Annotated in this window: 45 protein-coding genes and 3 pseudogenes (1 of these 48 running past the window's edge); 23 read left to right on the forward strand and 25 right to left on the reverse strand. The window is 60.8% G+C overall.

The features are described from left to right. The first annotated feature begins 83 nt into the window (after positions 1-83). The 9 genes and pseudogenes from ACI77I_RS02920 to ACI77I_RS02960 all read left to right on the forward strand — a co-directional run bounded on the left by ACI77I_RS02920 (position 84) and on the right by ACI77I_RS02960 (position 10,897). Entirely contained in the window at positions 84-1,013 is a 930-nt protein-coding gene (locus ACI77I_RS02920; RefSeq protein ID WP_406996936.1) for an alpha/beta hydrolase, read from the forward strand. A 104-nt stretch (positions 1,014-1,117) separates the two neighbouring features. Continuing rightward, positions 1,118-2,089: a prolyl aminopeptidase gene (gene pip / locus ACI77I_RS02925; protein WP_056860643.1), complete on the forward strand. Its 972-nt coding sequence runs from the start codon at positions 1,118-1,120 to the stop codon at positions 2,087-2,089. Then, a complete protein-coding gene (gene dtd / locus ACI77I_RS02930) occupies positions 2,086-2,523 on the forward strand; it encodes a D-aminoacyl-tRNA deacylase (RefSeq protein WP_242153969.1) in 438 nt (145 codons plus the stop codon). Before pip ends, dtd begins: the two co-directional genes overlap by 4 nt. Before the next feature lie 265 nt (positions 2,524-2,788). Then, positions 2,789-4,564 (forward strand): glucan biosynthesis protein, encoded by a 1,776-nt coding sequence (locus ACI77I_RS02935; RefSeq protein WP_406996937.1) that lies wholly within the window; start codon positions 2,789-2,791, stop codon positions 4,562-4,564. Further along, positions 4,557-7,129: pseudogene (mdoH, locus tag ACI77I_RS02940) on the forward strand (glucans biosynthesis glucosyltransferase MdoH); the annotation flags it as partial. The gene ACI77I_RS02935 and the pseudogene mdoH, both read left to right, overlap by 8 nt. A gap of 184 nt (positions 7,130-7,313) precedes the next feature. Then, positions 7,314-8,114 (forward strand): transporter substrate-binding domain-containing protein, encoded by an 801-nt coding sequence (locus tag ACI77I_RS02945; protein WP_094949320.1) that lies wholly within the window; start codon positions 7,314-7,316, stop codon positions 8,112-8,114. A 219-nt stretch (positions 8,115-8,333) separates the two neighbouring features. Further along, positions 8,334-9,131 (forward strand): transporter substrate-binding domain-containing protein, encoded by a 798-nt coding sequence (locus tag ACI77I_RS02950; RefSeq protein ID WP_094949319.1) that lies wholly within the window; start codon positions 8,334-8,336, stop codon positions 9,129-9,131. A 79-nt stretch (positions 9,132-9,210) separates the two neighbouring features. Continuing rightward, complete coding sequence (locus ACI77I_RS02955) at positions 9,211-10,170, forward strand: amino acid ABC transporter permease (RefSeq protein WP_242153978.1); 960 nt, start codon at positions 9,211-9,213, stop codon at positions 10,168-10,170. Further along, positions 10,163-10,897, forward strand: a complete 735-nt coding sequence (locus ACI77I_RS02960) for an amino acid ABC transporter ATP-binding protein (protein ID WP_094949317.1) — start codon at positions 10,163-10,165, stop codon at positions 10,895-10,897. Before ACI77I_RS02955 ends, ACI77I_RS02960 begins: the two co-directional genes overlap by 8 nt. Positions 10,898-10,975: 78 nt before the next feature. On the opposite strand, the gene ACI77I_RS02965 is transcribed toward ACI77I_RS02960, so the two are convergent. The 12 genes and pseudogenes from ACI77I_RS02965 to ubiE all read right to left on the reverse strand — a co-directional run bounded on the left by ACI77I_RS02965 (position 10,976) and on the right by ubiE (position 21,128). Then, a complete protein-coding gene (locus ACI77I_RS02965) occupies positions 10,976-12,883 on the reverse strand; it encodes a methyl-accepting chemotaxis protein (protein WP_242153980.1) in 1,908 nt (635 codons plus the stop codon). A 170-nt stretch (positions 12,884-13,053) separates the two neighbouring features. Continuing rightward, a complete protein-coding gene (locus ACI77I_RS02970; protein WP_406979632.1) occupies positions 13,054-13,926 on the reverse strand; it encodes a methyl-accepting chemotaxis protein in 873 nt (290 codons plus the stop codon). Then, positions 13,912-14,970: pseudogene (locus ACI77I_RS02975) on the reverse strand (methyl-accepting chemotaxis protein); the annotation flags it as partial. The gene ACI77I_RS02970 and the pseudogene ACI77I_RS02975, both read right to left, overlap by 15 nt. Before the next feature lie 186 nt (positions 14,971-15,156). Continuing rightward, positions 15,157-15,864: a 16S rRNA (uracil(1498)-N(3))-methyltransferase gene (locus ACI77I_RS02980; protein WP_094949315.1), complete on the reverse strand. Its 708-nt coding sequence runs from the start codon at positions 15,862-15,864 to the stop codon at positions 15,157-15,159. Beyond that, on the reverse strand, positions 15,861-16,652 hold the full coding sequence (gene tatC / locus ACI77I_RS02985) for a twin-arginine translocase subunit TatC (protein WP_094949314.1): 792 nt from the start codon (positions 16,650-16,652) through the stop codon (positions 15,861-15,863). Before tatC ends, ACI77I_RS02980 begins: the two co-directional genes overlap by 4 nt. Beyond that, positions 16,649-17,050, reverse strand: a complete 402-nt coding sequence (tatB, locus tag ACI77I_RS02990) for a Sec-independent protein translocase protein TatB (RefSeq protein WP_263274379.1) — start codon at positions 17,048-17,050, stop codon at positions 16,649-16,651. Before tatB ends, tatC begins: the two co-directional genes overlap by 4 nt. A 10-nt stretch (positions 17,051-17,060) precedes the next feature. Beyond that, on the reverse strand, positions 17,061-17,339 hold the full coding sequence (locus tag ACI77I_RS02995) for a twin-arginine translocase TatA/TatE family subunit (RefSeq protein ID WP_012721795.1): 279 nt from the start codon (positions 17,337-17,339) through the stop codon (positions 17,061-17,063). A 25-nt stretch (positions 17,340-17,364) separates the two neighbouring features. Continuing rightward, a complete protein-coding gene (locus ACI77I_RS03000) occupies positions 17,365-17,697 on the reverse strand; it encodes a phosphoribosyl-ATP diphosphatase (protein ID WP_083355678.1) in 333 nt (110 codons plus the stop codon). Positions 17,698-17,699: 2 nt separating this feature from the next. Further along, positions 17,700-18,092, reverse strand: a complete 393-nt coding sequence (hisI, locus tag ACI77I_RS03005; RefSeq protein WP_058423690.1) for a phosphoribosyl-AMP cyclohydrolase — start codon at positions 18,090-18,092, stop codon at positions 17,700-17,702. 41 nt (positions 18,093-18,133) lie between these two features. Next, entirely contained in the window at positions 18,134-19,738 is a 1,605-nt protein-coding gene (gene ubiB, locus ACI77I_RS03010) for a ubiquinone biosynthesis regulatory protein kinase UbiB (protein WP_094949312.1), read from the reverse strand. Next, positions 19,735-20,358: an SCP2 domain-containing protein gene (locus ACI77I_RS03015; protein WP_094949311.1), complete on the reverse strand. Its 624-nt coding sequence runs from the start codon at positions 20,356-20,358 to the stop codon at positions 19,735-19,737. The genes ubiB and ACI77I_RS03015 overlap by 4 nt, the downstream gene beginning before the upstream one ends. Next, a complete protein-coding gene (ubiE, locus tag ACI77I_RS03020) occupies positions 20,358-21,128 on the reverse strand; it encodes a bifunctional demethylmenaquinone methyltransferase/2-methoxy-6-polyprenyl-1,4-benzoquinol methylase UbiE (RefSeq protein WP_094949310.1) in 771 nt (256 codons plus the stop codon). Before ubiE ends, ACI77I_RS03015 begins: the two co-directional genes overlap by 1 nt. Positions 21,129-21,273: 145 nt before the next feature. On the opposite strand from ubiE, the gene ACI77I_RS03025 reads away from it, so the two are divergent. From ACI77I_RS03025 to ACI77I_RS03035, 3 genes are all read left to right on the forward strand, one after another. Then, positions 21,274-21,549 (forward strand): polyhydroxyalkanoic acid system family protein, encoded by a 276-nt coding sequence (locus ACI77I_RS03025; RefSeq protein ID WP_094949309.1) that lies wholly within the window; start codon positions 21,274-21,276, stop codon positions 21,547-21,549. A gap of 105 nt (positions 21,550-21,654) precedes the next feature. Beyond that, positions 21,655-22,077, forward strand: a complete 423-nt coding sequence (locus ACI77I_RS03030; RefSeq protein WP_094949308.1) for a phasin family protein — start codon at positions 21,655-21,657, stop codon at positions 22,075-22,077. A gap of 12 nt (positions 22,078-22,089) precedes the next feature. Next, on the forward strand, positions 22,090-23,076 hold the full coding sequence (locus tag ACI77I_RS03035) for a phasin family protein (protein ID WP_406996938.1): 987 nt from the start codon (positions 22,090-22,092) through the stop codon (positions 23,074-23,076). Positions 23,077-23,162: 86 nt separating this feature from the next. On the opposite strand, the gene ACI77I_RS03040 is transcribed toward ACI77I_RS03035, so the two are convergent. The 10 genes from ACI77I_RS03040 to ACI77I_RS03085 form a co-directional block, all read right to left on the reverse strand. Next, on the reverse strand, positions 23,163-23,783 hold the full coding sequence (locus ACI77I_RS03040) for a TetR/AcrR family transcriptional regulator (RefSeq protein WP_094949306.1): 621 nt from the start codon (positions 23,781-23,783) through the stop codon (positions 23,163-23,165). Between the two features lie 27 nt (positions 23,784-23,810). Next, the gene (phaC, locus tag ACI77I_RS03045; protein ID WP_242153990.1) at positions 23,811-25,493 is read right to left on the reverse strand and encodes a class II poly(R)-hydroxyalkanoic acid synthase; all 1,683 of its coding nucleotides are present in this window, start codon (positions 25,491-25,493) and stop codon (positions 23,811-23,813) included. 88 nt (positions 25,494-25,581) lie between these two features. Next, positions 25,582-26,427 (reverse strand): poly(3-hydroxyalkanoate) depolymerase, encoded by an 846-nt coding sequence (gene phaZ, locus ACI77I_RS03050; RefSeq protein ID WP_094949304.1) that lies wholly within the window; start codon positions 26,425-26,427, stop codon positions 25,582-25,584. 153 nt (positions 26,428-26,580) lie between these two features. Then, the gene (gene phaC / locus ACI77I_RS03055; RefSeq protein WP_094949303.1) at positions 26,581-28,260 is read right to left on the reverse strand and encodes a class II poly(R)-hydroxyalkanoic acid synthase; all 1,680 of its coding nucleotides are present in this window, start codon (positions 28,258-28,260) and stop codon (positions 26,581-26,583) included. Positions 28,261-28,509: 249 nt separating this feature from the next. Further along, positions 28,510-28,887: a gamma-butyrobetaine hydroxylase-like domain-containing protein gene (locus tag ACI77I_RS03060; protein WP_406996939.1), complete on the reverse strand. Its 378-nt coding sequence runs from the start codon at positions 28,885-28,887 to the stop codon at positions 28,510-28,512. A gap of 186 nt (positions 28,888-29,073) precedes the next feature. Further along, positions 29,074-30,411: an ATP-dependent protease ATPase subunit HslU gene (gene hslU, locus ACI77I_RS03065; protein WP_083355661.1), complete on the reverse strand. Its 1,338-nt coding sequence runs from the start codon at positions 30,409-30,411 to the stop codon at positions 29,074-29,076. Between the two features lie 36 nt (positions 30,412-30,447). Further along, positions 30,448-30,978, reverse strand: a complete 531-nt coding sequence (hslV, locus tag ACI77I_RS03070) for an ATP-dependent protease subunit HslV (RefSeq protein WP_064450299.1) — start codon at positions 30,976-30,978, stop codon at positions 30,448-30,450. Between the two features lie 257 nt (positions 30,979-31,235). Further along, positions 31,236-31,937 carry an SPOR domain-containing protein gene (locus ACI77I_RS03075; protein WP_406996940.1) on the reverse strand — a complete coding sequence of 234 codons (702 nt, stop codon included), beginning with the start codon at positions 31,935-31,937 and terminating at the stop codon, positions 31,236-31,238. Position 31,938: 1 nt separating this feature from the next. Beyond that, the gene (gene argS, locus ACI77I_RS03080) at positions 31,939-33,675 is read right to left on the reverse strand and encodes an arginine--tRNA ligase (RefSeq protein ID WP_406996941.1); all 1,737 of its coding nucleotides are present in this window, start codon (positions 33,673-33,675) and stop codon (positions 31,939-31,941) included. A 190-nt stretch (positions 33,676-33,865) separates the two neighbouring features. Continuing rightward, the gene (locus ACI77I_RS03085; protein WP_094949298.1) at positions 33,866-36,085 is read right to left on the reverse strand and encodes a primosomal protein N'; all 2,220 of its coding nucleotides are present in this window, start codon (positions 36,083-36,085) and stop codon (positions 33,866-33,868) included. A gap of 359 nt (positions 36,086-36,444) precedes the next feature. Between ACI77I_RS03085 and rpmE the strand changes: the two genes are divergently transcribed. After that, a complete protein-coding gene (gene rpmE, locus ACI77I_RS03090) occupies positions 36,445-36,678 on the forward strand; it encodes a 50S ribosomal protein L31 (protein ID WP_094949297.1) in 234 nt (77 codons plus the stop codon). A gap of 288 nt (positions 36,679-36,966) precedes the next feature. Continuing rightward, positions 36,967-38,235 carry a malic enzyme-like NAD(P)-binding protein gene (locus tag ACI77I_RS03095; protein WP_406996942.1) on the forward strand — a complete coding sequence of 423 codons (1,269 nt, stop codon included), beginning with the start codon at positions 36,967-36,969 and terminating at the stop codon, positions 38,233-38,235. Positions 38,236-38,429: 194 nt separating this feature from the next. Here the strand turns inward: ACI77I_RS03095 and ACI77I_RS03100 are convergent, their stop codons facing one another. After that, on the reverse strand, positions 38,430-40,892 hold the full coding sequence (locus tag ACI77I_RS03100) for a penicillin-binding protein 1A (RefSeq protein WP_406996986.1): 2,463 nt from the start codon (positions 40,890-40,892) through the stop codon (positions 38,430-38,432). Positions 40,893-41,112: 220 nt separating this feature from the next. Between ACI77I_RS03100 and pilM the strand changes: the two genes are divergently transcribed. The 9 genes and pseudogenes from pilM (at position 41,113) to ACI77I_RS03145 (ending at position 54,250) form a co-directional block, all read left to right on the forward strand. Beyond that, on the forward strand, positions 41,113-41,769 hold the full coding sequence (gene pilM, locus ACI77I_RS03105; protein WP_406996943.1) for a type IV pilus assembly protein PilM: 657 nt from the start codon (positions 41,113-41,115) through the stop codon (positions 41,767-41,769). After that, the gene (locus ACI77I_RS03110; protein ID WP_094949293.1) at positions 41,766-42,317 is read left to right on the forward strand and encodes a PilN domain-containing protein; all 552 of its coding nucleotides are present in this window, start codon (positions 41,766-41,768) and stop codon (positions 42,315-42,317) included. The genes pilM and ACI77I_RS03110 overlap by 4 nt, the downstream gene beginning before the upstream one ends. Beyond that, positions 42,314-43,285: a pilus assembly protein PilP gene (locus tag ACI77I_RS03115; protein ID WP_406996944.1), complete on the forward strand. Its 972-nt coding sequence runs from the start codon at positions 42,314-42,316 to the stop codon at positions 43,283-43,285. The genes ACI77I_RS03110 and ACI77I_RS03115 overlap by 4 nt, the downstream gene beginning before the upstream one ends. A gap of 144 nt (positions 43,286-43,429) precedes the next feature. Next, positions 43,430-44,683, forward strand: a pseudogene (locus ACI77I_RS03120) (type IV pilus secretin PilQ); the annotation flags it as partial. Positions 44,684-44,687: 4 nt separating this feature from the next. Continuing rightward, positions 44,688-45,206 (forward strand): shikimate kinase AroK, encoded by a 519-nt coding sequence (gene aroK, locus ACI77I_RS03125; protein WP_071482666.1) that lies wholly within the window; start codon positions 44,688-44,690, stop codon positions 45,204-45,206. Between the two features lie 124 nt (positions 45,207-45,330). Next, positions 45,331-46,431, forward strand: coding sequence for a 3-dehydroquinate synthase (gene aroB, locus ACI77I_RS03130; RefSeq protein WP_406996945.1), 1,101 nt, complete (start codon positions 45,331-45,333; stop codon positions 46,429-46,431). Positions 46,432-46,441: 10 nt separating this feature from the next. After that, entirely contained in the window at positions 46,442-48,004 is a 1,563-nt protein-coding gene (locus ACI77I_RS03135) for an SPOR domain-containing protein (protein WP_406996946.1), read from the forward strand. A 349-nt stretch (positions 48,005-48,353) separates the two neighbouring features. Beyond that, complete coding sequence (gene gltB / locus ACI77I_RS03140; RefSeq protein ID WP_406996947.1) at positions 48,354-52,799, forward strand: glutamate synthase large subunit; 4,446 nt, start codon at positions 48,354-48,356, stop codon at positions 52,797-52,799. A gap of 32 nt (positions 52,800-52,831) precedes the next feature. Beyond that, on the forward strand, positions 52,832-54,250 hold the full coding sequence (locus ACI77I_RS03145; RefSeq protein WP_094949287.1) for an FAD-dependent oxidoreductase: 1,419 nt from the start codon (positions 52,832-52,834) through the stop codon (positions 54,248-54,250). 62 nt (positions 54,251-54,312) lie between these two features. Here ACI77I_RS03145 and ACI77I_RS03150 read toward each other — a convergent pair whose 3' ends face one another. After that, the gene (locus ACI77I_RS03150) at positions 54,313-57,402 is read right to left on the reverse strand and encodes a multidrug efflux RND transporter permease subunit (protein WP_406996948.1); all 3,090 of its coding nucleotides are present in this window, start codon (positions 57,400-57,402) and stop codon (positions 54,313-54,315) included. Between the two features lie 3 nt (positions 57,403-57,405). Further along, a protein-coding gene (locus tag ACI77I_RS03155) for an efflux RND transporter periplasmic adaptor subunit (protein ID WP_406996949.1) crosses the window boundary here: on the reverse strand, positions 57,406-57,671 show its 3' portion. It continues 907 nt past the right edge of the window; only the last 266 of its 1,173 coding nucleotides appear in the window; its start codon lies beyond the right edge, outside the window; the stop codon is at positions 57,406-57,408.

The following is a 57,671-nucleotide window of genomic DNA, read 5'->3' on the forward strand; positions in this document are numbered from 1 at the left end:
CCGCTCATCAGGCGACTGATACACCGCCTTCGCGAGCAAGCCCGCTCCCACAGGTTGATTTCCATTGATAGGGATATTTGCGCATGTACCCGATTTCTCCGCAGATGGCGGCCTTTGTTGCCAAGACTGAGTCCTTCACCAGTGACGATTCATCGCTGACCGGCTTGCGCCAGAACTACGATCGCATGTGCCAGGCGTTCACCCCGGCGCAGCCTGATGAGCAGCAAGTCTCGGACGCTACGCTTGGCGGGGTGAAGGTTCGCTGCTATCACCCCGCAACGACCCCTCCAGCGCAAGGCTGGCCATGCCTCCTTTATATACACGGCGGCGGCTGGGTGGTCGGCGGGCTGGATTCCCATGATTTCATCTGCTTCGAACTGGCCAGCGCGCTGCAGGTGCTGGTGATTGCCATCGACTACCGTCTGGCGCCGGAGCATCCGTTCCCGGCGGCGTACCAAGATTGCCGCGCGGTTTGGCAGGCGATCCAAGCGGGGCAGGGGCCGCACGCCATCAACCGGCAGCGCCTGGTGGTGATGGGTGACAGCGCGGGCGGCAATCTGGCGGCGGCGTTGTGCCTGGGCCTGCGCGACGACGGCCTGCCGCTGCCCTGCGCCCAGGTGCTGATTTATCCCGGGTTGGGCGGGCCGGCCGATTTGCCGTCGCGCCGTGACTGCATGGACGCGCCGCTGCTCAGTACCGCCGACACTGGCGACTACCTGGCGCTGTACCTGCAGGGGGCGGGCAAGCCGTCTGCCTATGCCATGCCACTGCTGGCCGAGGATTTCAGCGGCTTGCCCAAGGCGCTGATCGCCGTGGCCCAGTTCGACCCGCTGCGCGACGACGGCATGCTGTATGCCGAACGCCTGCAAGCGGCGGGCGTCGAGGCCGTGCTGTATCCCGGCAAAGGCTTGGTCCACGGCTGTTTGCGCGCGCGCGGCCAGGCGCCGGAGGTGGATCAGCTGTACGACTACCTGTTGTCTTACGTGAGGAGCGAGCGGCTGACACAGGTCTAAGTACTCAAGGACATGCTCATTGCACAATTCGGGTTTATGATGCCAGACGGCAAAAATAATAGACGTCCCCTCAGGGATGAACCCGACACCCTACGGAGCGCGCAATGCAGACTTGGTACCCGCAGATCAAACCCTACGCCAGGCACGATCTGGCCGTCGATGACACCCACACGCTGTACGTCGATGAAAGTGGCTCCCCCGAAGGTTTGCCCGTGGTCTTTATCCACGGTGGCCCCGGCTCCGGTTGCGACGCCCAGAGCCGCTGCTACTTTGATCCGAACCTGTACCGCATTGTCACCTTCGACCAGCGTGGCTGCGGGCGCTCTACGCCTCGCGCCAGCCTGGAAAACAACACCACCTGGGATCTGGTCGCTGACCTTGAGCGCATCCGCGAACACCTGGGCATCGACAAATGGGTGCTGTTTGGCGGTTCCTGGGGCTCGACCCTGTCCCTGTCTTACGCGCAAACCCACCCCGAGCGCGTGCATGGCCTGATCTTGCGCGGCATTTTCCTGGCTCGCCCGCAGGACATTCACTGGTTCTACCAGGAAGGCGCGAGCCGCATGTTTCCGGATTACTGGCAGGACTACCTCGCACCGATCCCGGCAGATGAGCGCCACGATATGGTCGCCGCTTACCACAAGCGCCTGACCGGCAATGACCAGATCGCCCAGATGCACGCGGCCAAGGCTTGGTCCGGCTGGGAAGGGCGCATGTTGGGCCTGTGCCCGAGCCCGCAGCATGTCGAGCGGTTTTCCGAACCGCAGCGCGCGCTGTCGATCGCCCGTATCGAGTGCCACTACTTCACCAACAACTCTTTCCTTGAGCCCAACCAACTGATTCGCGACATGCACAAGATCGCCCATCTGCCTGGCGTAATCATTCATGGTCGCTACGATATGATCTGCCCGTTGGACAACGCCTGGGAATTGCATCAGGCATGGCCCAACAGCGAGCTGCAGGTGATCCGTGAGGCAGGCCATGCCGCGTCCGAGCCCGGCATCACTGATGCGCTGGTGCGCGCGACCGGCGAGATGGCACGGCGCCTGCTTGATCTGCCGCCAGAAGAAGCATGAAGGGCCTGTTGCAACGGGTGCGTGGCGCTCGGGTCGAGGTGGAAGGCGAAGTTGTAGGGGCGATTGACCAAGGTTTGCTGGTGCTGGTGGCCGTCGAGCCTTCAGATACGCCCGAGAGCGCCGACAAACTGCTGCACAAGCTGCTTAACTATCGGGTGTTCAGCGACGACGAGGGCAAAATGAACTTGTCGTTGAAGGATATCGGCGGCGGTTTGCTGCTGGTGTCGCAGTTCACCCTGGCGGCGGATACCAAAAGCGGGTTGCGGCCGAGCTTCTCCACGGCGGCCCCTCCGGCCCTGGGAGCGGCACTTTTTGAACACTTGTTGTTACAAGCGCAACAAATGCATGGCAAGGTGGCGTCAGGGCGTTTTGGCGCGGATATGCAGGTGCATTTGGTCAATGATGGCCCTGTAACCTTCCTCTTACAGACGTGAATGTATTAAAAACGACTTTAATGCCTAAAAACGCAGGGTTTCGCTACAAATACTTCGTTGTCCCTGATGCGTTGTTTCGCGGGCTACTAGATAATCGCGCGCTACGGGGATCAGCGTTGTTTGGTCCATTTTGACTTAGGTAGAGACTTGTCCGACGGCCATTGGGGAATCATTTTGACCCAGGGGAGTCGGAACAATGCTCGCCAACCTGGCATATAGATAGCTGGCCGTTGGTTTTTTGATCTGTTTTCGGCGAGGGTTGCTCGTGATTGTTAGTCCCTGTAATGCACCAAAATTGTCTGCCAAACGGTTACGAAACGCACTGGTGACAGGCTCCGCCCTGTTTTGCCTGTTCGGCGCGGGTCAACTGTGGGCATTCAGTCTGGATGATGTGTCGGCCAAGGCAAAAGAGCTGGCCGGGCAGAAATACGAAGCTCCGCGCAGCAATCTGCCGAACGAATTTCGCGAAATGAAATTCGCCGACTATCAGAAGATTCGTTTCCGCAACGAAAAAGCTGAGTGGGCCGATCAAAACACCCCGTTCAAGCTGTCCTTCTATCACCAGGGCATGCACTTCGACACGCCGGTGAAAATCAACGAAGTGACCGCCGACAGCGTTCATGAAATCAAATACGACCCGACGCGTTTCGATTTCGGCGACGCGAAATATGATCCCAAGTCCACCGAACAACTGGGTTATGCCGGTTTCCGTGTGCTGTACCCGATCAACAAAGATGACAAGCAAGACGAAATCATGACCATGCTCGGCGCCAGCTACTTCCGCGTCGTCGGCAAAGGCCAGTCGTATGGCCTGTCTGCCCGTGGCATGGCGATCGACACTGCCTTGCCGTCCGGTGAAGAGTTCCCGCGTTTCACCGAGTTCTGGGTCGAGCGTCCAAAACCGGGTGAAAAGCAGCTGGTGATCTTCGCCCTGCTGGATTCGCCACGCGCAACCGGCGCCTATCGCCTGATCCTGCGCCCTGGCAGCGACACCATCGTCGAAGTCAAATCCCAAATGTTCCTGCGTGACAAGGTCACCAAGCTGGGCGTTGCCCCGTTGACCAGCATGTTCCTGTTCGGCGCGAACCAGCCGTCCAAAGTGCTTAACTACCGCCGTGAACTGCACGACTCCAGCGGTCTGTCGATCCATGCCGGCAACGGCGAGTGGATCTGGCGCCCACTGAACAACCCTAAACACCTGTCGGTCAGCAACTTCAGCGTAGAAAACCCGCGTGGTTTCGGCTTGCTGCAACGCGGCCGCGACTTCAGCCACTACGAAGACCTGGACGACAACTACGACAAGCGCCCAAGCGCCTGGATCGAGCCTGAAGGCGATTGGGGCAAGGGTTCCGTCGACCTGGTCGAGATTCCGACCGCCGATGAAACCAACGACAACATCGTTGCGTTCTGGAGCCCGGCCGAGCTGCCAAAAGTCGGCGAGCCGCTGGACATCAGCTACCGCCTGCACTGGACCATGGACGAGAAAGCCCTGCACCCGGCCGACAGCGCCTGGGTCAAGCAGACCCTGCGCTCCACCGGTGACGTGAAGCAATCCAACCTGATCCGTCAGCCTGACGGCAGCGTGGCCTACCTGGTCGACTTCGAGGGCCCGTCCCTCAAAGCCCTGCCGGCGGACGCCCCGGTGCGCAGCCAGGTGAGTGTTGGCGACAACGCCGAAATCGTTGAAAACAGCGTGCGCTACAACGAGCACACCAAAGGCTGGCGCCTGACCCTGCGCATGAAGATCAAAGACGCAGGCAAACCGACCGAAATGCGCGCGGCGCTGGTCCAGGATGTTCCGCAGCCTGAGCCAGAGAAGCCTTCGACCCAAGTACTCAAGGCCGACAAGCTTCTGGCCAAGCAACACGAGAAACAGGCCAAGAAAGAAGCAAAAGAAGCTAAAGACGCCAAAGAAGCCAAAGACAAGGAAGCCAAGCAGCCAGAAGCTGCCCCGGCCACGCCACTCTCTAATCCGGAGCCGAGCAAGACAGAACAAGTCCTGACCGAGACCTGGAGCTACCAGTTGCCTGCCGATGAGTAATTCTCAAGCCACGCCCGAGACGCTGTCCGAGTACCTGGCGCATCTCCCGATGACCGCAGAGCAGCGCGCCGAATTGGCGGGCTGCACCTCCTTCAGTGAGCTGCACGAACGCTTGTCGTCCAAGACCTTCGACGCACCGACCGATGCCGCCCAGGCCTCGGTCGGCCGTCGGCTGACCCTCAATACCGCCGAAGAGCTGCAAGACGCGGAGATGCTCGCGCTCGACGCCAGCGGCCGGGTTTGCTTGAAGGCCACGCCGCCGATTCGTCGGACCAAAGTCGTGCCTGAGCCTTGGCGCACCAACATCCTGGTGCGCGGTTGGCGCCGGATGACCGGTCGCACCAACCCACCCCTGCCGCCCAAAGACGATCGCGTATTGCCGGCCGCGCGCTGGCGTACCGTCGGTTCGATCCGTCGCTACATCCTGCTGATACTGATGCTCGGTCAGACCATCGTGGCCGGCTGGTACATGAAAGGCATCATGCCGTACCAGGGCTGGTCGCTGGTCGACTTCGACGAAGTGCGCAACCAGACCCTGCTGCAAACCGCGACCCAAGTACTGCCTTACGCCTTGCAAACCAGCATCCTGATCATGTTCGGGATCTTGTTCTGCTGGGTGTCGGCCGGTTTCTGGACTGCGCTGATGGGCTTCCTGGAACTGCTCACCGGTCACGATAAATACCGGATCTCCGGTAAAAGTGCCGGCGACGAGCCGATTCCGAAGGATGCCCGTACCGCGTTGGTGATGCCGATCTGCAACGAAGACGTGCCCCGGGTATTCGCCGGTTTGCGCGCCACCTTTGAATCGGTAGCCGCCACCGGCGACCTGGACCGCTTCGATTTCTTCGTGCTCAGCGACAGTAACGAAGCTGATATCTGCATCGCCGAACAGCAAGCCTGGCTCGACGTGTGCCGCGAAGCCGGCGGTTTCGGCAAGATTTTCTATCGCCGCCGTCGCCGTCGCGTTAAACGCAAAAGCGGCAACCTCGACGACTTCTGCCGTCGCTGGGGCGGTGACTACAAGTACATGGTGGTGCTCGACGCCGACAGCGTGATGAGCGGCGAATGCTTGACTAGCCTGGTGCGCTTGATGGAAGCCACGCCGGATGCCGGGATTATCCAGACCGCGCCACGGGCGTCGGGCATGGACACCCTGTATGCGCGCATGCAGCAGTTCGCCACTCGCGTGTACGGCCCGCTGTTTACCGCCGGCCTGCACTTCTGGCAGTTGGGTGAATCCCACTACTGGGGCCACAACGCGATCATCCGCATGAAGCCGTTTATCGAGCATTGCGCTTTGGCGCCGTTGCCGGGTAAAGGCGCCTTTGCCGGTGCGATCCTCTCCCACGACTTCGTTGAAGCAGCGCTGATGCGCCGTGCCGGCTGGGGCGTGTGGATTGCCTACGACCTGCCGGGCAGCTATGAAGAGTTGCCGCCGAACCTGCTGGATGAGCTCAAGCGTGACCGTCGCTGGTGCCACGGTAACCTGATGAACTTCCGCCTGTTCCTGGTTAAAGGCATGCACCCGGTGCACCGCGCGGTGTTCCTGACCGGCGTGATGTCCTACCTGTCGGCGCCGTTATGGTTCTTCTTCCTGGTGTTGTCCACCGCGTTGCTGGCGGTGAACACCCTGATGGAGCCGCAGTACTTCATGGCGCCACGCCAGCTGTACCCGCTGTGGCCGCAATGGCATCCGGACAAGGCGGTGGCGCTGTTCTCCACCACCATCGTGCTGCTGTTCCTGCCCAAGTTGCTGAGCATCATTCTGATCTGGGCCAAGGGCGCGAAAGAGTTCGGCGGCAAGTTCAAAGTGACCTTGTCGATGTTGCTGGAGATGCTGTTCTCGATGCTGCTGGCACCGGTGCGGATGATATTCCACACCCGCTTCGTGCTCGCCGCGTTCCTCGGCTGGGCTGCTACCTGGAACTCGCCGCAGCGTGACGACGACTCCACCCCGTGGGGTGAAGCGGTCAAACGCCACGGTCCACAAACCCTGCTGGGCTTCCTGTGGGCACTGCTGGTGGTGTGGTTGAACCCAAGCTTCCTGTGGTGGCTGATCCCGATCGTCGGTTCGCTGATGTTGTCGATCCCGGTGTCGGTGATTTCCAGCCGGGTCAAGCTGGGCCTCAAGTCCCGCGACGAGAGCCTGTTCCTGATTCCTGAGGAATACAATCCGCCGCAGGCGCTGCTGTCGACCGAGAAGTACACCCACGAAAACCGTTGGCACGCCCTGAATGACGGGTTTGTGCGTTCGGTGGTCGACCCGCAGCAGAACGCCTTGGCCTGTGCCCTGGCGACCTCGCGTCACCGTGAGGCGGAGCCGATCGAGCACTTGCGTCAGGAGCGTGTGCGCCATGCGTTGAAAGTCGGCCCTGCCGGCCTCAACAACGGCGAGCGCCTGGCGTTGCTCAGCGACCCGGTAGCCCTGGCTCGCCTGCACCAGCAGGTGTGGAGCGAAGGCCACGCCGAGTGGCTCGGCGCTTGGCGTGCATCGATCAAGGCTGATCCGCATGCGCCCTTGCTGCCGCTGAAACCGCTGCTGTCCCAGGCCCAAACGGCCTGATTCAGACACCCCCGAGGGCTCACCTCGGGGGTGTTCGAAGCGCTGGTCCTACAGCGTTTCACGATTCTTCTTTTTATCCCTAACGCCTTGTTATTTCGAAACAAAAGACCTTTGTTCGAGACGTATTGTCGTGCCTGCGGCTGGGTTAGCATCGCCCCCCAAATTGACTAGGCCTCAGGGGGATTCATGATCAAAAGGTATTGTTCGGCATGGCTGATCGGCGCTGTCGTCGTCCTCTATGCCGGCTGGGTAAGCGCGGGCGCCCTTGATGATGCCGTGCGACGTGGTGTGCTGAAAGTCGGCACCACGCCGGTCTATGTCCCCTTCGAAATGACCGACAAGCAGGGGCGCATCGTCGGCTTCGAGGTTGATTTACTGCAGGCGATGAGCCGCGCCCTGGGCGTCGAGCTTGAGCTGGTCGCCGTGCCCTATACCGACTTGGTGCCGGGGTTGATGGCGAAGAAGTTTGACCTGATTGGCAGCGGCATGACCGTCACGCAGGAGCGCAACCTGAAGCTCAATTTCAGCGACTCCTTTATCGTGGTCGGCCAGACCGTGCTGCTGCATCCAAGCCTGGCCGGCAAGATTGCCAGTATCGAAGACCTGGACGAGGCCGGCTACCGGATTGCCGCTACCGAGGGCACCACCGGGGAGTCTGCGGCACAGCGCTTTTTGGGAGCAGCTCGGTTGAGCAGCTTCGCCACCCCCGAGGAGGGCGTGCGACAGGTGCGTGAGGGCAAGGTCGATGCGTTTATTCATGATGCGCCCTACAACCTGATTGCCATGGCCAGGCCGGAAAACCATGCCCTGTTGGCACTGGAGCAGCCGTTTACCTTTGAACCCTTGGCGTTCGGCCTGAAAAAAGGGGATTACGACAGCCTCAACTGGATCAATCACTTCTTGAGTCAGGTGGCCCAGGATGGGACTTATGATCGCCTGCATGACAAGTGGTTCAAGGACACTGCCTGGCTGGTGGAAATCGAGTGATCGCCATAACTACTTACATATCAGTCAATTGGCGCGCCCGCGGCCTGACGTGTCTATCTTTGCGCTTGGCTGCACCGTTGTGGGGCGTATCCGACATACGCCGTTAACATTTACCCGCGAAACCTTTGTGACGGGCAACGAGTGGGTTAGGATCGCACCCCGAATGGGTGCAGCCTTTTTGTGCCCCGACCTTATAAGAATCGTTCAGGGGACTTGATGATGAAAAAGTATCTTTCGATGCTGATGCTTGGCGTCACCGCGCTGGTCGCGGCCACTGCCGCTCACGCGGGTGCCATCGACGATGCGGTCAAGCGCGGTACGCTGAAAGTCGGCATGGACCCGACCTACATGCCGTTCGAAATGACAGACAAACGCGGTGAAATCATCGGTTTTGAAGTCGACATCCTCAAGGCCATGGCCAAGTCCATGGGCGTCAAGCTGGAGCTGGTGTCCACCGGTTACGACGGCATCATCCCAGCCTTCCTGACCGGCAAGTTCGACATGATCGGCAGCGGCATGACCCTGACCCAGGAACGCAACCTGCGCCTGAACTTCAGCGAACCCTTCATCGTGGTTGGCCAGACCCTGCTGATTCGCAAGGACCTGGAAGGCACTATCAAATCCTACAAAGACCTCAACGACGAAAAATACCGCTTGACCTCCAAGCTGGGCACCACCGGTGAGATGGTCGCCAAAAAACTGATCTCCAAAGCCAAGTACCACGGCTATGACAACGAGCAAGAAGGCGTGCTGGACGTGGTCAACGGCAAGGCTGATGCCTTTGTGTATGACGCACCGTACAACGTCGTTGCCGAGAAAAAAGTCGGTAACGGCAAGCTGGTGTTCCTGGACGAACCCTTCACCTTCGAACCGTTGGCGTTCGGCCTGAAAAAAGGCGATTACGACAGCCTCAACTACATCAACAACTTCCTGCACCAGATCCGCAACGACGGCACCTACGATCGCATCCATGACAAGTGGTTCAAGAGCTCCGAGTGGCTCAAGGACATGGAATAAAGGCTGAGACCGAGTTGCCTGTATCGCGGGCTTGCTCGCGATGACGGCCCGCCAGGCGATACACCTCCCGGAACCTGAAATGAAACAGAAAAAAGCCCAATGGCCCTGGCACCTGCTAACCGTGGTCGTGCTGGTTGGCCTGGCGGGCGCGTTGTACTACGCCACCTCGCTGATGTCCTACGAGTGGCGCTGGAACCGCGTGCCGCAGTACTTCGCCTATCAGGCCGAAACGTCGCAGCGCGCCGCCGACATTTCCACCGTGGTCGAACTGGTGCGCAAGGGCGACGTAGCCGAAGTCACCCTGCGTAACGATGCCGGCGCTGAGCAAAAGCTCACCGTGGCCGACAACAGCCTGCAGGTTTCGCGCGGCGATGATGTCGCCGAAGGTGACGTGGTGGGCGTGACCCGGCATTGGGCCTTGGGCCCATTGATGTGGGGGCTGTGGACCACGCTGTGGTTATCGGTGGTCTCAGGCATCCTGGGCCTGGCCATCGGCTTGGCGACTGGCCTGTGCCGGCTGTCGAGTAACCCGACCTTGCGCGACCTGTCGACGATCTACGTCGAACTGGTGCGCGGTACGCCGCTATTGGTGCAGGTCTTCATTTTCTACTTCTTCATCGGCACGGTGCTCAACCTGTCCCGGGAATTTGCCGGGATCGCGGCGCTCTCGCTGTTCACCGGCGCTTATGTAGCGGAAATCGTCCGCGCCGGCGTGCAGTCGATCACCCGTGGGCAGAACGAAGCCGCGCGCTCGCTGGGCTTGAGTGCCAGCCAGTCGATGCGCCATGTGGTGTTGCCGCAAGCGTTCAAACGCGTGCTGCCGCCGCTGGCTGGGCAATTTATCAGCTTGGTGAAAGACACCTCGTTGGTGTCGGTGATCGCGATTACCGAGCTGCTTAAAAGCGGCCGCGAGGTGATCACCACCTCGTTCTCGCCGTTTGAAATCCTGTTCTGTGTGGCAGGCCTGTACCTGCTGATCAACCTGCCGCTGTCGAAAATGGCCAGCCGGCTTGAGCGGAGGCTCGCGCAAAGTGATTGAAGTTCGCGATCTGGTAAAAGTCTTCGACACCCGTGGCCACGTGGTGCGCGCGGTGGACCATGTCAGCACCCAGGTCGCCAAGGGCGAAGTGCTGGTTGTGATCGGCCCCTCGGGTTCAGGCAAGTCGACCTTCCTGCGCTGCCTTAATGGCCTGGAAGAATTCGATTCAGGCTCGGTCAGCATCGACGGCCTGCAACTGGCCGACCCGAAAACCGACGTCAACGCCTATCGCCGCGAAGTCGGCATGGTGTTCCAGCACTTCAACCTGTTCCCACACATGACCGTGCTGGAAAACCTGTGCCTGGCGCAAAAAGTCGTGCGCAAGCGTGGCAAGCAAGAGCGCGAGGCCAAGGCCCTGGCGCTGCTGGAAAAGGTTGGCATTGCGCAAAAAGCCAACGAGTTTCCGTCACGCTTGTCCGGTGGTCAGCAACAGCGCGTGGCGATCGCCCGCGCCTTGGCGATGGAGCCCAAGGTAATGCTGTTTGACGAGCCCACCTCGGCGCTGGACCCGGAAATGGTCGGCGAAGTGCTGGACGTGATGAAGACCCTGGCCCTTGAAGGCATGACCATGGTCTGCGTCACCCACGAGATGGGCTTTGCCCGCGAAGTGGCCGACCGGGTGTTGTTCTTCGACCATGGCAAGTTGCTGGAAGACGCGGCCCCGGCCGAGTTCTTCGATGCGCCCAAAGACCCGCGGGCCCAGGCTTTCCTGCGCCAAGTGTTGTAACCGCTGCAAAAAGATCGTTTTTTGTGGCGAGGAAGCTTGCTCTCGTTGGGCCGCGCAGCGGCCCCCAAAAAGGTATTTTCAGACCTTGAACTTGCCCACCCAGCGCTGCAAATCCGCGCCCAGGCGCGCCAGTTCGACACTGGCCGCCGCCGTCTCCTGACTCGCGGCCGAGGTCTGTTCCGACACGTCCTTGACCTTCAGCACGCTGCGATTGATCTCTTCGGCAACCGCCGTTTGCTCCTCGGCAGCGGCGGCAATCTGCGGGTTCATTTCCTGGATCACTGAGACCGTGCGGGTGATGTTGGCCAAGGCATCGCCCGCGCGGCGGGTCAGTTGCACGCTGTTGTCGGTCAGGCTACGGCTGTTGTCCATGCTGTCGGCGACCTGCTGTGTGCCCCGTTGCAGGCTGCCGATCAGCTCTTCTATTTCCTCGGCCGACTGCTGCGTGCGTTGCGCCAGGCTGCGTACCTCGTCGGCGACTACCGCAAAGCCTCGGCCGGCTTCACCGGCGCGGGCGGCTTCGATGGCGGCATTGAGGGCCAGTAAGTTGGTTTGCTCCGAGACCGACTTGATCACTTCCAACACGCTGCCAATCTTCTGGCTTTCCTGCCGCAACCCTTGCATGGCCTGGCTTGAGTGGGTCATCTCCTGGGCCAGGTGCTCGATGTGCGCAATCGCCTCGGCCACCACGTGGTCACCCGCGCTGGCCTGTTGATCGGCTTCGGTGGCGGCGTTCGAGGCTTGCTCGGCGTGGCGCGCGACTTCCTGGGAGGTGGCGAGCATTTCATTCATCGCCGTGGCCACCTGTTCGGTTTCCTGCCGCTGTTCGTCGATGCCGGCGCGGGATTGCTCGGTCACGCTGGATAATTGTTCGGAGGCGCTGGCGATCTGCCGCGCGCTGTCACCGATACCACCGATCAAACCGCGCAGGTTGACCGTCATTTGCCCGATGCTGCGCTGCAATTGCCCCAGTTCATCCCGGCGTGTGGTCTGGATATCGTGGCTCAAGTCACCCTCGGCCACTCGGTTCGCCACCACCAGAGCCCGGCGCAGGGGCGTGACGATCTGCCCGGCAATCAGCCAGGCGGCCAAGGCGCCCAGCAGCAGCGCGGCAGCGGTGACATTGATCAGTAAAGTGCGGGCCTGGTCGGCTTCTTTATCACGCTGCTCGGTCTGGTACTGGCTCAACAGGTCGCTTTGCTTGAGCAGCTCATCCAACCATTGTTCCAGTTGGTTCTGGGTGGTTTCGGTGGTGACTTGGGCGTCCTTGAGGCGGTTCAGTTGGGTGCGGTAGTCGCGCAGGGCGCCGGCCAGTGCAGTCGCGTCCACCGGCAGCTTGGCCACGGAGGCCTGTGCGCCGTCGAGGGCCTGGAGCGCGTCCGTGACGTTTTGTGTATAGGCCTCCAGCGAGGTGGCTGCCCAGGCTGCGCTTTGGGCACTGTCTTCGGCTTTTTCCATGGTCTGGCGCATGAGTTCTACGGTGTCCAGGGCCTTTTCGTCGTCTTGATTGGGCAAGTCACTGGACAGCTGGGCGAGGGTGTCGCTGGCTTGGGCGGCGCTTTTCTTGAGCCCCTCGCGCGCGTTTTCGCGTTGTTCGATCAGGTTGGCCAGGCCGCCCAGCGACGTCTTGAAGCTGGCGGTCAGACGCGTCGCGTCTTGCACTTGTTGCAAGCTGGCCGGATGGACCAAGCGGGTGGACATTTCCATCAGGTAGCGATCGATTTTTTCCATGTGCACGCCGACCTTGGTCAGGCTGGCCGGGTTATTCAGGGTGCGATACACAATGCGGTCAGCCCGCAGCTCTTCGCCGACCACCGCTAATTGCGAAAGAATGGTCAACGATTGCGAGCGAAACAATGAGGTGTTTAAGGCTTGCCAGCCCGTCAGGGCGATAGCCAAGCTGAGCGTCAAGACCAGGCCGAAGCCAAGGAAGAGTTTAAGGGTGACACTGGCGTTGCCGAGTGCGCGGGTCAGTGGACCAAACATGGTGAACCTCCTACGAGTAAAGGGAGCGTTTCGACAGTCCGGCTGACACGGTCAGGGGAGTTGAAACGCTACTTCTATTCGGCGGAAGGTGTGTAATCCTCGACCTGAAAAGCGTGTAGGAAATTTCACAACTTGTGAAGGCGACGGCCATGATGGCCGTCGCGAGGGGCTCAAACCTTGAAGCGGCCTACCAGGGTTTGCAGGTAAATACCCAGGCGCGCCAGTTCCGCGCTGGACGCTGCGGTCTCTTCACTGGCCGAAGAGGTCTGTTCAGACACATCACGCACATTCAGCACGCTGCGGTTGATCTCTTCGGCCACGGCGCTTTGTTGCTCGGCGGCGGTGGCAATCTGCGAGTTCATCGCCTGAATAGTCGAGACCGTGCGCGTGATGTTGCCCAGTGCGTTGCCGGCGCGGCGGGTCAGCTCGACGCTGCTGTCGGTGAGGCCACGGCTGTTGTCCATGATGGTCGCCACCTGCTGGGTGCCGCTTTGCAGGCCGACGATCAGCTCTTCGATCTCTTCGGTGGACTTCTGGGTGCGTTGGGCCAGGCTGCGCACCTCGTCGGCCACTACGGCAAAGCCACGTCCGGCTTCACCGGCCCGCGCCGCTTCAATCGCGGCGTTGAGTGCCAGCAGGTTGGTTTGCTGGGCCACCGACTTGATCACATCGAGCACGCTGCCGATCTTGTCGCTTTCGCGTTTCAGGTGGCCCATGGCCTCGGTAGAGTTGCCGACCTCGGTGGCCAGGCGCTCGATCTGGGCGATGGCCTCGCTGACCACCTTGTCACCTTCACGGGCCTGCTGGTCAGCCGCCACGGCCGCCTCAGAGGCTTCCTCGGCGTTGCGTGCCACTTCCTGCACGGTCGCAGCCATTTCGTTCATGGCGGTGGCCACTTGGTCGGTCTCGACCTTCTGGCTGTTGACCCCGGCGCTGGTTTGCTCAGTCACGGCGGACAGTTGCTCGGCGGCGCTGGCGATCTGGGTGACGCCGTCGCTGATACCGCCGATCAACTCACGCAGGCCGACGGTCATGCTTTGCATGGAGCGCTGCAATTGGCCCAGCTCGTCCTGGCGTGCGGAGTTGAGGTTGTGGCTCAGGTCGCCGGAGGCCACGCGCTCAGCGACTTTGAGGGTCTGGTTCAGCGGAATGACGATTTGGCGCGTAATGGCCCAAGCGGCGACGATGCCGAAGATCAACGCCAGCACGGTGGCCAGCAGCAGCAACTGTTTGGCGTGTGCCGCATCGGCATCGCGCACTGCGGTTTGCGAGGTGGTGAGTTTTTCGCTGTGGCCCAGCAGGATATCGCCTTGCCCAGTCATGATTTTCAGCGCAGCAGCGCTGGCGACCTGGGAGTCGCGGTACTGGCTGACAGCCGCGCGGTAGGCTTGCAACGACACGCCGGCCTCTTGCAGGTTGGCCTGGTACTGGGCCGGCAGTTGACCTTGGAGTTCGGTGATTTTCTTCAGGGCGTTGTCGATGGCATCCAGGGCCGGCTGTTCGGCTTCGGTCTTGCCGCTGTAGGTGTAACCGCGCACTTGGAAGCGCGATTGCTGGATCAGTTTGCTTAGGTCGACCACGCTGTTGAACAGGGTGACGCTGTCACCCTGCAGCAGGTTTTTTTCGACTTCGTTGATCTTGGCCACCGCGTTATCGGCGGTGTCGCCGAGCTTGCTGCGCGCGCCTTCACGCTTGAGACCAGCCTGGACCATGGCGGTGAAGGCCTTTTTGTATTGGTTCAGGGCATCCTGTTGTTGCTCGACCAGGGCCTTGTCGTCGGGTTGCTCGATCAGGGTTAGCGCGGTGTTCAACCCGTTGTCCAGCTGGGTGAGCAGGCCGTTGACCGCATCGGTGCCTTGTTCGCCGCGACGCATTTCAAAGTCCAGGCGCGCCAGGCGCAGGTCTTTGGTCAGCCCGTTGAGGCTGGAGATAAAGCCTAGCTTGTCACCCCGACTGATCACATCGCCCAGGCCAGTCCAGCCGGTGAAGGTGATCAACAACGTCAGGACCAACACCAAGCCAAAGCCAATGCTTAACTTGCGGTTGACGCTCACATTCCCCAGTTTTTCGGCTAACCAACGATACATACTGCGAACTCCCCTTGAACAAGGCTTGGACTTATTCAGAGGCTATCGGCGGCGTAGGATTATTCTGTAGGCGCGATGATCGTTCCCGCGCGGGAATGCATCCCGTGACGCTCTGCGTCACAAGAGCGGACGCAGAGCGTCCATGAGGGCGTTCCCACGCGGAGCGTGGGAACGATCGGGATAGAGTCAGAACAGGCGGGCGAGTAGGGCGGTTACGGCGGTTTCTACACGCAGGATGCGCGCGCCCAGTTGTACCGGCTGCAAGCCAGCCTTGGTCAGCAGGTCCACTTCGTAGGGTATCCAGCCACCTTCCGGGCCGATGGCCAGGGTTACAGGCTCATCCAGCCCACGCGGGCAGGCCGGGTAATCGCCAGGATGGCCGATCAGGCCGAGGGTGCCTTCGGTCATGGCCGGCAGGCGATCTTCGACGAACGGCTTGAAGCGTTTTTCGATGATGATCTCGGGCAGCACCGTATCGCGCGCCTGCTCCAGGCCGAGGATAAGCTGCTCGCGAATCGCCTCAGGCTCCAGGAATGGGGTTTGCCAGAAGCTCTTCTCCACGCGGTAGCTGTTGACCAGCACCACCTTGGGCACGCCCATGGCCGCCACGGTTTGCAGCACCCGACGCAGCATCTTCGGGCGCGGCAGGGCCAGCAGCAAGGTCAATGGCAGTTTGGCCGGCGGCGGCAGGTCGAAGCTCACTTGCAGTTCGGCTTCACTGGCCTGCAGGCGCAGCAGTTGCGCACTGCCCATCAACCCGCCAATGCGCCCCACCCGCAGGTTGTCGCCCACCACGGCGCGGTGGACTTCCTGCATATGCACCAGGCGCCGATCACGCAGGATCACCCGGTCGGCCGCGATAAAGTCGGCCTCTTCAAGCAACAGCAGGTTCACGGCTGAGTCGCTGGCGGCTGGTCGTCGTCGGCGGGTTGGTCATCCGGGTGCTCGCCACGCTTGGTGATCAAGCTGCTGAACAGGATGCCGACCTCGAACAGCATCCACATCGGCACGGCCAACAGGGTCTGCGAAAAGATGTCCGGCGGGGTCAGGATCATGCCGACCACGAAGCAGCCGATGATCACGTATGGGCGGACTTTCTTCAGGTATTTGACGTCGACCACGCCGATCCACACCAACAGCACCACGGCCACCGGGATTTCAAAGGCCACGCCAAAGGCGAAGAACAGCGTCATCACGAAGTCGAGGTAGCTGGTGATGTCGGTCATCATTTCCACGCCGGCCGGCGTGGCCGCAGCGAAGAACTTGAAGATCAGTGGGAACACCAGGAAATAGGCGAAGGCCATGCCGGTGTAGAACAGCAGGATGCTCGACACCAACAACGGCACCGCGATGCGCTTCTCATGCTTGTACAGGCCCGGCGCGATAAAGCCCCAGATCTGGTGCAGGATCACCGGGATTGCCAGGAACAGCGAGACCATCATGGTCAGCTTCAGTGGCGTGAGGAACGGCGACGACACGTCGGTGGCGATCATCGTCGCACCGGCCGGCAGGTACTGGCGCAGCGGCGTCGAAACGAAGGTGTAGATCTGCTGGGTGAAGGCGAACAGCCCGGCAAAGATAATGAAGATGGCCGCTACGCAACGCAGCAGGCGGGTACGCAACTCGGTGAGGTGCGAGACCAGTGGCATGTGCTGGTCGTTTTCCGGTTTATCAGCGCTCATGGGGCTCGCGGCGGCAATGTAGGGTCATGGGGAGCGGGCGACGCAACGGGCGTCGGCGCTGGCTCGGTCGGGGTGGGCGCAGTCGGCGTCGCTTGCGCAGCGGGTGCGATGCTGTGCTCGGCCACGGGCTCTGCCGGCTTGCTCGGTTCATTCACCGGCGACAGGATTTTGCGTGCTTCCTGCTCCAACGACAGAATATGTTCGTTGTGCAGTTGCCGACGGATCTCGTCGGCGCCGATTTCCCGTTCAACTTCCTGTTTGATGGCGTTGAAACTGCGTTTCAGGCGCCCGATCCATAGGCCGGCCGTGCGCGCGGCACCGGGCAGGCGTTCCGGCCCCAATACCAGCAGGGCCACGAGGCCGACGAGGAGCAGTTCAGAGAAGCTGATACCAAACATTAGTCAGTGCTCACGAGTCTTTGCGGGTCGGCTCTTCGACTTTTTCAGCCTGTACGTCGAAGGTACGACGCTCAGTGATCGGCTGGGTCGCCTGTGGGTGTACAGGCTGGGCCGGCGGCACTGGGTTTACGACCGGGTCCGCAGGCTTTTCGTCGTCGTTCATGGCTTTACGAAAGCCCTTGATCGACTCGCCCACGTCGGTGCCCAAGTTCTTGAGTTTCTTGGTGCCGAACACCAGTACCACCACCACCAGAATGACGATCCAGTGTTTCCAGTCAAAAATGCCCATGCTGCAATTCCTCTGTAGAAGTTATTCAGGCGGACGGGCGCGAGGCCTTTTCGGCGTGCCCGGACAAGCCATGGCGACGGTCCAGTTCATCAAGTACAGCCTGTGGATGCAGCCCCAGCTGGGCAAGCATGATCATGCTATGAAACCACAGGTCGGCGGTTTCGTAGATCACGTCGCTGCAATCCCCGCTGATTTGTGCGTCTTTGGCGGCAATGATGGTCTCGATGGATTCTTCGCCAAGCTTTTCCAGGATCTTGTTCAAGCCCTTTTCATACAGGCTGGCGACATACGAGCCCTCGGCGGTTGCGGCTTTGCGATCTTCGAGCACCTGGGCCAGGCGGTTCAGGGTGTCAGTCATGTTCAGTGTCCTGCCGAATAGATGGCGTGCGGGTCTTTGAGCACCGGTTCGACCACCTTCCACTCGCCGTTCTCGAACACGCGATAGAAGCAGCTGTGACGGCCAGTGTGGCAGGCGATGTCGCCGATCTGCTCGACCATCAGGATCACCACGTCGGCGTCGCAGTCGATGCGCATCTCGTGCAGGGTTTGCACGTGCCCGGACTCTTCGCCCTTGCGCCACAGTTTGCCACGCGAACGTGACCAGTAAATGGCACGCTGCTCAGTGGCGGTCAGGCTCAGGGCCTCGCGGTTCATCCAGGCCATCATCAGCACGCGCCCGGTCTTGTAGTCCTGGGCAATGGCCGGCACCAGGCCGTCACTGTCCCACTTGATCTCGTCCAGCCAGTCTTTCATGTTCCGCTCCGGCAATTTGCGACAGTGTATAACCGGATCGGCTATCGACGCACGATCAGATAAACACCCACGGCGACCATGATGCCGGCCGGCCAATGGCCCAGTTGGTTCAGCGGCCCACCGATGGCGAGCATCACACCACCCACCAGGTGCGCGGCGCCCAGCAGGCGCAGGAACCAGTCGTCCTTGCGTTTCTGCCAAGGCGGTGCGGGGTCTTTGGCGTGCGGCTGGGACATGCGCTCCAGCAGGTCGCGGGTCATATTGGCCAGGTGCGGCAACTGTTCGACCTGGCTTTGCAGGTTGCCTAGCAAGGTTTTCGGGCTGACGCGTTCGCGCATCCAGCGTTCCAGGAACGGCTGCGCGGTGTTCCACAGGTCGAGGTCCGGGTACAACTGGCGGCCCAGGCCTTCGATGTTCAGCAGGGTTTTTTGCAGCAGTACCAGCTGCGGCTGCACTTCCATATTGAAGCGCCGCGCGGTCTGGAACAGGCGCATCAGCACCTGGCCGAAGGAAATATCTTTTAACGGTTTTTCGAAAATCGGCTCGCACACGGTGCGGATCGCCGCTTCGAATTCGTTGAGCTTGGTTTCCGCCGGCACCCAACCCGAATCGATGTGCAACTGCGCCACGCGGCGATAGTCACGCTTGAAGAAGGCGAACAGGTTGCGTGCCAGGTAGTCCTGGTCTTCCGGGGTCAGGCTGCCGACGATGCCGCAGTCGATTGCGATGTACTGCGGGCTCCACGGGTTCACGGTGCTGACGAAGATGTTGCCCGGGTGCATGTCGGCGTGGAAGAAGCTGTCGCGGAACACCTGGGTGAAGAAGATCTCCACACCGCGCTCGGCGAGCATTTTCATGTCGGTGCGCTGGTCGGCCAGGGTCGCGAGGTCGGTGACCTGCACGCCGTAGATGCGCTCCATCACCAGCACTTTTGGGCGGCACCAGTCCCAATACACTTGCGGCACGTACAGCAGCGAAGAACCTTCGAAGTTGCGCTTGAGCTGGCTGGCGTTGGCGGCTTCGCGCAGCAGGTCGAGTTCGTCGTAGATGGTCTTTTCGTAGTCGGCGACCACATCCACCGGGTGCAGCAGGCGCGCGTCGGCGGAGAAACGCTCGGCGGCACGGGCGAGGATGAAAAGCCACGCCAGGTCCTGGCCGATAATCTGCTTGAGGCCGGGGCGAATCACCTTCACCACCACTTCTTCGCCGGTCTTGAGCTGCGCCGCGTGCACTTGCGCCACCGAGGCCGAGGCCAGCGGGTCGACGTCGAAACGGCTGAACACCTCGCTGATCTTCTTGCCCAGCTGCTCTTCGATCAGCTTCATCGACTGCTGGGAGTCAAACGGCGGTACGCGGTCCTGCAGCAGCATCAACTCGTCGGCGATGTCTTCGGGCAACAGGTCGCGACGCGTGGAGAGGATCTGCCCGAACTTGATAAAGATCGGCCCCAAATCCTGCAACGCCAGGCGCAGGCGCGCGCCACGGCTCAGTTCCAGCTGTTTGCGCGGGAACCAGCGCCACGGCAGCACGTAGCGTACCGCCAGCAGGAACCACGGCAAGGGCAGGGCGAACAGCAGGTCATCGAGGCGGTAGCGAATTACGACGCGCTGGATACGAAACAAACGGCGGACGGCGAGCAGCTTCATGCGTTATCGCTTGGATCAAGGGAACGGCTCAGGCGCTCGAAGCGCGCCTCGAGGCGTTCCAGGTCGATTTTGGCCTTGTCGAGTTCGCGAAAGCGCGCTTGCGCTTCGCGTTCTCCGACCAGGGTGCGCGATTCTTCGCTCAGGTATTCGGCAAGGTTCTGGTTGAGGCTGGCGAAGCCTTGCTGGTACCAGCGCGAACGGCTGCGCAGGTGCCCGCTGATCAACTGGGTGGCCACGGGGCCGATCCAGCGTGACAGCTCGTATTCCCAGTCCAGCTCCAGGTCTTGCAGCACGGCGGCCAGGTCCATCAGCACCGCGCTGTCGCCTTCCAATTCCACTTCAGGGCCGTGGAGGATGGCGGTCTTGTTGCGGCTCAGGGCCAAGTGCAACAGGCTCGACGCCGGTGCACGCAGCGTGCAGTCGGCTTCGGCGGCCCATTGGGTCGCGAGCAGCAGGCCTTCATCGCTGGGCAGGATAAACAGCTGCAGGGCCGGGCTCGTGCAGTCGACGGCAATGACTTTGCCGTTCAAGTGCGCGAGCCGCGCCAGGGCGGTGCTGTCCAGGCGCAGTACACGGTTGACGCCGTGTTCAACGCTGGCGAGAAGGCCTTTGAGCAGCATCAGGGCTTGATGCCGCGGTGCAGGGCGACTACCCCTGCGGTCATGTTGTGGTAGGTCACGCGGTCGAAACCGGCCTCCACCATCATCGACTTCAGGGTTTCCTGGTCCGGGTGCATGCGGATCGATTCGGCCAGGTAGCGGTAGCTCTCGGCGTCATTGGTGATCAGCTTGCCCATCAGCGGCATGAAGGCGAACGAGTAGGTGTCGTAGACCTTGGACATCAGCGCGTTGGTCGGCTTGGAGAACTCCAGCACCAACAGGCGGCCACCCGGCTTGAGCACGCGCAGCATCGAGCGGATCGCGTCTTCTTTATGGGTGACGTTGCGCAGGCCGAAAGCGATGGTCACGCAGTCGAAATGGTTATCCGGGAACGGCAGCTTTTCCGCATCGGCCTGAACGAATTCGATATTGCCGGCCACGCCTTTATCAAGCAGGCGATCACGGCCGACCTTGAGCATCGAACCGTTGATGTCCGCCAGCACCACCTGGCCGGTAGGGCCGACGAGCTTGGAGAACTTGGCGGCCAGGTCGCCCGTGCCGCCGGCGATGTCCAGCACGCGGTTGCCGGTGCGTACGCCCGACAGTTCGATGGTGAAGCGCTTCCACAGGCGGTGCATGCCGCCCGACAGCACGTCGTTCATCAGGTCGTACTTGGCGGCGACGGAGTGGAACACCTCAGCGACTTTTTCCGCTTTCTGGCTTTCCGGAACGTTCTTGAAGCCGAAGTGAGTGGTGGGTTCGGCATCGCTGCCTTTGCGCTGATCAGTCATATCGCTGTCACCAAAAGAGAATGCGGGACATGATAATCCCCAAGGCTTGCTTTGTCTTGGCAAGGCTGAAGGTAAGATAGGGGGTCACCGAGACCTTTTGCCGCATGGCAGGTGTTCTGAGTCGTTATAAAGAGGAGTCATTGCAATGGCCCGTATTACCGTTGAGCGTGCACATTCCCTGGGTAAAGACGGCGCGCGCGCGAAGGCCGAGAAGTTGGCGCAGAAACTCAAGGAGCAATATGGCCTGGAGCCATCCTGGTCCGGCGACACCCTGAACCTCAAACGTTCGGGGGTTAAAGGCACAGTATTAGTGGCGGATGATTCGCTGCGTATCGATGTGGAGCTGGGCCTGTTGATGTCGGCCATGAGTGGCACTATCAAGTCCGAAATCGAGAAAGCCCTGGATAAGGCGCTGGCCTGATCGAGGTGTTCTTAGGGTGCCGATTCTAATTTTTCGCCCTACTTTGTGCCCAAGCCCTCAACTCCTGTGGGCCGTTCCTCGACCCTAATTTGCGTGAGGTGCACCATGGCCAAAGTTATTTTGCAGAAAAAAATCGACGCACAGACCACTACCCTGAGTGACGTAAAAAGCTATGCCCGCAAGATCTGGCTGGCCGGTCTTGGTGCCTATGCCAAGGTTGGAAGCGAGGGCGGGGAGTACTTCAAAGAGCTGGTTAAGACTGGTCAACATGTTGAAAGTAAAGGCAAAAAAGTTGTGGTTGAACAACTTGATGCTGCCAACAGTCAGATTGACCAAGTAAAGAGTAACGTCTCAAGCGTCAAAGGTTTGGTTGAAGTTCAACTCGATAAAGTTGAGAAAGCTTTTGACACGCGTGTTGCAAGTGCCTTGAATCGGATCGGCATTGCGTCTAAACATGACGTTGAGACACTCTCTGCTAAGCTCGAAGAGCTGACGACATTGCTAGAACGTGTCGCGCGTAAACACTAAGGAGACATCGGGATGGCTGTTAAAAAGACTACTCAGAAAGAAGGCAGCTCGTGGATCGGGGAAGTTGAAAAATATTCCCGTAAGATCTGGCTTGCTGGTTTAGGCGTGTACTCGAAGGTTAGCAGTGACGGCGGTAAGTACTTCGAGACTTTGGTCAAGGACGGCGAGAAAGCCGAGAAGTTGACCAAGACCACAGTGGGTAAAAAAGTCGAGGCGGCCAAGGCGAGTGCAGGTTCTGCCAAGTCGAGCATTTCTGATACATGGGGCAAGTTGGAAGAGACTTTCGACAAGCGTCTTAACAGTGCCATTTCGCGACTGGGCGTGCCCAGCAAAGCGGAACTGAAGACGCTGCACAGCAAGGTCGATACGCTGACCAAGCAAATCGAAAAACTCACGGGCGCCAAAGTGGCCCCGGCTAAAACTGCCGCGGCTAAACCGGCTGCTAAGCCTGCCGCCAAACCGGCTGCAAAATCTGCGGCCAAGCCTCTGGTTAAAGCGGCTGCCAAGCCGGCTGCTAAACCTGTGGCCAAGGCCCCAGCTAAAGCAGCGGCAAAACCGGCTGCCAAACCTGCCGCTAAAACCGCTGCTGCAAAACCTGCCGCCAAGCCTGCTGCTAAACCAGTAGCCGCTAAAGCAGCTGCCAAGCCAGCGGCTAAACCTGCTGCCAAGGCCGTTGCGAAACCAGCTGCTAAAACTGCCGCAGCCAAACCTGCTGCCAAGCCGGCCGCTGCGAAATCTGCAGCCAAGCCAGCCGCCGCTAAACCAGCCGTCAAGCCTGCTGCAGCAAAACCTGTGGCTGCCAAGCCAGCGGCAAAACCAGCCGCCGCGAAGAAACCCGCTGTAGCGAAAAAGCCAGCAGCGCCAAAGCCTGCCGTTGCGGCCAAGCCTGCAACCCCAGCGCCAACCGCTTCGACAGCCAACTCGGTGTCCGCACCGACCCACGCTGCTACTGCCCCGACTGCATCGCCGGTAACCCCGACGCCATCCAGTCAGTCCTGATTTTTTCAGGGTACAAAAAACGCCCGGCCTGCGAAGGTCGGGCGTTTTTTATTGGCGATCTTATGACCACCGCCGCTCCCACATTATTAATCCATGTCATCCAGATATTTCAGGGCGAACCGCTCGGTCGCCTGCCGTGCCGGCAACAACAAGTGCGGCGCCACCAGCATCATGATCTGGTACACCACCACGCGCACTTCCCCTTCACGGTCGAGAATCCGCTGGTAATCCAGGGAAAACAGCAAGGTCATGGTGATCTGTTCCACCAGTTGCCCCAGCGCCTGGGTATCACTGACCAACTGCCCCGCCGCCTTGAGTCGCGCCAGTAATGAAGCCAGTGTTCGCTTCAGTGCCGTAAGCAAATTGCGAATGCCCTTGGCCAGCTTCGGCAGGCGCCCCGCCAGGTTCGACAAATCCTGAAACAGAAACCGGTAATGGGCCATGCGCTCGACGATCAAGTGCAGGAACAGCCAGTAATCTTCGGCTCTGAGTTGTGCATCCGCCGGCGGGTCGAGCAGCGGTGCCAGTTCATTTTGAAAGCGCTCGAACAGCCCGAGTACCAACGGCTCCTTGCCATGGAAGTGGTAGTAGAGGTTGCCGGGGCTGATCCCCATTTCATTGGCCACCTCCATGGTCGACACGTTCGGCTCGCCCTTGTGGTTGAACAACTGCAGGGCACATTCAAGGATACGGTCGCGAGTCTTCATCCAATCTTCTTAATGGGGTCGTTGAGCTCAGCGCACGCGCACGTAGGTGCCCGGCGCCGCTTCCATGGGTGGGTAATTCTGGTTGCCCAGGGCAGTCAATGTTTCGCGTTGTGCGCCGGAGCGCTGTTGAATCCACTCCAGCCACTGCGGCCACCAGCTGCCTTCGACATGGTTGGCGTCGTAGTACCAGGCGCGCGGGTCGCTGCTTAGCTTGGGGTTTTCGACGTAATTGGCCTTGGGGTTGCCTGGCGGGTTAAGGATGCTCTGCACATGCCCGCTGTTGGACAGCACGAAGCGCCGCTCACCGCCGAGCAATTGCGTGGAGCGGTACACCGCATCCCACGGCGTGATGTGGTCGTTGATCCCGGCCACGCTGAAGCTGTCCACCGTGACCTTCTGCAAATCGATAGGCGTGCCGCACACCTCAAGGCCACCAGGATGGCTCAGCGGGTTGTGCTTGAAGAAGTCCAGCAAGTCGCCATGCAGCGCGGCGGGCAGGCGCGTGTTGTCGTTGTTCCAGTACAGGATGTCGAACGCCGGTGGCTCCTTGCCCAACAGGTAATTGTTGATCCAGTAGTTCCAGATCAGGTCGTTGGGGCGCATCCAGGCAAACACCTTGGCCATGTCGCGACCGTCGAGCACGCCTTGCTGGTAGGAGCGGCGCTTGGCGGCTTCGAGGGTTTGTTCATCGGCGAACAGGGTGGCGGGGCTGTCGATCTGGCTGTCCAGCAAGCTCACCAGATAGCTGGCGCTGGAGATGCGTCGCAGCTGGCGCTTGGCTTGCAGATGGCCTTGCAGTGCGGCGATGGTCAGGCCACCGGCGCAGGCGCCCATCAGGTTGACCTCGCGGGCACCGGTGATCGCCCGGCACACGTTGAGCGCTTCCTCCAGCGCCGCCACATAGGTGGACAGGCCCCATTCGCGGTGGCGCACATCCGGGTTGCGCCAACTGACCATAAAGGTCTGCAGGCCGTTTTTCAGCGCGTACTGCACAAAGCTATTGGCCGGGCTGAGGTCGAAGATGTAGTACTTGTTGATTTGCGGCGGCACGATCAACAGCGGCTTGGCGTACTGTTTTTCGCTCATGGGCTTGTACTGGATCAGCTCCAGCAGCTCGTTGCGAAACACCACCGAGCCGGGCGTGGTCGCCACGGTCTTGCCGACTTCAAACGCATGCTTGCTGACCTGACGGGGCAGGCCGTTGTTGTGCAGTAAATCATCAAACAGGTTGCTCACACCGCGCACCACGCTGTTGCCGCCGGAGTTGAGCAGCTCCTTGATGGCCAGCGGGTTGAGCAGCGTGTTGGAAGGCGACACCGCATCATTGAGCAGCGAGAACGCGAAGTGCGCGCGGGCGCGGTCATCCGCGTTCAGGGCACTGTCGTCGATCCAGTGGCGGGTCTGTTTCTGCCAGCTCAAGTAGGCTTGCAGGCTGCGACGGTACAGCGGGTTGAGTTTCCAGGTGGGGTCGATGAAGCGCGCGTCGTTGGGGTTGGGTTCATGCATCGTTTCGCCCAGCAACACGCGACCCAACTGACCGCCCAGCGCCAGGGCGTGACGCGCGGTGTGCACCGGGTTGCGCAAGCCGTGGGCGGCGACGCTGCGCAGGGTTGCGAGTAAATCCCGACCGCGCAGGCCGGTGATCGCATTTTGCGCATTGATGAACACAGCAGGGGTGGGCGCCGGGTTCGTCACGGGTCTTTCTCGCATGAGCCAACACTCCTTCGTCAGGGCAACAACAGGCACGCCAATTGAGAACCATAGTCGGTTCTGGGCAAGTTGCGCGGCGGTGTAGTCCTTACACCGCCGGTCGCGGATGAATCACCGCCCGCAGGCGCTCCTCTTCGAGAAACTTCATGATGATCGGCGCCACGGCTTCAGCCCGGGTGATCAGGAACAGGTGGCCATCATCGATGATGTGCAGCTGCGCATTCGGAATGCGCCAGGCCAGCATGCGCATATTGATCAACGGGATCAGCGGGTCGTCGTCACCCGCCAGCACCAGGGTCGGTTGGCGGATCTTGTGCAGCCAATGGATGCTGGTCCAGCCAAACCCCGCAAACAGCTGCCAGTAGTAACCGAGCTTGCCGGCCGAGCGCACTTTGCTCGCGTGCTCGGCAGCCAGTTTTGAATCGCGGCGGAACGAGCCGCCATAAATCATTGGCGCGATGCGCACCACGTGGGACGGTTGGATATAGCGCCTTGGGCTTGCCATCAGCCACAGCACCTTAGGCTTGCCCGGCACCATAAAGGCACCGGCTGCGGTGGCGGCCAGGATCAGCTTTTTGCAGCGCTCCGGGTAGTCATAAGCGAACTGTTGCGCCAGCGCGCCGCCCCAGGACACACCCACCGCATTCACCTGGCCATAGTCGAGGTAATCGAGCATGCGCGCGGTGAGTTTGGCCAGGCCGGGAAAGCGATAAGGCCGATTGGGCGTCGACGAACCGCCCACGCCCGGTACATCAAAGGCGATCACTTCGAGGTCCGGGTCCAGCGCCTGGACGAACGGAAACACCAGCTCAAGGTTGGCGCCGATGCCGTTGAAAATCAGCAGCGGCGTCAAGTGAGGCTTGCCCGGGCGTACCGCCGTACGGATGGTCTGGCCATCCAGGTCGATGGTACGGAAGATGAACGGTTGCGGCATGCTCAAGCCCTGTGGAGTGGTGCTATTTATCGGTAGGAACTCGGTCTATGTGGGCGCTGGCTTGCCTGCGATGGCATTCTGTCACTTACCGGCATACCGCTATCGCAGGCAAGCCAGCTCCCACATTGATCTCATTTCAACTACACAATTTGCTTATCGTTCATGCACATAAGTACCCGGCGCCGCCTCAGCTGCGGCATAGGTTTTGTTACCCAAGCTTGTAGGTGCTTTCTTCAATTTACCCGACCGCTCCGCCTGCCAGGCCTGCCAATGCAGCCACCAGGAGTCAGTATGTTTGGTGGCATTCTCCTGCCAATCCAGCGCCTTGCCCGCCAGGCCATCGCTGGTCTGGTAACGCGCCTTGGGGTTGCCCGGCGGGTTGAGGATGCTCTGGATATGCCCACTGCTGGACAACACAAATTCCACTTTGCCGCCAAACAACTGCGCCGACTTGTAGCAAGACTGCCACGGCGTGATGTGGTCGTTGGTGCCGGCCAGGGCGTAGATATCGGCGGTGACCTGCTTGAGGTCGATCGGCGTGCCGCACACTTCCAGGGCGTTGGCGCGTATCAGTGGGTTGTTCTTGAACAGTTCGATCAAGTCGCCATGGAACGCTGCTGGCAGGCGCGTGGTGTCGTTGTTCCAGAACAGGATGTCGAACACCGGCGGCTCGTTGCCCAGCAGGTAGTTGTTGACCCAGTAGTTCCAGATCAGGTCGTTGGGGCGCATCCAGGCAAACACCTTGGCCATGTCGCGGCCTTCCAGCACGCCAGCCTGGTAGGAATGGCGCTTGGCTGCCTCCAGGGTCTGCTCGTCGACAAACAGCGCTACCTGGGTGTCCAGGGTGGTGTCCAGCACGCTCACCAGCAGGGTCAGGGCGTTGACCTTCTTCTCCCCCAGCGCCGCGTAGTGGCCCAGCAGCGCGGTGCAGGTGATACCGCCGGAGCAGGCGCCGAGCATGTTGATGTCTTTGCTGCCGGTAATCGCCGTGACCACATCGACCGCTTCCTTGAGCGCCTCGATATAGGTCGACAGGCCCCACTCGCGCTGGGCCTTGGTCGGGTTGCGCCAGCTGACGATAAACGTCTGCAAACCATTGCGCAGGCAGAAGCGCGCCAGGCTCTTCTCCGGGCTCAGGTCGAATACATAGAATTTGTTGATCTGCGGCGGCACCACCAGCAATGGGCGCTCGTGCACCTGCTCGGTGATCGGCTTGTATTGGATCAGCTCCAGTACGTCGTTGCGAAAGACCACGGCGCCTTCGGTGGTGCCCAGGCTCTTGCCCACTTCAAAGGCGCCCATGTTGACCTGGCTCGGCATGCCGCCGTTGTGCACCATGTCCTTGGCCAGGTGGGACAAGCCATCGAGCAGGCTTTTGCCGCCGGTTTCAAAGAAGCGCTTGACCGCCGCCGGGTTGGCCGCGCTGTTGGTGGGGGCCATGGCTTCGGTCATCAGGTTGATCACAAAGTGGCCGCGGCTGATGTCCTGTTCCGACAGGTTACTGTCGCCAATCCAGTCGTGCAGTTCCTTGCGCCACGCCAAGTAAGTTTGCAGGTAACGTTTGTAGAGCGGGTTCTGGCTCCAGGCGGGGTCGTTGAAGCGACGGTCATCGCCTTCGGGCACCAGCGCGGATTTGCCAAACATCACGTTCTTCAATTCGACGCCAAAGTGGGCCACGTGCTTGACGCTGTGTAACGGTTGCTTGATGGCTTGGGTCAGCACCATCTTCGCCGAGGCTAATAAATCCTTTTTTCGTAACGCGATGATCGGGTTCAGCCCCAGGGTGTTTTCTGAGGCCTGGCGTTTCAAGTCATCGTTATTCTTGTTACTCATCTACGACGCTCCATTGTCCGAAAGACGAGTACCGGCGATTGCTGCGCACCCAATTTCGATACACGACACCAGCCTGGTACTGCGACTCGGGTGACCGTAAATACCGCATCGTCAAATGCAGGGAACTTGCCAGTTCTATTGGTTACCCGAGTTTAATTTTTTTCGCAAGCGGGCCAATCGTTGGCCGCGCGACAGGGCATTCAAGCAGATGAAACTAGAAAATGCCCTCTAAAGAGCAAGACGCCTGAGTTAGAGCATTAGCCGCACGACCGACTCACTCGGGTCGCGGGTTTTTCCGGCCGCTTTAAGTTCAGCAAGATAGTCGGCCCACAGTGCTTCCTGGCGCATAGCCAACTGGTAGAGGTAGTCCCAGGTGAACAGTCCGCTGTCATGCCCGTCGTCAAAGGTCAATTTCAGTGCGTACTGACCGGCCGGTTCTATCTTGGTCAGTCGGACATTGAGTTTGCCGAACTGCAGGATGGGTTTGCCGTGGCCCTGGACTTCGGCGGAAGGCGAGTGCACCCGCAGCAGTTCGGCGGGCAACTGGTAGACCTCATCGGGCCCGTACGTGAGGCCGAGGGTGTTGGAGGTTTTATGCAGGTTTACAGCGGTAGGGAATTGGGTCATTTGGGGGTTCGCTCAGAGATGATCCTCCTGAAGGAACCGGCTTAATGCGGGAGCAGGCTTGTGTGGGAGCCGGGCTTGCCCGCGATGCAGGCACCTCGGTGTTTCAGGAACACTGAGGTGATGCTATCGCAGGCAAGCCAGCTCCCACACAAGCCTGGCTCCTACACAAACCATTTCCTGTGAGGCTTACAGGATATAACGAGACAGGTCTTCGTTCTGCGCCAATTCGCCCAGGTGGCTATTCACGTAGTCAGCATCGATCTTGATCGCTTCGCCATTCTGCGAACCCGCCATGTCGCCCGCACTGAAGGAAACTTCCTCCAGCAGACGCTCAAGCAAGGTATGCAGACGACGCGCACCGATGTTCTCGGTCTTCTCGTTAACCTGCCAGGCAATCTCCGCCAAACGCTTGATCCCGTCCGGCAGGAACTCGATGCCCAAGCCTTCAGTTTTCAGCAGCTCGCGGTACTGCTCGGTGAGCGAGGCGTGCGGCTCGCTGAGGATGCGCTCGAAGTCGCCCGGGGTCAGCGCCTTGAGTTCCACGCGAATCGGCAGACGGCCTTGCAGCTCCGGCACCAGGTCGCTTGGCTTGCTCAGGTGGAATGCACCGGAGGCGATAAACAGGATGTGGTCGGTCTTGACCATGCCCAGCTTGGTGTTCACGGTGCAGCCTTCGATCAGCGGCAGCAGGTCGCGCTGGACGCCTTCGCGGGACACATCAACGCCGCCGGAGTTGCCACGCTTGGCCACTTTGTCGATCTCATCGATAAACACGATGCCATGTTGCTCGACGGCTTCCAGGGCTTTGGCCTTGAGTTCTTCTTCATTCACCAGGCGCCCGGCTTCTTCGTCGCGCACCAGCTTCAGCGCTTCCTTGACCTTGAGCTTGCGGCTTTTCTTCTTGCCCTTGCCCATGTTGGCGAACAGGTTCTGCAGCTGGCTGGTCATTTCTTCCATGCCAGGCGGTGCGGAGATATCGACGCCGGAGACTTCGGCGACTTCGATCTCGATTTCCTTGTCGTCCAGTTGGCCTTCACGCAGGCGCTTGCGGAACAGCTGGCGGGTATTGGAATCGGATGAAGGTGCGGCGTCTTCGTTGAAACCCATGCGTGCCGGCGGCAGCAAGGCGTCGAGGATGCGTTCTTCGGCGGCGTCTTCAGCGCGGTGGCTAACCTTGGTCATTTCCTGTTCGCGCAGCAGCTTCAGGGCGGCGTCGGCCAGGTCACGAATGATCGACTCGACGTCGCGGCCCACATAGCCCACTTCGGTGAACTTGGTGGCTTCGACCTTGATGAACGGGGCATTGGCCAGCTTGGCCAGGCGCCGGGCGATTTCGGTTTTACCGACGCCGGTCGGGCCGATCATCAGGATGTTCTTCGGCGTTACTTCAACGCGCAATTCTTCGGGCAGTTGCATCCGGCGCCAGCGGTTACGCAGCGCAATGGCAACGGCGCGCTTGGCATCGTCCTGGCCGATGATATGGCGATTAAGTTCATGGACGATTTCGCGGGGAGTCATGGACATAGTGTTTGCGGCCTCAAGCGGGAATAAGCCTAGGGCTTACTCGGCGAGGTCCTGCTCCTCAATGGTGAAGTTGTGGTTGGTGAACACGCAGATGTCGCCGGCAATGCCCAAGGCAGTCTCGACGATTTCACGGGCCGACAGGTCGGTTTTCTTCAGCAGTGCGCTGGCTGCCGCCTGGGCGTAGCCACCGCCGGAACCCATGGCGATCAGGCCATGTTCAGGCTCAACCACGTCGCCGTTACCGGTGATGATCAAGGAAGCGTCTTTGTTGGCAACGGCCAGCATGGCTTCCAGGCGGCTGAGGGTACGGTCGGTGCGCCATTCTTTGGCGAGTTCGACCGCGGCGCGCACGAGGTGGCCCTGGTGTTTTTCCAACTGGCCCTCGAAACGCTCGAAGAGGGTGAAGGCGTCGGCGGTAGCGCCGGCAAAGCCCGCGAGAACCTGGCCGTGGTACAGGCGGCGCACTTTTTTGGCGTTGCCTTTCATCACGGTGTTGCCAAGGGAAACCTGGCCGTCGCCGCCCATGACGACTTTGCCGTGGCGACGTACTGAAACGATGGTGGTCAAGGGGAGAGTCTCCACGCAGCGGGGCGAAAATGCCCTGATGGAATCTCATATGGGGGTGGCGAGGGGGATTTCAACCGTAGGGGGGTGTGGCGGACGAGTGGTGTTTATTGGTCTGACACATTTTTGGGAGCGTCCCAAAACCAACTGTGGGAGCTGGCTTGCCTGCGATGGCGGTGTGTCAGTCACTGAAAATAATGACTGTTACACCGCCATCGCAGGCAAGCCAGCTCCCACATGTATACCGAGTTGGCTATGAGTCAGCGGCTCTGGCGTTGTTGTAACAACAGGTTGCTAAACCCGGCGCCGGCCAATTGTTTCTGCGCCACGGTCAGCTGTTCACGGTTGCTGAACGGCCCTACCAGCACGCGATACCAAGTCGAGTCCTTCACCGTGCCGGACTCCACCGTCACCGTCTGGCCCAGCAGAATGATCTGCGCTCGCACCCGATCCGCGTCCGCCTGTTTCGGGAACGAGCCCGCTTGCAGGAAGAACTTGGTCACCGGTGCCGCTTTGGTCTGCGCAACCGGCGGTGGCGGCGGCGGGGTGATCCCGGCCAGCGCCGCTTGAGCGCGTGCGGTGTCGATTTTCGCCGCTTCCGCAGGCGTCACGGGTGTGGTCGGCACTTGCGGCGTCGGCAGGGTTTTCTCCGGCACGGCGTCGGGCGGCACGATCACTTCCGATTCCGGCAGCAGCGTGTAGAAATCGTACTTCGGCTTCACCGGCGCGGTCGGGCTCGGCGCCGTCTTGTTGGCTTCGGCCATTTTCGTGGCTTTCTGCTGCTCTTGCTTGACGCGTTTAACGTCATCGCCCTTGCCCGGCTCCAGCTTCATCAGAATCACGACAAGCGCACCGACCGCCAGGCCGATGGCCATCCACAACCAGCCCGGAATCGGCTTTTTCGCCGGGGCTTGATAGCGGCTGGCGCCGCGCTTGGGTGCAGGTTTTTTCTTGGCAGCCAACTTACATACGCTCCAGGGTTTCCAGGCCTAACAATTCCAGGCCTTGCTTGAGGGTCCGTCCAGCCAGTGCGGCGAGGCGCAGGCGACTTTGCTTCTGGGCTTCGTCGTCGGCGGTGAGGATCGGGCAGTGCTCGTAGAAGCTGGAGAACAGGCCGGCGACTTCATACAAATAGGTGCAGAGGACATGCGGCGTGCCTTTCTCACCGACGCTGTTCAACACTTCTGCGAATTGCGCCAGTTTGGCCGCCAATTCCTGTTCGTGAGGAGCATCGAGCACGACCTGGCCTTCAACTTCGCTGAAGTCCTTGCCCAGCTTGCGGAACACGCCGGCCACGCGGGTGTAGGCGTACAGCAGGTACGGCGCGGTGTTGCCTTCGAAGTTGAGCATCAGTTCGAAGTTGAAGCTGTAGTCGCTGGTGCGGTGCTTGGACAGGTCGGCGTATTTCACCGCGCCAATACCCACCACGCGGGCGATGTTGCGCAACTCGGCTTCGGCCAGCTCCGGGTTCTTTTCCTTCACCAGGTTGTAGGCACGCTCCTGGGCTTCGTTCAGCAGGTCGATCAGCTTCACGGTGCCGCCATCGCGGGTCTTGAACGGGCGGCCGTCGGCGCCGTTCATGGTGCCGAAGCCCATGTGTTCCATGTGCATCGGGTGGGTGACGAAACCTGCGCGGCGTGCCACTTCAAACACCTGCTGGAAGTGCAGGGCCTGGCGCTGGTCGACGAAATACAGCGCGCGGTCGGCTTTCAGCACGCCGCTGCGGTAGCGCACGGCCGCCAGGTCGGTGGTGGCGTAGAGGTAGCCGCCATCGGCCTTGACGATGATGACCGGCAGCGGCTCGCCGTCGGCGGTCTTGAATTCTTCGAGGAACACGCACTGCGCGCCGTTACTCTCCACCAGCAGGCCCTTGGCCTTGAGGTCGTTGACCACGTTGATCAGGTCGTCGTTGTAGGCACTTTCGCCCATCACGTCGGCCATGGTCAGCTTCACGTTGAGCAGCTCGTAGATTTCCTGGCAGTGCGACAACGAGATCTCGCGGAAGCGGCCCCACAGCGCCAGGCATTCCTTGTCGCCGGCTTGCAGCTTGACCACCAGGCCACGGGCGCGGTCGGCGAACTCTTCGGACTCGTCAAAACGCTTTTTGGCGGCGCGGTAGAAGTTTTCCAGGTCGGCCAGCTCGTTGCTGGTGATCGGGTTTTCCTGCAGATAGGCCATCAGCATGCCGAACTGGGTGCCCCAGTCGCCCACGTGGTTCTGACGGATTACGGTGTCACCGAGGAACTCCAGCACCCGCGCCACGCCGTCGCCAATGATGGTCGAACGCAAGTGGCCCACGTGCATCTCTTTAGCCAGGTTGGGGGCCGACAGGTCAATCGCCACGCGCTCCAGCGGGCCGGCCTTGCGCACGCCGATCTTGGCGTCGGCCAGGGCGGCGTCCAGGCGCGAAGCCAGGGCCTGGGTGTTCTGGAAGAAGTTGATGAAGCCTGGGCCGGCGATCTCAGCCTTGGTGACGCTCTCGTCAGCCGGCAGTGCGGCGATGATTTTTTCCGCCAGGTCGCGCGGCTTCATGCCCGCAGGCTTGGCCAGCATCATCGCGATGTTGCTGGCGAAGTCGCCGTGGGTCTTGTCGCGGGTGTTTTCCACCTGGATCGCCGGCGTCAGGCCTTCAGGCAACACACCTTCGTTGACGAGTTGGGTGAGGGCTTGTTGGATCAACTGGCGAATGGTGTCTTTCATGGTGTTCTCTTTCGACCGCAAGCGGCGGCGCGCGATGCGCAGGTGGAAAAACTGGGCATTATCCGTGGCGAGGGCGGGCTTGCCAACCGTTCAGACCAGATGGCGGACCTGCGGGCCTCATCGCGGGCAAGCCCGCTCCCACATTTAAGGGTATTCACATTTCAAAATGTGGGCGCTGGCGTGCCTGCTATCAATACAGGTCTACCGGGTCCACATCCAACGACCATCGCACTTGCCGGCCGCTGGGCATTTGCTCCAGGGCAAGTAACCAGCTACTTAATAGCCGATGCAGTGGTGCGCGGGACGTTGCCTGCAAGAGTAGCTGGGCGCGATAACGCCCGGCGCGGCGTTCCATAGGCGCGGGCACCGGGCCGAGCAATTCGATGCCGGTCAGACCCAGTTCGCCAAGCAAACGTTCGGCGGCGCTGCACGCCTCATCCAGAAAACTTTCTGCCTGCCCCGGTTTGTGGGCTTCGGCGCGCAGCAAGGCCAAATGGGAAAAGGGCGGCAGGCCGGCGGCGCGGCGTTCGCTCAAGGCCTGTTCGGCGAAGGCAAAGTAGCCTTGTTCGGTCAGCTGGATCAACAGCGGATGGTCGGCCAGGTGCGTCTGGATAATCACTCGGCCCGGCTCTTCGGCCCGCCCGGCCCGGCCCGCGACCTGCACGATCAACTGCGCCATGCGTTCGCTGGCGCGGAAGTCGCCGGAGAACAGGCCGCCGTCGGCATCCAGGATCGACACCAGCGTCACCCGTGGAAAGTGGTGCCCTTTGGCAAGCATCTGCGTGCCGATCAGGATGCACGGCTGGCCTTTCTGGATGGTCGCGAACAGCTGGTTCATCGCGTCTTTGCGCGACGTGCTGTCGCGATCGACTCGCAGTACCGGGTAGTCCGGGAACAAAATCCCCAGGCGCTCTTCAGCACGCTCGGTGCCGGCGCCCACTGGGCGCAAGTCCACCTTGCCGCATTGCGGGCAGTGGCGCGGCACCCGTTCCACATGGCCGCAGTGATGGCAGCGCAACTCGCCGTGGCGCTGGTGCACGGTCATGCGCGCATCGCAGCGCTCGCACTCGGACATCCAGCCGCAGTCATGGCACAGCAGCGTCGGCGCAAAGCCCCGGCGGTTGAGAAACACCAGCACTTGCTGGCCGGCGGCGAGGGTCTGGCCGATGGCTTGTTGCATTGGCCCGGAAATGCCGCTGTCCAGCGGGCGGCTTTTGACGTCCAGGCGCAGGAAACGCGGTTGTTTGGCGCCACCTGCGCGCTCATTCAGGCGTAGGAGCCCGTAACGGCCGGTGTAGGCGTTGTGCAGGCTTTCCAGGGAAGGCGTGGCCGAGCCCAGCACAATCGGGATGTCTTCCTGGCGTGCGCGTACCAGCGCCAGGTCGCGGGCGTGGTAGCGCAGGCCTTCCTGCTGTTTATAGGAGCCGTCGTGCTCCTCGTCGATGATTATCAGCCCGGGGTTTTTCATTGGCGTGAACAGCGCCGAACGGGTGCCGATAATAATGTCGGCCTCACCGTCCCGCGCCGCCAGCCAGGACTCCAGGCGTTCGCGGTCGTTGACCGCCGAATGCACCAGGGCGATGCGCGCATTGAAGCGCTGCTCGAAACGCGCCAGGGTTTGCGGGCCCAAGTTAATCTCGGGGATCAGCACCAGTGCCTGTTTGCCGGCCTTCAGGGTTTCGCGGATGAGCTGCAAATAGACTTCGGTCTTGCCGCTGCCGGTCACGCCGGCCAGCAGGAACGCATGGAAGCTGCCTGCGCCTGCGCGGATGGCTTCATAAGCAGCCCGTTGCTCGGGGTTCAGCGGCAGTTCGGGTTGGGCCAGCCAGTGTTCGTGGCGCGGGTCCGGCGCGTGCTTGCGGATTTCCACCTGCACCAGGCCCTTGGCCAGCAGCAGGTCGAGGCTGTCCTTGCTCAGCATCAGCTTGCTTAATAGCTGATGCGCCACGCCGTGGGGGTGCTGCGCCAGCGTGGCCAGGGCTTCACGCTGGCGCGGCGCGCGGGCGATGCGCGGGTCGTCCAGGCGGGCGCCGGGCACCATCGACCAGAAGCGTTCTTGGCGTGCTTCGGCCAACTCGCCCTGGCGCAGCAGCACCGGCAGCGCCCAGCTCAGCGTGTCACCCAGGCTGTGCTGGTAATACTGGGCAGTCCACAGGCACAGCTTGAACAAGGCCGGGGGCAGTGGCGCAGTGGCGTCGAGGATAGCGATGGCGGGCTTGAGCTTTTCTGCGGGCACTTCGCTGTGGTCGGCGACTTCCACCAGGATGCCGATCATTTCCCGCCGCCCGAACGGCACGCGCACACGCATGCCCGGCTGCAACTGCGCGCGCAGCACGCCGGCCGGGGCGCGGTAGTCGAACAGGCGGCGCAGAGGCGAGGGCAGGGCTAGGCGCAAAATGGCGTCGGGCACGCGGGGGGTCTCTTATAAAGGCAGGCGGTGGCGCAGGGGCGCGAGCCTAGCAGACCTGCGGTGGAGGTGTCCCGTCTCGGGTGTTGGAGGCAGCACTTCTGTGGGCGCCGGGCTTGCCCGCGCTAGCGGCGTATCAGTCGCCGGATTGGGTGCCTGACACGCCGCCATCGCGGGCAAGCCCGGCTCCCACAATGATCGTGGTGAGCCGGAAGTTTTCTGATGAAAGGGGCTTTTATGTGCGCAAACGACAGGCGCCGCCGCTTGCGCGTTTAAAAAGGTCTGGTAGAATCCGCGGCCTAATTACGTGCGGTATTCGACAATAGTGTCGTGTGGCGGCACGCTAGCCCGAGGAAGTCACCATGAAAGCCGATATCCATCCAGCGTACGAAACCATCGCAGTAACCTGCAGCTGCGGCAACAAGTTCGAAACGCGTTCGAACCTGTGCAAGCCACTGGGTACTGACGTATGCAACGAGTGCCACCCGTTCTACACCGGTAAGCAGAAAACTCTGGACACCGGCGGCCGTGTACAGCGCTTCGCAGATCGCTTTGGTGCTTTCGGCAAGAAGCCTGCTGCTACTCCAGCAGAGTAAGGCTCAAAAGCCCTTTGGGTTTTTGTCAGCTGTTGAAAAAGGCGTCCCTTGTGGGCGCCTTTTTTGTGGCCGCGATTTGGCGAAGCGTTGCAAAATTGATTTTTGAATAAAAAATTGTAGACATTTTTTAATGTGATTGTGAACAGTTAAGCCCTTGTATCCCGTGGCTCTTGGCCAAAAGTCGTAGCGCAGGGCCCTTGACACCTGTGACTGCCCAGTCTTGTAGGGACTTTGCGACACGCGTATCCTCGGCGGTCCGTCGACCAACAGTAAAAGCGGAATGCCGATATGTCTGATTTGAAAACTGCCGCTCTCGAATATCATGCCCATCCTCGTCCAGGAAAGCTGAGTGTAGAGCTCACCAAAGCCACTGCCACCGCCCGCGACCTGTCGCTGGCCTACAGCCCTGGCGTTGCCGAGCCCGTACGTGAAATCGCCCGCGACCCTGAACTGGCGTACAAGTACACCGGCAAAGGCAACCTGGTTGCAGTGATTTCCGATGGCACCGCGATTCTCGGCCTGGGCAACCTCGGCCCATTGGCATCCAAGCCAGTCATGGAAGGTAAGGGCGTGCTGTTCAAGCGCTTTGCCGGCATCGACGTTTTCGACATCGAAGTCGACTCCGAAAGCCCGCAGGCGTTCATCGACACGGTTAAGCGCATTTCCATCACCTTCGGTGGCATCAACCTGGAAGACATCAAGGCACCTGAGTGCTTCGAGATCGAAAAGGCCCTGATCGAGCAGTGCGACATTCCGGTATTCCACGATGACCAGCACGGTACCGCGATCGTTACCGCGGCCGGCATGATCAACGCCCTGGAAATCGCCGGCAAAACGCTGGCTGACGCGCAAATCGTCTGCCTGGGCGCCGGCGCGGCGGCCATCTCCTGCATGAAGTTGCTGGTGAGCATGGGCGCCCGGCTTGAAAACATCTTCATGGTCGACAGCAAGGGCGTTGTTCAGTCCGAGCGTACCGACCTGAACCAGTACAAGGCGATGTTTGCCCACGCGACCGACAAGCGCACCCTGGCTGACGCCCTCAACGGTGCAGACGTGTTCGTTGGCCTGTCCGGCCCGAACCTGCTGAGCGCTGAAGGCCTCAAGTCCATGGCGGCCAACCCGATCGTGTTCGCTTGCTCCAACCCTGATCCGGAAATTGCCCCGGAACTGGCGCACGCCACCCGTGACGACGTGATCATGGCCACCGGCCGTTCGGACTACCCGAACCAGGTCAACAACGTACTGGGCTTCCCGTTCATCTTCCGTGGTGCCCTGGACGTTCGCGCCAAGCGCATCAACGAAGAGATGAAAGTGGCTGCCGCCAACGCCCTGCGTGAACTGGCCAAACTGCCGGTGCCTCAGGAAGTGTGCGACGCCTACGGTGGCATCAAGCTGGAATTCGGCCGTGAGTACATCATTCCCAAGCCAATGGATAAGCGCCTGATCACCCTGATCTCCGATGCCGTGGCCAAAGCCGCCATCGAGACCGGTGTGGCTACCCTGCCGTATCCGAAGCACTACCCGCTGCAAAGCGTGGATGATGTGTTCAACGGCTAAGCCGTTGTAGCGCACCAACAAAAAGCCCCGGCTCTCGCGAGTCGGGGCTTTTTTGTGGCGGGGTGAATACGCTCTTCAGACGTCGGGTGAGCCCTGTGTAAGTCGGGCTTGCCCGCGATGGCGGTGTATCCGGTAGACCGCTATCGCAGGCAAGCCCGCTCCCACATTGGAGCTGCGCTCAGCCGCAGATCGAGTTAGAAGAGATCGATCGGTGCCCCCTCATCCGCCGGCAGCGGGCTGCCCGGTGCAACGCCATTGCCCAGCTCGTTGACCGACGGTGGCGTGTCTTCGCTTTTGAACAGCTCGAAGAACGCATTCGGCGTGCTCGGCGATGCCGCACGGCCGCTCACCGGGTCAATCCGCAGGCTGAGAATGCCTTCCGGCTCGGGCTGGGTGTGCAGCGGCTTGTCCTTCAAGGCCGCGCCCATGTAGCTCATCCAGATCGGCAGCGCGACGGTGCCACCAAACTCGCGGCGGCCCAGGCTTTCCGGTTGGTCGTAGCCGGTCCACACGGTGGTCACGTAGTCGCCGTTGTAGCCGGAGAACCAGGCGTCCTTGGATTCGTTAGTGGTACCGGTCTTGCCCGCGATATCCGCACGGCCCAGGGCCAGTGCGCGACGGCCGGTGCCTTTCTTGATCACGTCTTCCAGGATGCTGTTGAGGATATATGTGGTGCGACCATCCACGATCCGCTCAGCCACTGCCGGCGCTTGTGGCTCGGTGGGCGCAGCGGCGTTTGCCGCAGGCGCTGCGCCTGGGGTCGGTTCGATGGTGATTCCGCCGTTGCTCGGTGCCGCGAGGCCATCCGTCGCGGCCACGCCATTGACCACGTCACCCGGCACGCGTGGCGGGTTGGCGGTGAACAGGGTGTCGCCGTTACGGCTTTCGATCTTTTCTATCAGGTACGGCGTGATCTTGTAGCCGCCGTTGGCAAAGGTGCTCCAGCCCGTGGCGATTTCCATTGGCGTGAGGGTCGCGGTGCCGAGGGCCAGGGACAGGTTTGGCGGCAGGTCCGACTTGGCGAAGCCGAAGCGCGTCATGTAGTCGATGGTCTTGCCCACGCCCATCGCCTGCAGCAAGCGGATCGACACCAGGTTGCGCGACTTGTACAGCGCCTCGCGGATACGGATCGGGCCGAGGAAGGTGTTGGTGTCGTTCTTCGGGCGCCAGACCTTGTCCAGGTACTCGTCGACAAACACGATCGGCGCGTCGTTGACCAGGCTGGCGGCGGTGTAGCCGTTATCCAGCGCAGCGCTGTAGACGAACGGCTTGAAGCTCGAGCCCGGTTGGCGCTTGGCCTGGGTCGCGCGGTTGTAGTTGCTTTGCTCGAAGGCAAAACCGCCGACCAGGGCGCGGATCGCACCGTTCTGCGGGTCCAGGGACACCAGCGCGCCTTGCGCCACAGGTACTTGGCTGAACTTCAGGCTGTCGTCTTTCTGGCGTTGCACGCGGATCAAATCACCCACTTGCGCCACGTCAGACGGCTGCTTGGGCATCGGGCCCATGCTGTTGGTGTTCAGGAAGGGGCGTGCCCACTTCATGCTGTCCCACGAAACATGACCTTCGCCGGTGCGGGTCAGCACCTGCACGCCATCTTTATTCACTTGGGTGACGATGGCCGGCTCCAGGCCGCTGATTGGGCGCTGTTTGCCCAATTCTGTGGTCCAGGCGCTCAAGGTCTTGCCCGGCAGGCGCGATTCAGGGCCACGGTAGCCATGGCGTTGGTCGTAGGTGACTAAGCCTGTGTGTACCGAGTTATTGGCGATTTCCTGCAGGTCGCTCGGAATCGTTGTGGTCACGCGGAAGCCTTCAGTGTAGGCCTCGCTGCCATAGCGGCCGACCATCTCGGCCCGCGCCATTTCCGCGATGTACGGTGCGTTCACTTCCGGCGTCGGCACGTGGTAGCTGGCGTTCAACGGCTCAGCCACGGCGCTTTCATAGGCGACCTGGTCGATCTTGCCCAGCTTGTACATGCGGCCCAGGATCCAGTCGCGGCGCTCTTTGCTGCGCGCCGGGTTGGCCAGTGGGTTGAAGCGTGAAGGGGCTTTAGGCAGGCCGGCAATCATCGCCATCTGCGCCAGGCTGGCGTCACGAATCGACTTGCCGTAGTAGACCTGGGACGCCGCTTCGATGCCGTAGGCGCGGTTACCCAGGTAGATCTTGTTCACGTACAGCTCAAGGATTTCATCTTTGGTCAGCTGGCGTTCGATCTGCAGGGCCAACAGGATTTCAGTGGCCTTGCGCGAAAAGCTGCGCTCGCTGGTGAGGAAGAAGTTCTTCGCCACCTGCATGGTGATGGTGCTACCGCCGGATTGAATGTGTCCGCTTTTTACCAACTGAGTGGCCGCACGCACCAGGCTGCTGGGATCGACACCGTAGTGGTTGGCGAAATTATCATCTTCAGCCGAGAGCAGGGCATTGATGAAATTGGGCGGAATATCGGCGAAACGGATCGGTGTGCGGCGCATTTCGCCGAACTCCGCGATCAGTTTTTCGTCGCTGCTGTAGACCCGCAAAGGAATCTGCAACTGGATACTTCTGAGTGCCTCTACGGAGGGCAAACCCGGACTAAGGTAGAGGTAGGCCCCGCTGAGTACGAGCATCAGCCCGCAGACGATCGCGACAATGGAGTACCCGAAAAACTTCAGCAGACGAATCAAGGCTTTTGGATTTCCAGAGAAAAGAATGAGTTACGCGTCGGGGCATGCATAACAAACGATGGATCAACCCGAGCAGCAGAAAAAAAGCGGGGAAAAACGCTGGGCATTAAAGCATTTTCGGCCTGGGGCGTCATTCGCACCACTCAAACAAGTCGACCGAATGCACGATGCCCCGCGCTAATCAGGCGGTATGACAGGCAAAGTTTTAGGGAGTTTTATGAGAAAGGGATTTTTCAGGCGAAAAGTCGACACCATGCTGGGCGTCGACATCAATGACACCGGCATCAAGCTGATTGAACTGGGCCGTTCAACCCGTGGCTATAGCGTTCATGGCTATGTCACACAGTGCTTGCCTGCCAATGCGGTGGTTGATGGCACGCTGCTGGACCTTGAGGCGATTGGGCGGGTACTGCAACAGGCGTTATCTGAGTTGCATACTTCGGCCAGGCAGGCGGCTGTGGCGGTGGCGGGCCCTTCGGTTATCACGCGGGTGATAGAAATGGCGGCAGGGCTCAGCGACGAGGAGATGGTCTGGAAGATCCAGATGGAGGCCGATCAATACATTCCTTACCCCTTGGACGACGTCGCCATCGATTTTCAGGTGCGCGGCCCTTCGGCTCACGACCCGGCCCGCGTCGAGGTGCTGCTGGCGGCGTGCCTCAAGCAGCAGGTCGAAGCCCGCGAAGCGGTTTTGGCCCTGGCCGGGCTGGTGACGCGGGTCGTGGATGTCGAAGGGTTTGCATTGGAGCGCGCTTGCAGTCAGGATTTCGCCAGCTTCATGCCGGGCCATCGAGTCGATGGCGCACAGTGGGCCGTGGATGCCCACGGGATGGGAATTGCTTGCGGGTTGGCCCTGAGGAGTTTCGCTGGATGACACGAATCAATCTTTTGCCTTGGCGCCAGGCGCTGGCGGAACGGCGGCGCAAATACTTCCTGATATTTTTGCTGGCGTTCGCTTGTGTGGCGCTCGCGGCGGTGTGGCTGGCGGATCAGGTGATCGACCAGGCAATTGACCGGCAAGCCGCGCGAAATAACCATCTGGGCAAGGAAGTCACCGTCGAGGATGCGCGCCTCAAGACCTTCGACAACCTTCAAGAACAAAGCCAGCAATTGGCGCAACGCATGAAGGTGGTGCAGGACCTGCACGAAGGCCGTTCGGCCAGCGCGCAGCTATTGGACCAGTTGGCGCGTGCGGTGCCCGATGGCGTGCACCTGCATGAGGTTGTCGCCAAGGGCGGCACGGTGAGTATCAGTGGCAGTGCCGAGTCCAGCCAGGATATCGCCCAGTTGATGCGCCGCTTGCAGGCCTCTGAAGGTGCCCACGCTACCCGGTTGCAGCATGTGCGTGCGCAGGGCGAGGGTGGCGGCAACGAATTCCAACTCATGGTGCGCCAGGGCGAATCCACCGAGGCCCAGCCATGAGCCTGCCCAGGCTCGACTTCTCTACGCTCTCTCACAACGCTGCGAAATGGCCCTTACCCGGTAAGGCCCTGTTGGGCTGCGCGTTGGCGGGCCTGGTGGTGCTGGTGGGCGATGTTGTGTTGCTGGCCCCGGCCCGTGAGCGGCTGCAAGCGTTAGAGGCGCAGGAAGTAATCCTGCAACAGGCGCACGCGCAAAATGCCGGCAAGGTCGCGGGGTTTGAGGGGCTCACCCGTCAGGCTCAAGTGACGGAGGATCAGGTCGCCGGGCTTTTACGGCAGTTGCCCGGCGAATCCGACATGCCCGGCTTGTTGGAAGACATTGCCCGGCTGGCGGTTGCCAATGGTCTGGTGGTCGAGGACGTCACGGTATTGGATGAACAGCCTCATCCGTTCTACATCGAGGAACCCGTGCAGGTCGGTGTGTTTGGCGCCTACCACGACCTGGCAATGTTTGTGAGCGGCTTGGGCGGGCTGCCGCGCATCGTCTCCGCACATGATGTGGTGCTTCGGCCTGATGGGTCGTTGCTGCGCCTTGATCTGCTGGCCAAGAGTTATCGAAGCGCCTCAGGCCATGGCAAGCCTGCCCAGGCAGTCGAGCAGGGCGCGCGATTTGTCTACGCCGCCGCCTCCCTGCGTGATCCGTTCCAGCCGCTGGCCTTGCAAGTGGGCCACGTGTCAGGCCGGCCGGCGCGTGCGCCGGACCTCGCGCGCAAGCGTGGTGCCTTGGAAGGTCTGGCCATCGACCAGTTCGAAATGGTCGGCACGTTGTCCCGTGGCTTACAGACCTTTGTATTGCTGCGTGCTGCCTCGACGGTGCATCGCCTAGCAGTCGGCGATTACTTGGGGCCTCACCATGGCCGGGTCACAGCTATTCATGACAGCTACATCGAACTGGCCGAACTGTTCCCGGATGAACAGGGCGCATGGCTGGAGCGTTCGCGAACCCTCGTGTTAAACGTCAACTCATAACGGAATCAAACAATGAAAAGGACTTTCTCGTCCTTCGGTGTGGCGCTATGGATAGCGTTCACGGCACCGATGGCATCTGCTGTGCCCAATCGTGTGGATCTGATCCAGCTGCCGCCTCCCGGTCAGGCAGCTCTGGGCACTCCCTATGCCGGCGACAAGCTGAACCTTAACTTCCAGAACATCGATGTGCGTGTCGTATTGCAGCAGATTGCGGATGTCGCGGGGCTTAACTTGGTGGCCAGCGATGAGGTGCAGGGCTCGATCACCCTGCGGCTCAAAGAGGTGCCCTGGGATCAGGCGCTGGACCTGGTGCTGCAAAGCAAAGGCTTGGACAAGCGCGTGAAAGCCGGTGTGTTGCTGGTGGCGCCGGCCGAAGAGCTGGCGGCTCGCGAACTGCTGACACTGGAGGCAAGTAAACAGATGGCGGATTTGGCGCCGTTGCGCCGGGAGCTGTTGCAGGTCAATTACGCCAAGGCGGCGGACCTGGCCAAGTTGTTCCAGTCGGTGACGGGCCTGGAAGGCATCACCGATGAGCGCGGCTCAGTGGCGGTGGATGACCGCACCAATAACATCATCGCCTACCAGACCAGCGAGCGGCTCGAAGAGCTGCGGCGGATCGTGGCGCAGTTGGACATTCCAGTGCGCCAGGTGATGATTGAAGCGCGGATCGTCGAGGCCAATGTCGATTACGACAAAAGCCTGGGCGTGCGCTGGGGCGGCCGACTCAACCGTGGTAACTGGGGCGCGGGTGGTATCAGCAAGCCCTTGGGCGAAGGGGTTGAGCCGCCGGTAAACCCGCCCAGCTCACCGTTTGTCGACATGGGTTCGCTCACCGGTACGGCAGGCCTGGGCATCGCCTATATCACCGACAACCTGTTGCTGGACTTGGAGCTGACCGCCATGGAGAAAACCGGCAACGGTGAAATCGTCTCACAGCCCAAGGTGGTCACCTCCGACAAGGAAACCGCGCGCATCCTCAAGGGCACCGAAATCCCCTACCAGGAATCCAGCGGCCGGGGTGCAACGTCAGTGTCCTTCAAGGAGGCTTCGCTGTCGCTGGAGGTCACCCCGCAAATTACCCCTGACGGCTGGGTGTTCATGGAGGTCAAGGTCACCAAGGATGAGCCCGATTACCTGAATAAGCTCAATGACGTGCCGCCGATCAAGAAAAACGAAGTTAATGCCAAGGTATTGGTCAAGGATGGCGAGACCATCGTCATCGGCGGGGTTTTCTCCAATACCCAAAGCAAAGTGGTAGATAAAGTGCCATTTTTGGGCGATGTGCCGTATCTTGGCCGCCTTTTCCGGCGCGATGTGGTTGCGCAAAGAAAATCCGAGCTGCTGGTATTCCTGACTCCGCGTATTATGAATAACCAGGCGATTGCTGTGAGTCGTTGATTCTGTGCGAAATTTGATTCTTGTAGGACCGATGGGGGCTGGTAAAAGCACCATCGGCCGTTTGCTGGCCAAAGAGCTGCGCCTGCCATTCAAAGATTCCGACAAGGAAATTGAATTGCGCACGGGCGCCAATATCCCATGGATCTTCGATAAGGAAGGTGAACTGGGCTTTCGCGACCGCGAGCAGGCGATGATTGCCGAGCTGTGCGGCTGCGATGGCGTGGTATTGGCCACCGGCGGCGGCGCGGTCATGCGCGATGAAAACCGTCGGGCGCTGCATGCCGGTGGTCGCGTGGTTTATCTGCATGCGTCGGTCGAGCAGCAAGTGGGCCGTACCGCCCGTGATCGCAATCGCCCGCTGTTGCGTACCGCCGACCCAGCCAAGACCTTGCGGGATTTGCTGGCGCTGCGCGATCCGCTCTATCGGGAAATCGCCGATCTGGTGGTGGAAACCGATGAGCGGCCACCACGAATGGTGGTTCTCGACATTCTTGAGCGCTTGCAGCAGTTGCCACCCCGTTAAAGCCAGACCCGAAATGCGCTATTCTCGGCGGCGCGCTATCAGCCTTAGGGGTGTGGCGCAGAGCCATCAGGCGACGTCAGATCCGAGCGTTGCCGATCGTACATACATCTTCACGCGGGGACACATGCAGACACTTAAGGTCGATCTAGGCGAGCGCAGCTACCCAATCCATATTGGCGAAGGTTTGTTGGACCTGCCCGAGTTGCTCGCACCGCATATTGCCGGGCGGCAAGTGGCGATCATCTCCAACGAAACGGTCGCGCCGCTGTATCTTGAGCGTCTGAGCCGCAGCCTTGCGGCGTACTCGGTGATTTCGGTGATCTTGCCGGATGGCGAGGCCCACAAAAACTGGGAAACCCTGCAACTGATCTTTGATGGTCTGCTGACCGCGCGTCATGACCGGCGTACCACCGTGGTTGCCCTGGGCGGCGGTGTGATCGGCGACATGGCCGGCTTTGCGGCGGCCTGTTACCAGCGCGGTGTGGACTTTATCCAGGTGCCGACCACCTTGTTGTCCCAGGTCGATTCGTCGGTGGGCGGCAAAACCGGCATCAACCACCCGCTGGGCAAGAACATGGTCGGCGCGTTCTATCAGCCCCAAGCTGTGCTGATCGACACCGCCACCCTCAACACCCTGCCGCCGCGCGAGCTGTCGGCGGGCCTGGCGGAAGTCATCAAGTACGGGCTGATCTGCGACGAGCCGTTTCTGACCTGGCTTGAAGAACAAATGGACGCCCTGCGCGCTCTGGACCAGGTTGCACTCACCGAAGCGATTTCCCGCTCCTGCGCCGCCAAGGCGCTGGTGGTGAATGCCGACGAGCGGGAGTCCGGCGTACGCGCCACCCTGAACCTTGGCCACACCTTCGGCCATGCGATCGAAACGCACATGGGCTATGGTGTGTGGTTGCATGGGGAAGCCGTAGCGGCTGGCACAGTGATGGCGTTGGAGATGTCGCAACGGCTGGGCTGGATCAGCGCCCAGGAACGTGATCGTGGCATTCGCCTGTTCCAGCGCGCCGGTTTGCCGGTCGTTCCTCCTGCCGAGATGACCGAGGCGGATTTCCTCGAACATATGGCAATCGACAAGAAAGTGATCGACGGTCGCCTGCGACTGGTACTGCTGCGCCGCATGGGCGAAGCGGTAGTGACCGACGATTATCCGAAAGAGATTTTACAGGCCACGCTGGGAGCGGATTACCGCGCCCTGGCCCAGCTTAAAGGTTAATAAGATCCCGATGACTAGTTTGCATGCCGACGAGGCGTTCCTCGGCCATTACCAGCTAAGCCACGACCCCTTTGCTCCACGGGTGCCGGGCTTCAAATTTTTCCCTGCCCAGCGCAAGCCGGTGCTTGGCCAACTGCACCATTTGGCGCGCTACAGCCAATTGCTGCTGGTAGTCACTGGCCCGTTGGGCAGCGGCAAGACCCTGCTGCGCCAGGCGCTGGTCGCCAGCACCAACAAGCAATCGGTACAGAGCGTGGTGGTGTCGGCCCGTGGCGCCGGTGATGCGGCGGGCGTGTTGCGCCAAGTGGCCCAAGCGCTGAACGTGGCCACGGCCGAGCCGAACGCGATTCTCAAGCAAGTGGTGCAACTGGGCCTGACCGGCCAGGAAGTCTACCTGCTGGTGGACGACGCCGAGCAGCTCGACGAATCCGCTCTGGAAGCCCTGCTGGCGCTGGCCGCGGGCACGCCTGAAGGCCGCCCGCACGTGTTCCTCTTTGGCGAATCGTCGTTGATCGCTGATCTGGAGCAGATCAGTGGCGACCAGGAGCTGTTTCACGTTATCGAATTGCAGCCGTACGAAGAGGAAGAGACCCGCGAATACCTGGCTCAACGCCTCGAAGGCGCCGGGGCCGGTATCGAACTTTTCTCCGCTGCGCAGATCTCTGATATTCACGAAAGCTCCGACGGCTGGCCTGGCACCATCAACCAGGTTGCCCGGGATGCCTTGATCGAAGCCATGATTGCAAGCCGCTCTGCGGTTAAGCGTCCAAAGATGGGGTTTACTATGCCTAAGAAGCACGTATTGGCTATTTCCGCCGTTGTCGTGGTCGCTGTCGCCGCCGCCTGGTTGATCCCAGGTCGCAGCAAGGCACCCGCCACCGCCGGCGCGCCAACCGAACAGGCGCAGTTGCCACTGGGCAAGCCCACGCCAAATGTCGAATTCGCCAACTCCGGCCAACCGACCAACCTGCCGATGGTGGGCCAGCCGGTGATGCGCGGCCCGCTCGCCGAAGAAGCCGGTGGTATCTCCGAAGGCGACGACGGTGTGCCGGTGGAAGGCTCCAGTGCCACGCCACCGACCGTGACCACTACCGCGCCGCCTGCAGGCGTACCAGCCGGCCCGGCAGCCACGCCAGCGGCCAAGCCGACCCCGGCACCGACCGTCGCCACCGCCAAACCGACTCCGGTTGCCAAGCCTGTCGCACCGGCACCAGCCGCCAAGCCGGCACCGGCTGCCAAGCCTGCTGAAAAACCAGCAGCCACTGTCGCCAAGGCAGGCGCCGCCGGCAGCAGCTGGTACACCAGCCAGCCGACCGGCAACTTCGTGGTGCAGATCCTCGGCACCAGCTCCGAAGCCAATGCCCAGGCGTTCGTGAAAGAGCAGGGCGGCGAGTACCGTTATTTCAAGAAAGTGCTCAACGGCAAGCCTCTCTACGTGATCACTTACGGCAACTTCTCCAGCCGCGCAGCAGCTGAATCCGCTATCAAGGCCTTGCCAGCGAAGGTTCAGGCTGGTAAACCTTGGCCTCGCACTGTTGCCAGCGTTCAACAAGAACTCGCAACAACTCGCTGAAGATTCGGCGGCCTTACCCAGGCCGCCCTCTCGGCACCTCAAAAAAAAACGACAAAGCGTGCAGCCCTGAAGGCCGCGCGCTTTGTGGTGTCTGCACACGTCACTTTTGAGTCGTAGCGGTCAGAATTAAAAAAGTTTTGACTAGCACAGCATATCGCTTTAAACCTTTCATAAATGCGACATAGATTTGCGACATTTCGTCGCTAAATTTGTGAGCGTTCGTGTCGGTGTGTACAATGACCTCCCTTTTGCCCCCGCTAAGCCGGCGTACGTTCGGCGTGGAAGGTAACCGGTTGAATTAAAAAGAAATTTGCCTCGGTATAAGAGGCAGCCTGGTGAGAAAGTGTCTATGAAAGCAGGTCTGTACCAACCCGATGAATTCAAGGATAACTGCGGTTTCGGCCTGATAGCCCACATGCAGGGCGAGCCCAGTCATACCCTTTTGCAAACGGCCATCGAGGCCCTGACCTGCATGACCCACCGCGGTGGGATCAACGCCGACGGCAAGACCGGTGACGGTTGTGGCTTGCTGATTCAAAAGCCCGACCAGTTCCTGCGCGCTGTCGCCAAAGAGCAATTTGCGGTCGACCTGCCCAAGCAATACGCCGTGGGCATGGTTTTCTTCAACCAGGACCCAGTCAAAGCCGAAGCCGCTCGCGAGAACATGAACCGCGAGATCCTCGCTGCCGGCCTGCAACTTGTCGGCTGGCGCAAAGTGCCGATCGACACCAGCGTGCTCGGCCGCCTGGCCCTGGAGCGCCTGCCGCAGATCGAACAAGTGTTCATCGCAGGTAGTGGCCTGAGCGACCAGGACATGGCGATCAAGCTGTTTACCTCGCGTCGTCGTTCGTCAGTGTACAACGCCTTGGATACCGACCACTACATCTGCAGCTTTTCGCACAAGACCATCATTTATAAAGGCCTGATGATGCCGGCGGATTTGACCGCCTTCTATCCAGACCTGAGCGATGAGCGCCTGCAAACCGCAATCTGCGTGTTCCACCAGCGCTTCTCCACCAACACCCTGCCGAAATGGCCGCTGGCCCAGCCATTCCGCTTCCTCGCCCATAACGGCGAGATCAACACCATCACCGGCAACCGCAACTGGGCTGTGGCCCGTCGCACCAAATTCGCCAACGACTTGATGGACCTCGAAGAGCTCGGCCCGCTGGTCAACCGCGTGGGCTCCGACTCCTCCAGTATGGACAACATGCTCGAGCTGATGGTTACCGGCGGCATTGACCTGTTCCGTGGCGTGCGCATGATCATTCCGCCAGCGTGGCAGAACGTCGAGACCATGGACCCGGACCTGCGTGCGTTCTACGAGTACAACTCGATGCACATGGAGCCGTGGGACGGCCCGGCCGGCGTGGTAATGACCGACGGCCGCTACGCGGTGTGCCTGCTCGACCGTAACGGTCTGCGCCCGGCGCGTTGGGTCACCACCACCAACGGTTTCATCACCCTTGCGTCGGAAATCGGCGTATGGGACTACAAGCCTGAAGACGTTATCGCCAAAGGCCGTGTAGGCCCTGGCCAGATCCTGGCCGTGGATACCGAAACCGGGCAGATCCTCGACACTGACGCCATCGACAACCGCTTGAAGTCGCGTCACCCGTACAAGCAATGGCTGCGCAAGAACGCCCTGCGCATCCAGGCGACCATGGAAGACAACGACCACGGTTCGGCTTTCTATGACGTCGACCAACTCAAGCAGTACATGAAGATGTACCAGGTCACGTTCGAAGAGCGCGACCAAGTGCTGCGCCCGCTCGGCGAGCAAGGCTACGAGGCGGTCGGCTCCATGGGCGATGACACGCCGATGGCCGTGCTGTCCCAGCGTGTGCGCACGCCATACGACTATTTCCGCCAGCAGTTCGCCCAGGTGACTAACCCACCGATCGACCCGCTGCGCGAAGCCATCGTGATGTCGCTGGAAGTGTGCCTCGGTGCCGAGCGCAACATCTTCCAGGAGTCGCCTGAGCACGCCTCCCGCGTGATCCTCAGCTCGCCAGTGATCTCGCCAGCCAAGTGGCGTTCGTTGATGACCCTGGAGCGCCCAGGCTTCGACCGCCAGATCATCGACCTGAACTACGACGAGAGCCTCGGCCTTGAAGCCGCTGTGCGTAACGTCGCCGATCAGGCTGAAGAAGCGGTGCGTGCCGGTCGTACCCAGATCGTTCTGACTGACCGTCATATCGCTCCAGGCAAGTTGCCGATCCACGCTTCCCTGGCGACCGGTGCGGTGCACCACCGCCTGACCGAAAAAGGCCTGCGTTGCGACTCCAACATCCTCGTCGAAACCGCCACAGCCCGCGACCCGCATCACTTTGCGGTGTTGATCGGTTTCGGCGCCTCGGCGGTTTATCCGTTCCTGGCGTACGAAGTGCTCGGTGACCTGATCCGTACCGGTGAAGTGCTGGGCGACCTCTACGAGGTGTTCAAGAACTACCGTAAAGGCATCACCAAGGGCCTGTTGAAGATCCTGTCGAAGATGGGTATCTCCACCGTCACGTCCTATCGCGGCGCTCAATTGTTCGAAGCCATCGGCCTGTCTGAAGAAGTCTGCGAGCTGAGCTTCCGTGGCGTGCCGAGCCGCATCAAGGGTGCGCGTTTCGTCGACATCGAAGCCGAACAGAAAGCCCTGGCCGCCGAAGCCTGGAGCGCGCGCAAGCCGATCCAGCAAGGCGGCCTGCTCAAGTTCGTGCACGGTGGCGAATACCACGCCTACAACCCGGACGTGGTCAGCACCCTGCAAGCCGCTGTGCAGCAGGGCGACTACGCCAAGTTCAAGGCATACACCGCGCTGGTGGATAACCGCCCGGTGTCGATGATCCGCGACCTGTTCAAGGTGAAAACCCTGGACACGCCGCTGGCCATCAGCGAAATCGAGCCGCTGGAATCGATCCTCAAGCGCTTCGACTCCGCGGGTATTTCCCTCGGCGCCTTGTCGCCTGAGGCCCACGAAGCCCTGGCCGAAGCCATGAACCGCCTGGGTGCGCGTTCCAACTCCGGCGAAGGCGGTGAAGACCCGGCGCGCTACGGCACTATCAAGAGCTCGAAAATCAAGCAGGTTGCGACTGGCCGTTTCGGTGTAACCCCGGAATATCTGGTCAACGCCGAAGTGCTGCAGATCAAAGTCGCCCAGGGCGCCAAGCCCGGTGAAGGCGGCCAGCTGCCAGGCGGCAAGGTCAACGGTTTGATCGCCAAGCTGCGTTATGCGGTGCCGGGTGTGACCCTGATTTCGCCGCCGCCGCACCACGACATCTACTCGATTGAAGACTTGTCGCAGCTGATTTTCGACTTGAAACAAGTCAACCCGCAGGCGCTGGTCTCGGTGAAACTGGTAGCCGAAGCCGGCGTGGGCACCATCGCCGCTGGCGTGGCCAAGGCCTATGCCGACCTGATCACCATCTCCGGCTACGACGGCGGCACCGGCGCTTCGCCGCTGACGTCCATCAAGTACGCCGGCGCGCCGTGGGAACTGGGCCTGGCTGAAACTCACCAGACCCTGCGCGGCAACGACCTGCGCGGCAAAGTCCGTGTACAAACTGACGGCGGCCTGAAAACCGGCCTCGACGTGATCAAGGCTGCGATCCTCGGCGCCGAAAGCTTCGGCTTCGGCACCGCGCCAATGATCGCCCTGGGCTGCAAATACCTGCGCATCTGCCACCTGAACAACTGCGCCACCGGCGTCGCGACTCAGAACGAGAAGCTGCGTAAGGATCACTACATCGGCACCGTCGACATGGTGGTGAATTTCTTCACCTACGTCGCCGAAGAAACCCGTGAGTGGTTAGCCAAGCTGGGCGTGCGCTCGCTGGAAGAGCTGATCGGGCGTACCGATCTGCTGGAAATCCTCGAAGGCCAGACTGCCAAGCAACAGCACCTGGACCTGACGCCGCTGTTGGGCAGCGATCACATCCCGGCAGACAAGCCGCAATTCTGCCAGGTGGAGCGCAACCCGCCGTTCGACAAAGGCTTGCTGGCCGAGAAGATGGTCGAGATGGCCAGCGCCTCGATCAACGACGCCAGCGGTGGCGAATTCGCCTTGGATATCTGCAACTGCGACCGCTCCATCGGCGCACGCATCTCCGGCGAAATCGCGCGCAAGCACGGCAACCAAGGCATGGCGAAAGCGCCGATCACCTTCCGCTTCAACGGCACTGCGGGCCAGAGCTTCGGCGTGTGGAACGCCGGCGGCCTGCACATGTACCTGGAAGGTGACGCCAACGACTACGTGGGCAAGGGCATGACCGGCGGCAAGCTGGTGATCGTTCCGCCTAAAGGCAGCATCTACAAGACCCAGGACAGTGCCATCATCGGCAACACCTGCTTGTACGGTGCCACCGGCGGCAAGCTGTTCGCCGCCGGTACGGCCGGTGAGCGTTTCGCCGTGCGTAACTCCGGTGCCCACACCGTGGTGGAAGGCACTGGCGATCACTGCTGCGAGTACATGACCGGGGGCTTTGTCGCGGTACTGGGCAAGACCGGTTACAACTTCGGTTCGGGCATGACCGGCGGTTTCGCCTACGTGCTCGACCAGGACAACACCTTCGTCGACAAGGTCAACCACGAGTTGGTCGAGATCCAGCGGATCAGCGGTGAAGCCATGGAATCCTACCGGAACCACTTGCAGCACGTGCTGGACGAATACGTCGAGGAAACCGGCAGCGAATGGGGGCGTAACCTCGCTGAAAACCTCGATGATTACCTGCGTCGTTTCTGGCTGGTCAAGCCCAAGGCTGCCAACCTGAAATCGTTGCTTTCCAGCATCCGTGCCAACCCGCAGTGATATGCGCCTGAACAGTTTGATGAGGTTTTAACATGGCTGAACGTCTGAATAACGACTTCCAGTTCATCGATGTCGGGCGCAAAGATCCGAAGAAGAAACTGTTGCGTCAACGCAAGAAAGAGTTCGTGGAAATCTACGAGCCCTTTAAACCCCAGCACTCGGCCGACCAGGCCCACCGCTGCCTGGGTTGCGGTAACCCGTATTGCGAATGGAAGTGCCCGGTGCACAACTTCATTCCCAACTGGCTCAAATTGGTGGCTGAGGGCAACATCCTTGCCGCCGCCGAGCTGTCGCACCAGACTAACACCCTGCCGGAAGTCTGCGGCCGGGTGTGCCCGCAGGATCGTCTGTGCGAGGGTGCTTGCACCCTTAACGACGGCTTCGGCGCGGTGACCATCGGTTCGGTGGAGAAGTACATCACCGACACCGCGTTCGCCATGGGCTGGCGCCCGGACATGTCCAAGGTCAAGCCGACCGGCAAGCGTGTCGCGATCGTTGGAGCAGGCCCGGCGGGCTTGGGCTGCGCCGACGTGTTGGTGCGTGGCGGCGTGACCCCGGTGGTGTTCGATAAGAACCCGGAAATCGGCGGTCTGCTGACCTTCGGCATCCCCGAGTTCAAGCTGGAAAAAACAGTACTGAGCCACCGTCGCGAAGTGTTCACCGGCATGGGTATCGAGTTCCGTCTCAATACCGAAATCGGTAAAGACATCACCATGGAGCAACTGCTCGCCGAATACGATGCGGTGTTTATGGGCATGGGCACCTACACCTACATGAAGGGCGGCTTTGCCGGTGAGGACCTGCCGGGCGTTTACGACGCGCTCGACTTTCTGATCGCCAACGTCAACCGCAACCTGGGCTTTGAAAAGTCGCCGGAAGATTTCGTCGACATGAAAGGCAAGAAGGTTGTGGTGCTCGGCGGTGGTGACACCGCGATGGACTGCAACCGCACCTCGATCCGCCAGGGCGCCAAGTCGGTGACCTGTGCGTACCGTCGTGACGAAGCCAACATGCCAGGCTCGCGCAAAGAGGTGAAGAACGCCAAGGAAGAAGGCGTGAAATTCCTCTACAACCGCCAGCCGATCGCCATCGTCGGTGAAGACCGTGTCGAAGGCGTGAAGGTGGTCGAGACCCGTCTCGGCGAGCCGGACGCCCGTGGCCGTCGCAGCCCTGAGCCGATCCCGGGTTCTGAAGAGATTATCCCGGCTGACGCCGTGGTCATCGCCTTCGGTTTCCGCCCAAGCCCGGCGCCGTGGTTCGAGCAGTTCGAAATCCAGACCGACAGCCAGGGCCGTGTTGTAGCCCCGGAACAAGGCCAGTACAAGCACCAGACCAGCAACCCGAAAATCTTCGCCGGTGGCGATATGGTTCGGGGTTCTGACCTGGTGGTAACCGCGATCTTCGAAGGGCGTAATGCCGCTGAAGGGATCCTGGATTACCTGGGCGTCTAAGCCCGGCTAAGCCACACACAAAAGCGGGCGTGTTCTTTACGGACAAGCCCGCTTTTTGCGTTTCAGCGACGGCGGGTTTTTACTCGCTTCGTCACCTCCACAAAAAACACCGGTACAAACACCACGGCCAACGTCGCGGTGATCATCCCGCCGATCACGCCCGTGCCGATGGCCTGTTGGCTTTGCGAACTGGCACCGGTGGCAATGGCCAGGGGCACCACGCCAAGGATGAACGCCATGGAGGTCATCACAATCGGCCGCAACCGCTGCCGCGCGGCTTGCAGGGTGGCGTCGACCAGGTCGTGGCCCTCGTCGTAGAGGCTCTTGGCAAACTCGATGATCAAGATCGCGTTTTTCGCCGACAGGCCAATGATGGTGATCAAACCGACCTTGAAGAAGACGTCGTTGGGCATCTCGCGCAGGGTCACCGCCAGCACGGCACCGAGCACGCCCAGGGGCACTACCAGCAGGACTGACGTCGGGATCGACCAGCTCTCGTACAGCGCCGCCAGACACAGGAACACCACCAGCAGCGACAAGCCGAACAGGATCGGCGCCTGGTTGCCCGACAAACGCTCCTGCAATGACAGCCCCGTCCATTCCTGCCCCAGCCCGGCAGGCCCTTGCGCCACTAGGCGCTCGATTTCCGCCATGGCTTCGCCGGTGCTGTATCCGGGCGCCGGTTCGCCGGAAATGCTGATCGCCGGGTAGCCGTTGTAGCGGTTCAGTTGCGCCGGCCCTTTAATCCAATTGGCCTGGACAAAAGCCGACAGCGGCACCATTTGTCCCTCGTTGTTGCGTACGTGCATCTTCAGCAAGTCCTCGACCTGCCTGCGTTGCTCGCCTTCAGCCTGGACCACCACCCGTTGCATGCGGCCCTGATTGGGGAAGTCATTGATATAGGCCGAACCGATGCTGGTGGACACGACGTTGCCGATATCGGCAAAGGCGACACCCAGCGCATTGGCATGTCGGCGGTCGACTTCCAGTTTTACCTGGGGCGCTTCGGCCAGCGCGCTTTCGCGCACATTGATCAGGATCGGGCTGGCTTGAGCGGCCTCCAGCAAATCGCTGCGTGCCTGCATCAATGTCGCGTACCCAAGGCCGCCACGGTCTTGCAGGCGGAACTCAAACCCGCTGGAAGTGCCAAGACCGTCAATCGGCGGCGGCAATACGACGAACACTTCGGCGCCTTTGATTTGGCTGGCCACCGCGTTCGCCCGTTCGGCGATCGCGGCCGCCGTGTCATTGCTGCCCCGCTGCGACCAATCCTTGAGCACCGTGTAACCCAGCCCGGCATTCTGCCCGCTGCCGGAAAAACTGAAACCGAGCACAAAGGTGCTGTTGTCCACACCCGGCTCGGTGGCGTTGTGTGCTTCGATCTGCTTGATGACCTCGATCGTGCGGCTTTGGCTCGCCCCGGGAGGCAGTTGAATATCGGTGATCGTATAGCCCATGTCTTCGACTGGAAGAAACGAGGAGGGCAGACGATTGAAACTCACCACCAGCACGATCAGCAGCGCGGCATAGATGAACAAATAGCGGCCACTGCGTTTTAAGGCCTGTGCGACCCAGCCCTGATAGCGCTCGGTCAGTTGTTCGAATCGGCGGTTGAACCCGGCGAAGAATCCGCGGGCCTTGTGCTCACCCGGTGCAACGGGTTTCAGTAGCGTGGCGCACAGTGCCGGTGTGAGGGTCATGGCAAGGAACGCCGAGAACAGAATCGACGTGGCCATGGTCAGGGAAAACTGCTGGTAAATGATCCCGACCGAACCTTGCATGAACGCCATCGGAATAAACACGGCCACCAGCACCAGGGTGATGCCGACGATGGCGCCGCCGATTTGTTTCATCGCCTTGCGCGTGGCGTCCCTGGGTGAGAGGCGCTCCTGAAGCATGATGCGTTCGACGTTCTCCACCACCACGATGGCGTCGTCCACCAGAATGCCGATGGATAGCACCATGCCGAACATGGTCAGCACATTGATGGAGAACCCCAGCACCTGCATGAGTGCAAAGGTGCCCATCAGGGCCACCGGCACAACCAATGTCGGAATCAATGTGTAGCGGATGTTTTGCAAGAACAGGTACATCACGGCAAACACCAGCACCATCGCTTCGAGCAAGGTGTAAACCACTTTGGTGATCGAGACTTTGACGAAGGGCGAGGTGTCGTAAGCGATCTGGTATTTCATGTCTGCCGGAAAGTAGCGCGTCAACTCATCCATTTTCGCGCGCACCAGCGTCGCAGTGCTCAATGCGTTGCCGCCGGGTGTCAGTTGCACGCCCAATTCGCTGGAAGGCTGGCCGTTGAGGCGAGTACCGAACTGGTATTCCTGGCTGCCGATCTCGACCCTGGCGACATCACCTATGCGCACGCTGGCCCCATTGGGCTGGGCACGCAGCACAATATCGGCGAATGCTTCAGGGCTCGACAGTTGGCCGTCTACGAGGATGCTCGCAGTGATTTCCTGGCTGCCGGCGACCGGCAGCTCCCCGAGGCTGCCGGCGGCTATCAGGGCGTTCTGCGCGATGATCGCGGCATTCACGTCCGCCGCTGTCAGGTTGAAGGCAATCAGCTTTTGCGGATCGACCCAAATACGCATGGCACGCTCGGCGCCGAACATCTGCACCTTGCCGACGCCGTCCAGACGTTTGATCTCATTGACCACGTTGCGCGCCAGGTAATCACTGAGGGACACGTTGTCGACGTCATCGCTGGTGCCGATCAGTGAGATGAACAGCAGGAAACCCGTGGAAACTTTCTCCACGCGCAAGCCCTGTTCTATCACCGCTTGCGGCAGGCGCGACTCGATGACCTTCAAGCGATTGAGCACGTCGACCTGCGCCAGCTCAGGGTTGGTGCCGGGTTTGAAGGTCGCGGTGATCGTGGCGGAGCCTTGGCTGCTGCGCGATTCAAAATACAGCAGGTGATCAGCCCCGCTGAGCTCTTCTTCGATCAGGCTGACGACACTTTGGTCCATGGCCTGCGCCGACGCGCCGGGGTAGGTGGCAACGACCTCGATTTTGGGCGGTGCAATGTTGGGGTATTGCGCCACGGGCAACTGCGAAATCGCCAGGACACCGGCCAGCACGATAAACAGCGCAATGACCCAGGCGAATACCGGGCGATCGATAAAGAATTGCGGCATAAGCTAGCGTCCTGCTGACTGACCAATAGCTTGGTCGAGTGGAAGAGCGGCGTTGTCGAGCACGACCTGCTCGCCTGGTCGGGCATGCTGCAGGCCTTCGACGACGATGCGGTCGCCGGCGCTGAGGCCGTCGGTGACGACCCACCGGTTCTGGTGCACCGCGCCCAGTTGCACGGTTTTCAGGCTCACGCGCAGTTGGTCATCCACCAACAGCACCTGTGGCAACCCCGCGCTGTTACGCAGGATGGCGCGCTGCGGCACGCTGATGC

Source organism: Pseudomonas sp. D47, from assembly GCF_045447305.1.
GTDB lineage: Bacteria > Pseudomonadota > Gammaproteobacteria > Pseudomonadales > Pseudomonadaceae > Aquipseudomonas.

What these genes read in the sequence shown, in the direction of transcription:
- ACI77I_RS02920 (WP_406996936.1), top strand. Translation starts at nt 84, where the DNA reads ATGTACCCGATTTCTCCGCAGATGGCGGCCTTTGTTGCCAAGACTGAG.
- pip (WP_056860643.1), top strand. Translation starts at nt 1,118, where the DNA reads ATGCAGACTTGGTACCCGCAGATCAAACCCTACGCCAGGCACGATCTG.
- dtd (WP_242153969.1), top strand. Translation starts at nt 2,086, where the DNA reads ATGAAGGGCCTGTTGCAACGGGTGCGTGGCGCTCGGGTCGAGGTGGAA.
- ACI77I_RS02945 (WP_094949320.1), top strand. Translation starts at nt 7,314, where the DNA reads ATGATCAAAAGGTATTGTTCGGCATGGCTGATCGGCGCTGTCGTCGTC.
- ACI77I_RS02950 (WP_094949319.1), top strand. Translation starts at nt 8,334, where the DNA reads ATGAAAAAGTATCTTTCGATGCTGATGCTTGGCGTCACCGCGCTGGTC.
- ACI77I_RS02955 (WP_242153978.1), top strand. Translation starts at nt 9,211, where the DNA reads ATGAAACAGAAAAAAGCCCAATGGCCCTGGCACCTGCTAACCGTGGTC.
- ACI77I_RS02965 (WP_242153980.1), bottom strand. Translation starts at nt 12,883, where the DNA reads ATGTTTGGTCCACTGACCCGCGCACTCGGCAACGCCAGTGTCACCCTT.
- ACI77I_RS02970 (WP_406979632.1), bottom strand. Translation starts at nt 13,926, where the DNA reads ATGCAAAGCATGACCGTCGGCCTGCGTGAGTTGATCGGCGGTATCAGC.
- tatC (WP_094949314.1), bottom strand. Translation starts at nt 16,652, where the DNA reads ATGAGCGCTGATAAACCGGAAAACGACCAGCACATGCCACTGGTCTCG.
- tatB (WP_263274379.1), bottom strand. Translation starts at nt 17,050, where the DNA reads ATGTTTGGTATCAGCTTCTCTGAACTGCTCCTCGTCGGCCTCGTGGCC.
- ACI77I_RS02995 (WP_012721795.1), bottom strand. Translation starts at nt 17,339, where the DNA reads ATGGGCATTTTTGACTGGAAACACTGGATCGTCATTCTGGTGGTGGTG.
- ACI77I_RS03000 (WP_083355678.1), bottom strand. Translation starts at nt 17,697, where the DNA reads ATGACTGACACCCTGAACCGCCTGGCCCAGGTGCTCGAAGATCGCAAA.
- hisI (WP_058423690.1), bottom strand. Translation starts at nt 18,092, where the DNA reads ATGAAAGACTGGCTGGACGAGATCAAGTGGGACAGTGACGGCCTGGTG.
- ubiB (WP_094949312.1), bottom strand. Translation starts at nt 19,738, where the DNA reads ATGAAGCTGCTCGCCGTCCGCCGTTTGTTTCGTATCCAGCGCGTCGTA.
- ACI77I_RS03015 (WP_094949311.1), bottom strand. Translation starts at nt 20,358, where the DNA reads ATGCTGCTCAAAGGCCTTCTCGCCAGCGTTGAACACGGCGTCAACCGT.
- ubiE (WP_094949310.1), bottom strand. Translation starts at nt 21,128, where the DNA reads ATGACTGATCAGCGCAAAGGCAGCGATGCCGAACCCACCACTCACTTC.
- ACI77I_RS03025 (WP_094949309.1), top strand. Translation starts at nt 21,274, where the DNA reads ATGGCCCGTATTACCGTTGAGCGTGCACATTCCCTGGGTAAAGACGGC.
- ACI77I_RS03030 (WP_094949308.1), top strand. Translation starts at nt 21,655, where the DNA reads ATGGCCAAAGTTATTTTGCAGAAAAAAATCGACGCACAGACCACTACC.
- ACI77I_RS03035 (WP_406996938.1), top strand. Translation starts at nt 22,090, where the DNA reads ATGGCTGTTAAAAAGACTACTCAGAAAGAAGGCAGCTCGTGGATCGGG.
- ACI77I_RS03040 (WP_094949306.1), bottom strand. Translation starts at nt 23,783, where the DNA reads ATGAAGACTCGCGACCGTATCCTTGAATGTGCCCTGCAGTTGTTCAAC.
- phaC (WP_242153990.1), bottom strand. Translation starts at nt 25,493, where the DNA reads ATGCGAGAAAGACCCGTGACGAACCCGGCGCCCACCCCTGCTGTGTTC.
- phaZ (WP_094949304.1), bottom strand. Translation starts at nt 26,427, where the DNA reads ATGCCGCAACCGTTCATCTTCCGTACCATCGACCTGGATGGCCAGACC.
- phaC (WP_094949303.1), bottom strand. Translation starts at nt 28,260, where the DNA reads ATGAGTAACAAGAATAACGATGACTTGAAACGCCAGGCCTCAGAAAAC.
- ACI77I_RS03060 (WP_406996939.1), bottom strand. Translation starts at nt 28,887, where the DNA reads ATGACCCAATTCCCTACCGCTGTAAACCTGCATAAAACCTCCAACACC.
- hslU (WP_083355661.1), bottom strand. Translation starts at nt 30,411, where the DNA reads ATGTCCATGACTCCCCGCGAAATCGTCCATGAACTTAATCGCCATATC.
- argS (WP_406996941.1), bottom strand. Translation starts at nt 33,675, where the DNA reads ATGAAAGACACCATTCGCCAGTTGATCCAACAAGCCCTCACCCAACTC.
- rpmE (WP_094949297.1), top strand. Translation starts at nt 36,445, where the DNA reads ATGAAAGCCGATATCCATCCAGCGTACGAAACCATCGCAGTAACCTGC.
- ACI77I_RS03095 (WP_406996942.1), top strand. Translation starts at nt 36,967, where the DNA reads ATGTCTGATTTGAAAACTGCCGCTCTCGAATATCATGCCCATCCTCGT.
- pilM (WP_406996943.1), top strand. Translation starts at nt 41,113, where the DNA reads ATGAGAAAGGGATTTTTCAGGCGAAAAGTCGACACCATGCTGGGCGTC.
- ACI77I_RS03110 (WP_094949293.1), top strand. Translation starts at nt 41,766, where the DNA reads ATGACACGAATCAATCTTTTGCCTTGGCGCCAGGCGCTGGCGGAACGG.
- ACI77I_RS03115 (WP_406996944.1), top strand. Translation starts at nt 42,314, where the DNA reads ATGAGCCTGCCCAGGCTCGACTTCTCTACGCTCTCTCACAACGCTGCG.
- aroB (WP_406996945.1), top strand. Translation starts at nt 45,331, where the DNA reads ATGCAGACACTTAAGGTCGATCTAGGCGAGCGCAGCTACCCAATCCAT.
- ACI77I_RS03135 (WP_406996946.1), top strand. Translation starts at nt 46,442, where the DNA reads ATGACTAGTTTGCATGCCGACGAGGCGTTCCTCGGCCATTACCAGCTA.
- gltB (WP_406996947.1), top strand. Translation starts at nt 48,354, where the DNA reads ATGAAAGCAGGTCTGTACCAACCCGATGAATTCAAGGATAACTGCGGT.
- ACI77I_RS03145 (WP_094949287.1), top strand. Translation starts at nt 52,832, where the DNA reads ATGGCTGAACGTCTGAATAACGACTTCCAGTTCATCGATGTCGGGCGC.
- ACI77I_RS03150 (WP_406996948.1), bottom strand. Translation starts at nt 57,402, where the DNA reads ATGCCGCAATTCTTTATCGATCGCCCGGTATTCGCCTGGGTCATTGCG.